This window comes from Cellulomonas sp. KH9 (genome assembly GCF_900114185.1).
Classification (GTDB): Bacteria; Actinomycetota; Actinomycetes; order Actinomycetales; family Cellulomonadaceae; genus Cellulomonas.
The window spans coordinates 332,479-390,149 of sequence record NZ_FOSE01000005.1 but is presented as its reverse complement, the minus strand read 5'-3'; the positions used below and the strand labels follow the sequence as shown (position 1 = coordinate 390,149).

The window sequence follows — 57,671 nt, the reverse complement described above, 5'->3', positions numbered from 1 at the left end:
GTGAACGCTCACATCCCGTTCGCTTCCTCAGGCGGGCATCGCTCGGGCCGGCGTGCGCGGGCCCGAGCGATGCCCAGAACACTCCCGCTCAGGTCCGGAGCACTCCCGGGTCCTCGGGTGCGAGCGATGCGAGGATGCGGTTCAGGTCCTGCACGGACGCGAACTCGACGGTCAGCTTCCCGCGAGTCTTGCCGAGGTCGACCTTGACGCGCGTCTCGAACCGGTCGGACAGACGGGTCGCGAGCTCGTCGAGGGCCTCGTTGCGGATGCCCGCACGCGGCCGCGGCTTACGCGTCGGCGCGGTCTCGTCGCCGCCGAGCGACACGATCTCCTCGACCGCGCGGACGGACAGGCCCTCCGAGACGATCCGCTGCGCCAGGCGCTCGATCGCGGCACCATCGCTCAGGCCGAGCAGCGCCCGCGCGTGACCCGCCGACAGCACGCCGGCCGCGACGCGCCGCTGCACCAGCGGGGGCAGGCGGAGCAGCCGCAGCGTGTTGGAGATCTGCGGGCGGGAACGGTGGATCCGCGTGGCGAGCTGCTCGTGGGTGCAGCCGAAGTCGTCGAGCAGCTGCTGGTACGCGGCGGCCTCCTCCAGCGGGTTCAGCTGCGAGCGGTGCAGGTTTTCCAGCAGCGCGTCGCGCAGCAGGTCGGAGTCCTCGGTGTCGCGGATGATCGCGGGGATCGTCGTGAGGCCGGCCTCCTGCGTGGCCCGCCAGCGCCGCTCCCCCATGATCAGCTCGTAGCCGTCGTCGGCGGCACGCACGACGACCGGCTGCAGGACGCCGATCTCGCGGATCGAGCCGACCAGCTCACCGAGGGCGTCCTCGTCGAACACCTGCCGCGGCTGACGCGGGTTGGGGCGGATCGAGCCCACGGGGAGCTCGGCGAACCGCGCGCCGGGGACCGGGACCAGCCCGTCGACGTCGGCGGCTGCGACCCAGTCGTCCGAGGACCCGCTCGGCGCTGCCGGGGCCACCGCAGGGCCGTCGCTCCCGCCGCCGGGCGTTGCCTCGCCCGTCTGACCTGCGACGTCGTCCGCCGCAGATCCGGCACCCGGGACGGCGACGTCGGGCGCGGTCGAGACCGCCTCGGTGCCGGCGTCCGCGGGCGCATCCAGCACTGCTGTGGCGGCGTCCGCCGGTGCGCTCGCTGCGGCTGCGGCGTCGGCCGCGGCCGCCTCCGCCTTGCGGCTGTCGGGGAAGAACACGTCCACCGGGCGGTCGCCGGTACTGCGCGGTGTGTCGAGCCCTGTCGGGATGAGGGCTCCCAGACCGCGGCCGAGACCGCGTCGCTTCTCGCTCACTGATCCTCCTGTGCGGACCCGGCCGGCACACCGGCGGGGATGTCGTTGCGAGCGGCCCCAGGCGCGGCGCGCTCAGCGAGCTCACGTGCGGCCTCGAGGTAGGCGAGCGCCCCGGAGGAGCCGCCGTCGTACGTCATGACGGTCTGCCCGTAGCTCGGCGCCTCCGAGATGCGCACGGAGCGCGGCACGGTCGTGCGCAGGGTGCGCTCCGGGAAGTGGGTGCGGACCTCCTCGGCCACCTGCTGGGCGAGGTTGGTCCGTGCGTCGTACATGGTCAGCAGGATCGTCGAGACCGAGAGATGCGGGTTGAGGTGCGCCTGGATCAGCTCGATCGTCTTCAGCAGCTGGGACAGCCCTTCGAGCGCGTAGTACTCGCACTGGATCGGGATGAGCACCTCGCGTGCCACGACGAACGCGTTGATCGTGAGCAGACCGAGGCTCGGCGGGCAGTCCACGAAGACGTAGTCGATCTGCTCGAGACCCTGCGTCGTGCGCCAGTCGAGGTAGGCGTCGAGCGCCGTGCGCAGCCGGGTCTCGCGCGCGACCATCGAGACCAGCTCGATCTCGGCGCCGGACAGGTCGATGGTCGCGGGCAGGCACCAGAGACCGGGGACGTCCGGGCTCTCCTGCACGGCCTCGTGCATGGGCGCGCCGTCCACGAGGACCTCGTAGATCGAGGGCGTGCCGGCACGGTGGTCGATGCCGAGGGCCGTGGACGCGTTGCCCTGCGGATCGTTGTCCAGGACGAGGACCTGAAGCCCGGCCTGGGCCAACGCGGCCGCGAGGTTCACCGTGGTCGTCGTCTTGCCGACGCCGCCCTTCTGGTTGGCGACGGTGATCACGCGGGTCCGCTCGGGCCGGGGGAACTTGCGGCCCTTGAGCTCGATACGCCGACGGGCGTCGAGCTGCAGCTCGGCCAGCAGCGGCGTGTCCGCCGACGGGCGCGGCAGGCTGTCGACCAGCGCCGCGCGCCGCGCCTCCTCCGGGTCGGTGCCGTCACTGCGCCCGGGGCGCTCGTCGAGGTCGGTCACGCTGCCGCGCGCCGGAAGGTCTGCCACGGTTCCTCTTTCGTCATCCTGCACCGCGGGAGCGGCATCAGTGCTGGTCAGCGTCTCGCGCGGCGGGGCTGCGGGAGTCTCGTCACCGGACGCCACAGCGCCCGGGGTGACGATCGGCGAAGCGGCCGACTGCGCGTTCCCCGGTCCATCCTCCGACTCGGACCCCTCAGCCGGGCGTGCGCCGTCGGTCGCCGCGCTCGCTCCGGGACTGGTCGCCGCGGCGGACTCCTCCGGGGTGCCCGCGTTCTCCTGCCAGGGGTAAGCAGCACCCATGTCCGCCACGGAGAGCGGCTGCGGGCGGCCCTGTCGGCGCGTCCGGATCTCGTCCCCGGGTGCGGCCGAGCCGGTGGTTCCACGTGAAACCTCGTGCGCGCCGGCGCCGTCGCTGGCGGCTGCGAGCTCCGTGCCGGCGGCGCCGTTCGCGCTGCCGAGATCGGCGGTGACCGCGCGAGGCGCCGCAGCCGCGGAGGCGGTCGACGCGCTGGTTTCACGTGGAACAGCAACGTCGGTCGCTGAGAATGCCTGATCGGCCCGCGCACTGTGGTCAGGGGCGGCGGTTTCACGTGAAACGGGATCGCCAGCGGCGGCGGGGCTGGCCGGCGCCTGGGCCGGCGCTCCCTCGGGCTTCGCCGTCGACGGCGCAACGCCCGGGAGGCCCTGACCGGCGGGAGCCGAGGGTGCCGTCGGAGACACGGCTGCGGTAGCCGCAGAGGGTGCCGTCGGAGTCACGGCTGCGGTAGCCGAGAGCACCGTCGGAGTCACGGCTGCGGTAGCCGGAGAGGGCGCGGCACTCGTGAGGTCCGCGGGCGTCCACCGGGGTGCGCCATCACGGATTGCCGCGCGCTCCCCCGGTCGCGGGTCGCCGTCGGTCGAGCCGGCGTCGGTGCCCGTGGCCGGGACGGTCGCGGCGTCGGTCGTCCCGGCGGGCTCGACCGGGCCCTGACCAGCGCCGTCACGTTCCGCCAGACCGCGGCCGGCGGCAGGCGCCGCACGCCAGGGCTCACCGGTTCCGCCGTTCCGCACTCCGTCCGGCTGGGACGGGCCTCCGGACATGTGCGCGACGTCGGGGGGTACCGCGACGCCCATCGTGCCGCGAGGGGAGGTGCCCGCGTCACGCACGGGGTCAGGGATCGCGTTCGTCGTGGCCTGCGACAGCGCGGCGGCCGCGCGCTCGGCAGCCTCCCGCTCCTCGCGGCGCTTCTTCCTACCGAACACGCGGACCCCTTCCTCGTACTGCCGTCACGATCCGCGTCGGTTCGGTGCCGGCGATCGTGCTTGCCTCGTGCACCTCGCCGTCCGTCAGGCCCAGCTTCCGCATCACCGGCGCCGCCTCGGCGAGCTCGTCCCCGGCGCGGGCACCCTTCATGGCGACGATGTGACCGCCGACCCTCACCAGGGGCACGGTCCACCGGTACAGCTTGTCGAGCGATGCGACGGCGCGTGCCGTCACTGCGTCCGCCTCGACGGCGCCGTCCAGCTCCTGCGCCCGCGCTCGTCGCACCTCGACGTTGGTGAGCCCGGTGCGCTCGACGACGTCCAGGAGCCAGGTGACCCGGCGTTCCATCGGCTCGACGAGCATCACGTGAGCCTGCGGCCGCATCGCCGCAACGACGATGCCCGGCAGGCCCGCGCCGGAGCCGATGTCGACCACGAGGCCGGACTGGGGAAGGAACGGGACGACCGCTGCGGAGTTGAGCAGGTGCCGCTCCCAGAGTCGCGGGAGCTCCCGCGGCCCGAGCAGGCCGCGCAGCTCCCCCTCCTCCGTCAGGTAGGCGTGGAACGCCTCGACCGCGGGCCAGGCGTCGCCGAAGAACTCAGGAAGTCGCCGGTCACCGTCCCACGGGTCGGCGAGCAGCTCGCTGCCTGCGTCAGCGCCCGTTTCGTCTGGCACCCGGTCGCTCCTGTTCCACGTGAAACGAACATCGTCGCGACGTGAGAGCCCCCTCGGGAACAGCCTCGTCATCGCGGGCCTACGCTACCCCGCCGGGCACCCGCACGGCCGCTGCCTCTCCGTCCGGTGCACACCGGATCGGAGTGGACGACACCTGTCCGCCCGACCGCGTCGGTCGAAGGGATCCTTGCGCTCGTCAGTGCCACCCGTCGTGCCCCTTCGCCGCGGGCTCTCCCCCGGTGCAACGCCTGCCGACGCGCTGCCCGGAGTGCCTCGCTCCGGGACGAACTCCCTGGTCAGGGCCCCGCTCCTTCGCTTCTGCCCAGACCTCCCGAGTCGCGTGCCGCGTACGGTCTGCGCTCGGTCTTCCGCGTGACCGGCGAGACCCGCCCGGGGTTAGTGGTGCATCCACGTGCCCTGCGCCAGCGCTGTGCCCTACGGGTGCCGGCCATGCCTCGCCCCGTGGCCATGACGCCGGGCCACCGCCGCAGATCCCTGCGGGTCGCAGTGCGCGGGCCCGCAGACCGCGGCGACACCCCGCCGCCCGCCATTGACATCACGGCGACGGCAACCGTGCCCGCGGTACATCGCCGGGCCGGTGTCGTGGCTCGAGTCGGCCCGCAGGCCGGGCCTCCCCGTCCGTCCGCGCCCTGGTCCGCCCGTGCCGCATCCACGCGTCCGGTCTCCGCCCCACCGTCCGGCGTGCCCGGCACCGGCGGGCCGCGTGGGCGGTCCGCCCACGCCGGCCTCGTCCCACCGGGCGACGCAGGTAGCGCTTCGCTCGACACCTACGTCGCCGCCCTTGCGCCGCTCGCGCGCCGCGCACATGCGCTGCGGCCGGCGAACCCGTGGTCGCGCCACTCGTGCAAGCCCGTCCTCCTCCTACCCGCCCGGGCTGCGTCGTCGCACAACCCGCCCGTCCGTGTCCTCCCCCTGCTCGCCCCAGTCGGTCCCGCCTTGCCCGCCCGTCCGTCTCCTCACCCTGCCCGCCCTGGGCCGGCCCCAACCGACCCGGCCCGGCCCGCGATACCCGAGCCGGCCCTCTCCCGCCTTCTCTGCCCGGTCCCCGCCCCTCCCCGGCCCGTCCGCCTCGGCAAGTTCGACGCGTCCCGGTCATCCCGCTCCGAGTCCGATACCCCGACCGACCTCGGACCTCCGCACCGGCGCCCCCGACCGACGCATGACGGGCACGTGCGGCCAGTTGCTGCCCGTCCCGTGTCATCGACGGAGCGGGCGCGGCCGGCGGCTCCGCGCACGCCGGCCGGGACCGCGCAGGCATTCAACGACGAACCGGTCGCCGCGAACGCCGGGGCTGCTCTCTGCTGTTCGGACCGCTCCCGTTTCACGTGGAACCGCCGACGCAGGCGTCCTGCGCATCCGTCCGTCCTGGACCGTGCAGGCCAGCGAGCCCCGAGCCGGTGGCTGGGCAGGACCGACGCAGCCCCCACTCCTTGGGCCTGGGTTTCACGTGGAACGTCGGCTGCGCGACAGTCGTGCGCCTGCTCTCCTCGGATCCAGCCCACGCGTCCTCAGGCCGGAAGCCCGTGGGGAGGGATATCTCCACGACACACCCCGGTGCACGGGACCCATCGTTGACCGCGAGGTACGGAGACGCCGCCCCTCGCCGCGGCATGGGCGCACCTCACGGTCCGGTCAAGGGGCACATTGGTCCCCGCAACCGAGGAGCTGCCCTGGCGCACCCGCTGGCGGATGAGGCCGTGGAGATTGGTTGCCCGCGACCGGGGAACTGCCCGCCCACGGCGGTGAGGTCCGCACGACTCATTGCAGGTCACAGCGCCGCGGCCTGCCCCAGGCACAGAGCACCCACCCTCAGAGAGCGACCACCGCCAGGAATCCGAGCGCACCGACGACACCGACGGCACACCGTCCGGCCGACCCCCGGCCCAGGCGTCAGACCCGGTCCTGTTCAGTCTCGGCTCCGCCGGCCGTCGTCCATGCCGGCGGTGGCACACACGCCGCGTTCTCGCGAGGTCCGGCCGGTCCTTCTCTGCAGTACTCAGACACGCGGCCCGGCAGGCGGCCAGCGGAGGGTCCCCGGCCTGCCGCAGTCGCGCCCCACTCCCCTGCCCGAGGCACGGCCCCGGGGAGGACGCACCGCGTCGCGCGCGACCCACCACCCGAGCAACCCCTGCGCTGGCCTCCTCTCCCGTTGGCGAGCCCGCCCCGCACTGCCCACCCGGGACAGATCAACAGACCGATCCGCCAGCGCCGAGCTGCTCGCCACGGTGAGAGAAGCTCTCGGCGGCCGGGAGCCCTTCGGCGCCCCCTGAACCGCAGCCTGTCTGTTTCACGTGGAACACCGCAGAAGACGTCCACTGCGAGCCCTGGGTCGGGGACGGGCCTACGAGCCCTGGAACGGTACCGAGCGAAGGAGCTCGTCCAGCACGGCACGTCGTACGCCCGCGCCTGTACGGCGTCGACCGTGCAAGGGCGCCTCCGGCGCCGACGGCATTGCCCGCGGCGATGTGCTCAGTGCCGCCGCACGTACCGTCGGACGCGTGGACGGTGATCGGAGCCGTCGGCGGGGTGCAGTCGTGCGGAACTGTCGGCGGTATGCGGGGCGTGAATGCCCACGCGGACCCGACCTGCCTTCCGTCGCTTCTTCGAGCTTCCGCCCTGCGGGCCGGGGAACCCGAGAACGCCCGCACAGCGGCTGCGAAGGGCGCGGCGGCCCCCCGCGGCGGACCGCCTCCGCATGGACCGTCATGGCACGTACCGCGCGCCCCCCCGGGGGGGGGAAGACCGGAACCCGAGCCATGCACCCCGCAGCACCCCTCGGTGCCACACGCGCTGACACAGGCGGCGGTCCATCGCGCGTCGAGCACTCTGTGAACGTTCCGTCACCGCCGCAGAGCCAGTCAGGTTGTCGGCATGCCAGGGTCGTGCGAGCACAACCCCCGGCCGACCACGCGCCCCGCACATCCTGGTCTCGCCGTGCGGCAACGGTCGCGGACCGCCGCGCCTACCTCGTCCGATGCACACCGAGGCCGCGCGACATCTTCGGCCCCTGTGCGCCCAAGCGACGCCCACATGAGAACGTCTCCCTCCGGAGCACTTTCGGTTCGGCCACCACAGAGTGCCCACTCAGGCCCGGTCGGACGCAACGGCGGTGAGGAGCCGGTACTCCCGGGCGGCGCAGCTCCGACCGGGGCCATCGCAGGGCAAGCACCACGTCGCCAAAGGGACTCGCCCGCCGCGTCGCCGGGTGCACCGGGCCCGGCGTCGGCTCGGCGTCCGCGCGGCAGGGTGGGTATGGAGCGCGGTATGGCCACCATCCGGGTCGCTCGATCCCCGCCGACCGACGTGCTCGGTCAGCAGGCGCCCAACGGTCGGGAGCCCACGGGCACGTCGTTGAGTCGGACAGCGCGGCCTCCTTGCCGACCGGCTGGGTCGAGCGATCAGCGCCGTTGGCGACGCGGGCCGCCCCTTCACCTCCGCGCCATCGGTCCTGTTCCACGTGAAACGGTCACGGCACCCGGCCGACGCCGCCTACCGGACCCGTCGAACGCGCCTGCGACACGTGGGCGCCCTGGGCGTAGCGTCGCGAGCCCGCTACCGGGTCGGTCGAGTCCAAGGTGAGGTCGGTGGATCCGCTGGTGCACGTGGAACCGTACGTCCTCCCGGGCAGTACCCAGGTGGAGCAGCGCGTCTACAGGACGGTTCCACGTCGAACAGCCGTCTGCTGGCCGGTTCCACGTGGAACATCTCGTCCCCAGACGGTTCCCCGTCAAACAGGCGTCTGCCAGACGGTTCCACGTGGAACAACCGCGCCGCCGCGGGCGCCCGCACCAGATCCGGCCCCGTGCCGGCGCCACGCTCGACGCCGACCCCGGAACCCCCACCGCGGCCCGAGCGCGGGCACTGCCGCTCAATCCTCGGCGGCGCACGGAGGGCTTCTGGTACTCGTTCCACGTGGAGCAACAGTCCAGACGCCGACACCCACCGGCCTGGTGCGTAGGAGTCGTTCCACGTGAAACCCCGCGCGCCGGGCCCTGACAGCGCGTCATGGCGCGGCGCGCTCCGGCCGTCTGCTGAAGGCACGGTCATCCCCGCACGCCTCCGCCAGGCGGCCGGACGCACCTCTCCACCTCGCTGCTCGCCGCTCGCCGCGACAGCCTGACGCCACACGTACAGCGCAGCAGAGCGCATCCGCGCGGTCACACTGCGTGGCCGCGGCCACCCTGGCCGGTACGCCACGGTCCGAGACGGCCACCCAGGGCTGTGCCGCGGGCGCGCCCCGGCGGACGGCCGGCGCGATCAGCACGGTCAGAGCGCATTCCAGCACGGTCAGCGCACCGTTCAGCACTCCCCCGGCACCATCAACCACGGACGACGAAGGGGCGGGAGGCCGCAGCCTCCCGCCCCTTCGTGAGCTCGACGCGTCAGGCCGGGTGGATCACCACACGCCGCTCGGGCTCGACACCCTCGGAGTCGCTCACGAGCCCGGCCTCGGCCACGGCGTCGTGCACGACCTTGCGCTCGAACGGGTTCATCGGGTCGAGGGTCACCGGGGTGCCGTCGGCCTTCACGCGCTCGATCGCCACGCGCGCGACCTCGACGAGCGCGGTCCTGCGCTCCGCCCGGTAGCCGGCGATGTCCAGCATGAGGCGGGAACGCTCGCCCGTCTTCGTCTGCACGGCGAGACGCGTCAGCTCCTGCAGCGCGTCCAGCACCTCACCGTCCTTGCCGACCAGGCGGCGCAGCGAGTCGTCCGCCACGTCCTCCGCCACGATCTCCACCGCGGCACGGCCGTGCTCGACGTCGATGTCGATGTCGCCGTCGAGGTCCGCGATGTCGAGGAACTCCTCGAGGTAGTCGGCGGCGATCTCACCCTCCTCCTCGAGACGCGTGACGAGGTCGCCGTCCTGCACCGTGCTCGTCTCCGAAGTACCCATCTCTTCTCCGTTCAGGGATGTCGCACCCACGGCGGCCCGACCGGGCCGGTGAGCGGTGGTCAGGACGCGGCGGGCCCCTCGGCCTGGCCGGAGGACGAACTCTTGCGCTTCTTCTTCTTCGCTGCCGACGTGGTGCTCGGCGCATCCTCGGCCGGAGACGGTGCGTCGGCGGCGGTCGCCTCGGACGGCGCGGTGTCCTCCGGCGTGCCGTAGGGCGTCGTCTCGTCGGACGGGCGCTCCCCGGGCTGCACGGGACGCGCCTTCGCGCGGTCCTTGCGCTTCGGCTGCGGGCGCTGACCCCGCGGCTTCTCCTCGATCACAACCGTGCTGGGGGCGTCCGGCTCGACGACCTTGCCGCGGGCGGCCGCCTTCTTGGCCTGACGCGCCTTGTACGCCTTCTCCGCCTCGGAGCCGGGTGCCGGCATGCGGCGGATCGTGTAGAACTGCTGGCCCATCGACCACAGGTTCGTGGTGGTCCAGTAGATCAGCACACCGATCGGGAAGTTGACGCCGGAGAACGCGAAGATCAGCGGCAGCATGTAGAGCAGGATCTTCTGCTGCTGCGCCATGGGGCCCTGCAGTGCCGCCGGCGGCATGTTCTTCATCGTCAGCTGACGCTGCGTGGTGAACGTCGTCACCGACATCGCGATGATGAGGACGACCGTGACCACCTGGATGTGCCAGTTGCCGTCGGCCTGCAGGAACGTGCCCGACAGAGGAGCGCCCCAGATCGTCGCCGCCTCGGCCTGCCCGGCGAGCTCCTGGGTCAGCGGCCCGATGCTGTCGGCGCGGTCATAGGTCCCGGCGGCGAGACGCGGCAGCTCGAACAGGACCCTGAAGAGCGCGAAGAAGATGGGCGACTGCAGCAGGATCGGCAGGCAGGACGCGAACGGGTTGGTCCCGTGCTTCTTGTAGAGCTCCATCATCTCGCGGCTCATGGCCTCGCGGGACGCGGGGTCGCTCTTGCCCTTGTACTTCTTCTGGAGCGCCTGCATCTCGGGCTGCACCAGCTGCATGCCGCGCGACGCCTTGATCTGCTTGAAGAACAGCGGGATCAGCAGGATCCGCATCACGACCACGAGACCGACGATGGACAGCGCCCACGCGGCGCCGCTGGCCGGGTCGAGACCCACCCAGGTCAGCAGGTCGTGGAAGCGGACCATGAGCCACGCGACCACGACCATGATGGGCCACAGCAGGCCGTCCATCCATCCCATGAAACAGTGCTCCTTGCGAGCGTCAGTGCGCGGCGCGAGCCGCGTGGTGAGTGTGGTGCGCGTCGCGCGCAGGTGGAACGTCGTCGACGCCACCAGGGTTCCAGGGATGGCAGCGCGCCACCCGCCGGACCGCGAGCCAACCGCCACGCAGGGCGCCGTGACGCCGGACGGCCAGCACCGCGTACTGCGAGCACGACGGGTAGAACCGGCAGGTCTGCGGCGTCAGGGGTGACACGACGTGCTGGTAGACCCACAGCAGGCCGAGCAGCACGGCACTCGGCAGTCGGCGGACCGTGGACCATGCGGAGGCCCAGGTCATGCCGGCGCCCGGTGCTCGTCGCGGCCGGTCAGCCGCCGCCGGGCGGTGGTGAGCGCCCGGTCGAGGTCACGGCCGAGCTCCCCCGACGACGACCGCGCAGCCGCGGGCTGGGCCCGGACGACGAGCAACGAGCCGTCGGGGACGTCGCCGAGCCGCGCCGTGACCAGGGCCCGCAGCCGTCGCTTGACCCGGTTGCGGGTCACCGCGTTGCCGACGGCTCTGGACACGACAAGACCGACCACCGGCGGGCCGGGGTCGGTCGAGGTCGTGAGGTGCACGACGAGGGTGTCGCGGCCCCCGCGCGCGCCCCGGCGCACCGTCTGCTGGAAGTCGGCAGAGCGGCGCATCCGGTGCGCTACGGGGAGCACCGGGACGAGCGTCAGGCCGAGAGCTCGGTGCGCCCCTTGCGGCGGCGCGCCGCGAGGATGGCGCGGCCGGCGCGCGTCCGCATACGCAGACGGAAGCCGTGGGTCTTGGCCCGGCGCCGGTTGTTCGGCTGGAAGGTGCGCTTGGTCACGACGTTCTCCACACGTTTGTCGTAGCGATCGCACGCAGTCGCGCGACCAGGTCCTCGTGCCGTGTTCCACCGCTCCAGGGAACGCACGCTGTGAGACGTGCGACGGCGTCAGGGCGCGCCGGACGGAGCCGTTGAAAGGCTGAACCACGCTACGCTCCCGCCCGCGGCGCGGTCAAATGCGTGCACCGCAACCCTTCACGCCCAGCAGCAGGGAGCCCCGGCTGCCGGTGCGATACCCCAGGTCACCGGCTCCACGATACCGCCGCGTGCGGCGTGTCGCGTCTCTCACCCGGTCGCGCGCTTCTGCGCCCCGCCGCGTGGCCGTAGCATCGGCACGTCGCGCCTCCACGGGTGACACCGGGCCAGACCTGACGCGCCCCCCGACGGCGCGGCTCGCCCGGCGGCGATGCCCCCGCAGGCGCGGCGACGCACCGGCGGCTGCACCTCGACCGACCCTCCGCCCGCGCGCACAGGTGTGGACAACTATGTGGACGACGGTCGCCCGTGCGAGACTCAGCCCGCCCGCAGGACCGATCACGAGGTAGGACGTTGTCACAGGACGAAGAGCCGGCCCGCCTCTGGGGGCACGTGGTCGCCAGCCTCGAGGCGAGCCCCGACATCACCCCGCGGCAGCTGGCGTTCGTCCGTCTCGCGCACCCTCTGGGGCTGCTCGACGGCACCATGCTCCTGGCCGTCGGCAACGATCTGACCAAGGAGTACCTCGAGTCCCGCGTCCGCGCCGAGGTCACCCAGGCGCTGACGGAGGCCCTCGGGCGGGAGGCCCGGTTCGCGATCACGGTCGACCCCGAGGTCGCCGACGACGTCCCCCCCGCGCTGCGGGTGGTGCCGCCCGCGCCGGCGACCACTGGGTACGAGCGCAACGGCGAGGTGCGGCCGGACCTCGCGCTGGTGGGGTCGCACGGTTACGGCCGGGACGACACGACCGAGGACGACGCTCCCGCGCGCGACGACGCCCCGGACCGCGAGCAGCACCGCGAGACCCGTCCCGCCCTGCGCGCCGTCGACGGGCCCGGCCAGGACGGCCCGTCGCCGCGCCGCGGTCTCTCGGAGCCCGCGCGGCTGAACCCGAAGTACCTGTTCGAGACCTTCGTCATCGGCTCGTCCAACCGGTTCGCGCACGCGGCCGCCGTCGCGGTCGCCGAGGCACCCGCCAAGGCGTACAACCCGCTGTTCATCTACGGCGACTCGGGGCTGGGCAAGACGCACCTGCTGCACGCGATCGGTCACTACGCGCAGAACCTGTACCCCACCGTGCGGGTGCGCTACGTGAACTCCGAGGAGTTCACGAACGACTTCATCAACTCCATCGGCGAGGGCAAGGCCGGCGCGTTCCAGCGCCGCTACCGCGAGGTCGACGTCCTGCTCATCGACGACATCCAGTTCCTGCAGGGCAAGGAACAGACGATGGAGGAGTTCTTCCACACGTTCAACACGCTCCACAACGCGAGCAAGCAGGTCGTCATCACGTCGGACGTCCCGCCCAAGCAGCTCAACGGGTTCGAGGACCGGATGCGGTCCCGGTTCGAGTGGGGCCTGATCACCGACGTGCAGCCGCCGGACCTCGAGACCCGGATCGCGATCCTGCGCAAGAAGGCCGCGAGCGAGCGGCTGCAGGCGCCGGACGACGTGCTGGAGTACATCGCGTCGCGGATCTCGACCAACATCCGTGAGCTCGAGGGCGCCCTCATCCGCGTCACCGCGTTCGCGAACCTCAACCGGCAGCTGGTCGACGTGTCGTTGGCGGAGATCGTCCTGAAGGACCTCATCACCGACGACCAGACGCAGGAGATCACCGCGACGACGGTCATCGGCCAGACGGCGGCGTACTTCGGGCTGTCGATCGAGGACCTGTGCGGCTCGAGCCGTTCGCGGGTGCTGGTGACCGCGCGGCAGATCGCCATGTACCTGTGCCGGGAGCTCACCGACCTGTCCCTGCCCAAGATCGGGCAGGCCTTCGGTGGGCGGGACCACACCACGGTCATGCACGCCAACCGCAAGATCCGCGAGCTCATGGCCGAGCGTCGCTCGATCTACAACCAGGTGACCGAGCTGACCAACCGCATCAAGCAGCAGCACCGCGGCTGACGCCCGCCACGGCAGGGGCACGGGACCGCTCGGCGGAGCCCGCACTCGTGGACGGACGGCACCTGCCAGCGCGGGTGGTCGGCGAACCGTCCCGCGAGGGTGGTCAGCGGCGCCTGGTGCGGCCCCCACAGGTGATCGGTGACCCCTCGGTGCCGTCGGCAGCGCCCACGGCGAGTGGCACCGGTGCCTCCTCTCTCGTTCGCTGACGTGTCCCTGCGTCTGCCCCCGACGGGTCCCGCGCGTCTCCCCCTCACGGGCAGCGCTCCCCGTCACGGGCCGCCCTCCCCCCTCACGGGTCGGCCACTCCCCCTGACGGGTCCCCGCGACGCTCCCGACGCCTCCCCGGGACCGCACCGCGGGGGGTGAAACCGGTCACCCCGACGACGGGCCGGCCGCGCACCCGGAGCGGGACGTCGTGGCCGGCCCCGGGCGGTCCGCCCGTCCGACGTCCCGCGGCCTGTGGGCAGGATGGTCGGACTGTCCGGTTCTCTCCACCGCGGATCCCGGTTGTCCACAGGTTTGCCCACCGCCTGGGGACACTTGTGAAGCAGTTCACCCGGACAGGCCCACGCCTGTGGACAACCGTCCTGATATCTCCCGCTTCATGGCTCTGACCTGCGAGGATGTCAGGATGCTCGCGCCGGGCCACCTCACCGACCGAGCTTCAAGGACCGCCCGGGACCCCGCCACCATGAGAGGACTCTCACCACCAAACCCGGACAAGTGTCTTGACGAGCCTGTGGACATGCGGGTGAAACACGCATGGGACGAATGTTCACACCTGTGTACACATCTGTGGACGACGGTGGACGACACCCACGAGACCTGTGGACGCGGAGGTACCCGTCGGTGGACACGGATCGACGGTCTCGGGGGCGTCCACGTCCGTCCACCGCGACAGCCCTCCGCGTCCCCACCGGCCGCACAGCACGATCCGTGGCCTGACCTGCACGAGGACACGTTGTCCACATGATCAACACCCCCGATGACGACGACGACCCATTCACCAGGAAGAGATCCACACACCGACGTGGGGTGCGGCGGTGCGGCGACCGGGCAAGGCCCGGAAGGCCGGGGACACCGAGCTCCTCGCACGGTGTACCCGGCGTCGGACGTGTCGCGTAGTCTTCGGCTCAGCCCCACCAGCGCTCGCCGTCGTGCCCGCCCGTGCCTCTCGGCACGCCGCGCACGAGCCGGACGGGCCGGACGACGAGAAGGTGATGCATGAGGTTCCGCGTCGATCGTGACGTGCTCGCCGATGCCGTCACGTGGACCGCACGCAGCCTGCCGACCCGCCCGCCGGTCCCCGTCCTGGCGGGCGTGCGCATCGAGGCGGACACCACCGGCACGATCCAGCTCTCGAGCTTCGACTACGAGGTCTCCGCCCGTGCGCAGCTCCCGGCGGACGTGAGCGAGCCCGGCACCGTGCTCGTGTCCGGGCGTCTGCTCGCCGAGATCTCCCGCGCCCTGCCGGCCAAGCCGGTCGATGTCGTCCTCGACGGCACGAAGGTGCAGGTCACGTGCGGTGCCAGCCGGTTCACGCTGCTGACGATGCCCGTCGAGGACTACCCCAACCTCCCGGTCATGCCGGAGGTCACGGGCACCGTCGACGGTGACGAGCTCACCCACGCCGTCGCGCAGGTGTCCGTCGCGGCCAGCCGCGACGACACCCTGCCGCTGCTCACCGGCGTGCGCGTGGAGATCGAGGGCGAGAAGGTCACCCTGCTGGCGACCGACCGCTACCGCCTCGCCCTGCGCGAGATGACGTGGAAGCCCACCAACCCCGGCGTCGAGGCCGTGGCCCTGGTGCGGGCGCGCACGCTGTCCGACGCCGCCAAGTCGCTCGGCGGCTCGGGCTCGGTGTCGGTGGCGCTGTCCACCGGCGGCGGCGTCGACCTCATCGGTTTCGAGGCCGGCGGTCGGCAGACCACCAGCCTGCTGGTCGACGGCGACTACCCGCCCGTGCGCCGGCTGTTCCCCGACGAGACGCCGATCCACGCCATCGTCAACACGCAGGCGCTGGCCGAGGCCGCCAAGCGTGTCGCCCTCGTGGCCGAGCGCAACACGCCCATCCGCCTGACCTTCAGCGAGGGCCAGGTCGTGCTGGACGCCGGGCAGGGTGACGACGCGCAGGCGTCCGAGGCCCTCGAGGCCGTCCTCGTCGGTGACGACATCTCGGTGGCGTTCAACCCGCAGTTCCTGGCCGACGGCCTGGGTGCCCTGGACACGACGTTCGTCCGGATGTCGTTCACGCACCCGAACAAGCCGGTCGAGTTCACCGGTCAGGAGTCGCTGGAGAGCGACGACCGCAAGGACTACCGCTACCTGCTGGTGCCGATCCGCTTCGCCAGCTGACTCGCGCGCGGCCGGGCCGCGGGTGCGGCACAGTGACCGGGTCGGGCCCGGACGGGGCCCGCGGAGAGGGGCAGGGCATGCACATCGGTCTGGTCGGGCTGGGCAAGATGGGCGCGAACATGCGCCAGCGCATCCGGGAGGCGGGGCTCGAGGTCACGGGCTTCGACCGCAACCCGGACGTGAGCGACGTGCCCACGCTGGAGGCCATGGTCGACGCGCTGCCGGCCGGTGAGCGCGTCGTGTGGGTCATGGTCCCCTCGGGTCCGGTCACCGACGCGGTGGTCCAGGACCTCGCGGGTCTGCTGACCGCCGGTGACCTGGTGATCGACGGGGGCAACTCCTACTACCAGGACGACGAGCCGCACGCGGCCCTGCTCGCCGAGCGAGGCATCGGCTTCATCGACGCGGGGGTGTCGGGCGGCATCTGGGGCCTGGAGAACGGCTACGGCCTCATGGTCGGCGGCGCGGCTCGGGACGTCGAGCGCGCCATGCCCGTGTTCGACGCGCTGCGTCCCCCGGGTGAGCGCGCCGACGGCTTCGTGCACGCGGGCCCCGTGGGCGCGGGGCACTACGCGAAGATGGTCCACAACGGCATCGAGTACGGGCTGATGCAGGCGTACGCCGAGGGCTACGAGCTCCTCGCGGCGAAGGACCTCGTCACCGACGTGCCGGCGACGATGCGTGCCTGGTCGACCGGCACGGTCGTGCGGTCCTGGCTGCTGGACCTGCTGGTGCAGGCGCTCGAGGACGACCCGAAGTTCGGGGCGATCGACGACTGGGTCGAGGACTCGGGCGAGGGCCGCTGGACCGTCGACGAGGCGATCGACCTGGCCGTCCCGGCCCCGGTCATCTCCGCTGCGCTGTTCGCGCGCTTCTCCTCGCGTCAGGGCGAGTCGCCGGCGATGAAGGCCGTCGCCGCCCTGCGTCAGCAGTTCGGCGGCCACGCTGTGCGGGCCGCCGGCGGCGAGACCGTGACCCCGTCGGCACCGCCCACGTCGGAGGCCTGAGCCGCGTGTACGTCGCGCACCTGTCCCTCACCGACTTCCGGTCGTACCCGCAGGTCGAGCTCCCGCTCGACCCGGGCATCACCGCGCTCGTCGGGCCGAACGGGCAGGGCAAGACGAACCTCGTCGAGGCGATCGGGTACGTCGCGACGCTCGGCAGCCACCGGGTGCCGTCCGACGCCGCGCTGGTCCGGGCCGGGACGAACCGGGCCGTCGTGCGCGCCAAGGTCGTCCGGGAGGAGCGCGCGACGCTCGTCGAGGTCGAGATCACGCCCGGCAAGGCGAACCGGGCGCGGATCAACGGCGGCTCCCCCGGCCGGGCGCGTGACGTGCTCGGCATCCTGCGGACCGTCCTGTTCGCCCCCGAGGACCTCGCGCTGGTCAAGGGCGACCCGGACGGGCGCCGCCGGTTCCTCGACGACCTGCTCGTGCAGCTCACGCCGCGCATCGCCGGTGTCCTGAGCGACTACGAGCGTGTCCTGCGGCAGCGGTCGGCCCTGCTGAAGTCCGCCGCGGCGGCGACGCGGGCGCGGTCCGGGGCGGACCTGCGCACGCTCGACGTCTGGGACGCGAAGCTCGCGCAGACCGGCGCCCAGGTGGTCGTCGCGCGCCAGGCGCTGGTGGCGGCCCTGCGCCCGCGCGCCGCGGAGGCGTACCACCAGGTCAGCGCGGGGCAGGGCGAGCTGGGGCTGACGTACCGCTCCTCCCTGGACGCCGCGCTGGGCCAGGCGGACGACGAGCCCGCCGTCGCACCGGGGGCCGGCGTCGAGGTGGTCGAGGCGCGGCTGCTCGAGGCGATGGGCCGGCTGCGGAGCAAGGAGATCGAGCGGGGCGTGTGCCTGGTCGGTCCGCACCGGGACGACCTGCACCTCACCCTCGGCGACCTGCCGGCGAAGGGGTACGCGAGCCACGGCGAGTCGTGGTCGGTCGCCCTCGCGCTGCGGCTCGCGTCGTACGCGCTGCTGACGCACGGTGTCGACGACGCGGGTGCGTGGGCGGCCGACTGGGGGCCCGACGGTGAGCCGGTGCTGATCCTGGACGACGTGTTCGCCGAGCTCGACACGCGTCGACGTGAGCGTCTGGCCGAGCTGGTGGCGCCCGCGCGGCAGGTGCTGGTGACGGCGGCGGTGCCGCAGGACGTGCCCGAGCCGCTGGCCGGCGCGCGGGTCGACGTCATGGCTGGTGAGGTGGCGCGTGCCCGCTGACCGCGGGCCCCGTGCCCGGCGCGCACCCGCGACCCCCGACGCACCCGGTGCGGCGGGCGGTACCCCGGACGACGACACCCTGCTGCCGGCGCCGACGGCTGTCCCGGACGGCGTCCCGGTCTCCGAGCTGGTGGACCTGACGCCCCCGGAGCAGGTGGTGCGCGCGGCGCTCGCCCGGGCGAAGCAGGCCGCGCGGGCCCGTGGCCTGCGGCCCGGGGTGGTCCGCAGCAGGCCCGTGAGCAGCGGGTCCGCGCCCGGGGCGCGTGACCCCCAGCCCCTGTCGGTCTCGGCGGGCCTGCTCGCGCGGGACCTGGGCTGGGAGCCCGGCCTGGTGGTGGGCGACCTGGTGCACCGGTGGGCGCAGATCGTCGGACCGCAGATCGCCGACCACTGCGAGTACGTGTCCTTCACGTCCGGGCTGCTGACGGTCCGCGCCTCGTCGACGGCGTGGGCGGCGAACCTGCGGCTGCTGGCCCCGGCGATGCTCGCGCGGTTCGACGAGGCCCTGGGCGAGGGTGTCGTGGTGCAGGTGGACGTGCTGGGACCGGTGGGGCACGGCTTCGGACGCGGTCCGCGCCGGGTCGCGGGCCGGGGCCCGCGGGACACGTACGGCTGACGCCGTCCCCCTGCACGGCCGCCGCGCGCCCGACCTGCCCGTGATCGGGCGTCTGCCGGGTAGACTGGACAGGTCATCCAAGGCGCCTGCGCGCCCCCGTGAGCCCAGAACTCCGCCACCGTGGAGTGATCCGGACTCCTGGACGGTTCGCAGCCGTTCACGACGCGCCTGACGCCCACCAGCTCTCGAGGAGAACCGCCGCCCGTGGCCGACCAGAGCACCCCTCGCGACCCGCAGGACACGACCGCCGAGGAGCAGGGAACGGCCGCCGCAGCACCCCGGCGCGTGGACGACGGCTCGTACGACGCCAGCGCGATCACCGTCCTCGAGGGCCTCGAGGCCGTCCGCAAGCGCCCCGGCATGTACATCGGGTCGACGGGCGCCCGCGGGCTGCACCACCTGGTCTACGAGGTCGTCGACAACTCGGTGGACGAGGCCCTGGCGGGCTACTGCGACACCATCGAGGTGACGCTGCTCGCCGACGGCGGCGTGCGCGTCACCGACAACGGGCGCGGCATCCCCGTGGCGATCCACCCCACCGAGGGCCGTCCCACCGTCGAGGTCGTCATGACGATCCTGCACGCGGGTGGCAAGTTCGGCGGTAGCGGCTACGCCGTCTCGGGTGGTCTGCACGGCGTCGGCATCTCGGTCGTCAACGCGCTGTCCTCCCGCGTCGAGACCGTGGTCAAGCGTGACGGCTTCACCTGGACCCAGAGCTTCGCGGACGGCGGCAAGCCCGTCGGCGAGCTCCGCAAGGGCGAGCCGACGGACGCCACGGGCACGTCGCAGACGTTCTGGGCCGACGGCACGATCTTCGAGACCGTCGACTACGACTTCGAGACCCTGCGCGCCCGCTTCCAGCAGTACGCGTTCCTCAACAAGGGCCTGAAGATCTCCCTGACGGACGAGCGGCCGCAGCACACCGGCACCGACGACGAGGTCACCGGCGAGTCGGGCGACGACCAGCAGCCGGAGACGACGGTCCGCACGGTCACGTACAAGTACGACGGCGGCCTGGTCGACTACGTCAAGCACCTGAACTCGGCCAAGAAGGTCGACCACGTGCACCCCGAGGTCATCGACTTCGAGGCGGAGGACACGACCCGCAAGATCTCCGTCGAGATCGCGCTGCAGTGGACCACCGCGTACTCCGAGTCGGTCCACACGTTCGCCAACACGATCTCGACCACCGAGGGCGGCACGCACGAGGAGGGGTTCCGGGCGGCGATGACGTCGCTGATGAACCGCTACGCGCGCGAGAAGGGCATCCTCAAGGACAAGGACGAGAACCTCACCGGCGACGACATCCGCGAGGGCCTGACGGCAGTCATCTCGGTCAAGCTCGGCGAGCCGCAGTTCGAGGGCCAGACCAAGACCAAGCTCGGCAACACCGACGCCAAGCGCTTCGTCCAGCAGGTCGTCAACGACCAGCTCGGGGCCTGGCTCGACGCGCACCCGTCCGAGGCCAAGGACGTCATCCGCAAGTCGATCCAGGCGGCCGCGGCGCGCATGGCGGCCCGCAAGGCGCGCGAGGCGACCCGCCGCAAGGGTCTGCTCGAGTCCAACTCGATGCCCGGCAAGCTGCGCGACTGCCAGTCCAACAACGCGGCCGAGTGCGAGGTCTTCATCGTCGAGGGTGACTCCGCCGGCGGCTCCGCCGTCCGTGGGCGCAACCCCCGCACGCAGGCGATCATGCCGATCCGCGGGAAGATCCTCAACGTCGAGCGGGCGCGTCTGGACAAGGCCCTGGGCAACCAGGAGGTGCAGGGGCTCATCACCGCCTTCGGCACCGGCATCGGCGAGGACTTCGACATCTCGAAGCTGCGCTATCACAAGATCGTGCTGATGGCCGACGCCGACGTCGACGGCCAGCACATCCGCACGCTGCTGCTGACGCTGCTCTTCCGCTACATGCCGGAGCTCATCAAGGGTGGGTTCGTCTACATGGCGCAGCCGCCGCTCTACCGCATCAAGTGGAGCAACGCGCCGCACGACTACGTCTACTCGGACCGCGAGCGTGACGCGGTGATCGCGGACGGGCGTGCGAACAACCGGCGCCTGCCCAAGGACAACGCGATCCAGCGGTACAAGGGCCTGGGCGAGATGGACTACACGGAGCTGTGGGAGACGACCATGTCGCCCGAGCACCGCACGCTGCTGCAGGTGACGATGGACGAGGCCGCGGCCGCCGACGAGATCTTCTCGGTGCTGATGGGCGAGGACGTCGAGGCCCGTCGCGCGTTCATCCAGCGCAACGCCAAGGACGTGCGCTTCCTCGACATCTGACGCGGACGCCGGCGAGCCCGGCGCACGCGACCGAGCTGGTACTGACGACTGGAGTGACCCGCACGTGACCGAGACCCCGGGCGAGATCGAGCACGGCCGCATCGACCAGGTGGACCTGCAGCTCGAGATGCAGCGTTCCTACCTGGACTACGCGATGGCCGTCATCGTCGGCCGTGCGCTGCCGGACGTCCGCGACGGCCTCAAGCCGGTGCACCGGCGCGTCATCTACGCGATGTACGACGGCGGCTACCGCCCCGACCGGCAGTTCTCCAAGTGCAGCCGCGTCGTCGGCGACGTCATGGGCAAGTACCACCCGCACGGTGACACGGCGATCTACGACGCCCTCGTCCGCCTGGTGCAGGACTGGTCGATGCGTTACCCGCTGGCGTCCGGCCAGGGCAACTTCGGCTCCCCCGGTGACGACCCGGCCGCCGCCCCGCGGTACACCGAGACCAAGATGGCGCCGCTGGCCATGGAGATGGTCCGGGACATCGACGAGGACTCCGTCGACTTCCAGGACAACTACGACGGCCACACGCAGGAGCCGGCCGTCCTGCCGGCCCGGTTCCCGAACCTGCTGGTCAACGGCTCGGCGGGCATCGCCGTCGGCATGGCGACCAACATCCCGCCGCACAACCTGCGCGAGGTCGCCGCGGGGGTGCAGTGGCACCTGGAGCACCCGGAGGCGTCGAGGGAGGAGCTCCTCGAGGCGCTCATGGCGCGCATCAAGGGTCCCGACTTCCCCACCGCGGCGACGATCCTGGGCCGGCGCGGCATCGAGGACGCCTACCGCACGGGCCGTGGCTCGATCACGATGCGTGCCGTCGTCGAGGTCGAGGAGATCCAGGGCCGGCAGTGCCTCGTGGTCAGCGAGCTGCCGTACCAGGTCAACCCGGACACCCTGGCGAAGAAGATCGCGGACCTCGTCAAGGAGGGCCGCATCCAGGGGATCGCGGACATCCGCGACGAGACGTCGGGGCGCGCCGGTCAGCGTCTCGTCGTCGTCCTCAAGCGCGACGCCGTCGCCAAGGTCGTCCTCAACAACCTGTACAAGCACACGCAGCTGCAGGACACCTTCGGCGCCAACATGCTCGCCCTCGTCGACGGCGTCCCGCGCACACTCAGCCTCGACGCGTTCGTCCGGCACTGGACGTCGCACCAGATCGACGTCATCCAGCGCCGCACGCGGTACCGCCTGCGCAAGGCGGAGGAGGACATCCACATCTTCCGCGGGTACCTCAAGGCGCTCGACGCGCTCGACGAGGTCATCGCGCTCATCCGCCGCTCCCCCGACGCCGAGCAGGCGCGCAACGGCCTGATGGAGCTGCTCGAGATCGACGAGCTGCAGGCACAGGCGATCCTGAACCTGCAGCTGCGGCGGCTGGCGGCGCTGCAGCGGCAGGAGATCCTCGACAGGCACGCCGAGCTCGAGGCCGTCATCACCGGGCTCAACGAGATCCTCGCGTCGCCCGTGCGGCAGCGCGAGATCGTCAGCGAGGAGCTCGCCACGATCGTCGAGAAGTTCGGCGACGAGCGACGCACGCACATCCTGCCGTTCGACGGGGACGTGTCGATCGAGGACCTCATCGCCGAGGAGGACGTGGTCGTCACGATCACGCGCGGCGGCTACGCCAAGCGGACCCGCGTGGACGCCTACCGCGCGCAGCGGCGCGGCGGCAAGGGCGTGCGCGGCGCACAGCTGCGCGAGGACGACATCGTCGACCACTTCTTCGTCACGACGACGCACCGCTGGCTGCTGTTCTTCACGAACCTGGGCCGGGTGTACCGCGCCAAGGCGTACGAGCTGCCCGAGGCCGGGCGCGACGCCAAGGGTCAGCACGTCGCGAACCTCCTGGCGTTCCAGCCGGGCGAGAAGATCGCGCAGGTGCTGGACCTCAAGGACTACGAGCAGGCCGAGCACCTGGTCCTGGCCACGAAGCGCGGCCTGGTGAAGAAGACGCGTCTGACGGAGTACGACTCCAACCGCAGCGGCGGCGTCATCGCGATCAACCTGCGCGAGGACGAGGAGGGCCGCCCCGACGAGCTCGTGGCCGCCCGTCTGGTCGACTCCGACCAGGACGTCATCCTCGTCTCGCGGCTCGGGCAGTCGGTGCGCTTCACCGCGTCCGACGAGGCCCTGCGTCCCATGGGCCGCGCCACCAGCGGTGTCACGGGCATGAAGTTCCGCGGCGACGACGACCTGCTCGCGATGGACGTCGTGCGCGAGGATGCCTACCTGTTCACGGTCACCGAGGGCGGGATCGCGAAGCGCACGGCCCTCACGGTCGAGAACTACCGCCAGCAGGGCCGCGGCGGCCTGGGCATCAAGGTGGCCAACCTGCCCGAGGCCAACGGCGAGCTCGTCGGCGCTCTCGTGACGGACGAGGACGACGAGGTGCTGGTCATCATGGAGCGCGGCAAGATCGTGCGGTCCTCCACCTCGGAGGTCAACGCGACCGGTCGCACGACCCAGGGCGTCATCTTCGCCAAGCCGGACGCGAACGACCGGATCATCGCCGTCGCCCGGAACAGTGAACGACACCTCGACGACGATGGCGGTACCGTGGACGAGAACGTGCTCAACCACGACGCACCCGACGTACCGGACCCGGACGGATCGGTGCCTGACAGCGGCGACCGACCCGCGGAGGACGCATGAGCGACACGCCCCCCTCGATTCCCCCGCGCAAGCGCCCGACCCCTCCGGTGACCGGCGCGAGCAGCGCGTCCGGTGAGGGCGGGACCGTGCAGTCGGCCGAGCACGAGGCCGGCGGCAGCTCGTGGGCGTCGTTCGGTGGCCCGACCGGTTCCGCTCCCCCGACCTACACCGTCGACGTGCGGGCAGGCTCGTCGTCGGGGCGGACGACGCCCCCCGCGGGCCCGCGCACGGCCGAGGCGCCGGCCGAGCGGCCGTCGGTCGAGCGGGCGGCGGCCGACCGCTCGGAGCCGCGCCCGGCGCCGGCGACCACGGTGCCCGCGGACGGGAGCGATCCGGACGACGCCGCGTCGCCGTTGGTGACGGCGGTCGACGCGACGACCGTGTGGTTGAAGAAGGCTGCAGGAGCCACTGGTTCGGGCCTCTCGAGGGCGTACTCTCAGCTGACCCGCCCCCGCACCGAGGACGACCACATGACCACGACGCCGACGACCACCGGTGCCGCCACCGCCGAGCGCCCCGCGCCGCGGTCGACGGCTCCCGTCACGGGGGCGACCGCCCGCCCGGCCACCGGCCGGATCCCGAGCGTGGGCGGCGGCCCGCGCCGCGTCCGCCTCGCGGTGTCCCGTGTGGACCCCTGGTCGGTCATGAAGCTGTCGTTCCTGCTGTCCGTGGCGATCGGCATCATGATCGTCGTCGCGGCCGTCGTCGTGTGGTTCACGCTCGACGGGCTCCAGGTCTTCGCACGCGTGGACGACCTCGTCCGGCAGGTCGTCGGTCAGGACAGTCCGCTGGACGTGATGGCGTACGTGTCGTTCGAGAAGACCGTCTCCGCGGCCACGCTGGTCGCCGTGATCGACGTCTTCCTGCTGACGGCACTGGCGACCATCGGCGCGTTCCTCTACAACATCGTGGCGGCGCTGGTCGGTGGCGTGCACGTGACGATGACCGACGAGTGACCCGGTCGGGACGCCCCGGCAGCACGACGCAGCCCGCCGGTTTGGGCGCGGCGGCTCGCCTGGGGTAGTCTCGACCGTCGCGCCCACCGGTGCGGATCCCTCCCGGGATCGACCGGCGGTCGTGTCTCACGGGCCTATAGCTCAGACGGTTAGAGCGCTTCCCTGATAAGGAAGAGGTCACAGGTTCAAGTCCTGTTAGGCCCACGCTGCAGGTTCGGTCGTCGTCCCACGGACTACCGGCACCCACCCGAGACGGGGGAACCGATGAAGAAGCTCCTGCTCCTGGCCGCTGTCGCGGCCGTCGGCTACGTCGTGTGGCAGAAGTACGCGCAGGACCGCGACGAGCGCGACCTGTGGGCCGAGGTCACCGACACCTTCGAGTGAGCGGCTGCCCGCACCCGGGGCCATGGCGCAATTGGTAGCGCACCTGCTTTGCAAGCAGGGGGTTAGGGGTTCGAGTCCCCTTGGCTCCACGCCCACGAACGGCGCAGGACCTCGTGTCCTGCGCCGTTCGACGTTCCCGGGTCCAGCCGTGGAGCACGGCGCCGTCCGCGACGGCGCCTCGGCGACCGGGACCGTCAGACGACGGGGAAGGTCGCCCAGATGTTCTTGGTCGTGTCGGTGGCGTACCACCCGACGTCGAGCGAGAGCTGGCGTGCCAGGTGCAGGCCCAGTCCCCCGGCGCCGGTGATGCGCGCGCCGGCGTAGACCGGCTCGGACTCCGGGTCGTGGTCGGCCACGTCGAGCATCCACTGGTCGTCGGCGCGGGACAGGGACACCAGCGTGGGCGGCAGGCCGTGCGTCAGCGCGTTGGCGGCGAGCTCGGTGGCGATGAGCACGAGCTTGTCGGGCGTCGCCTCCAGGTCCTGCCGGGCCGTGCCGGTGCCGGCACCGATCTCGTCCGCCAGCTGGTGCCGCAGGGTGCGCAGCTGCGCGGTGGACGCGAGCTCCCAGTGCCGGACGGGTCCGAACCCCTCGGGCGGACGGCTCACGGGCAGGCCCGCGTCCACGTCGATGAGCTCGAGCCGTTCCTGGGTCCCGGTCATGCTGCCTCCCCCGCCGTCGTCAGGCGATGAGCCTCACAGGCCACGGGCGATCGCGCACGTCGAGACGCCGTGCGGTGACGGGCGCCCCACCCGGCGGACGCCGGACGACGCCCCGGAAGGGGGATGTCAGGGCCGGCACCTTCCCGGTCACGCTGCGCGGCACCGCCGCGCCCACCCGCATGTGGGCGCACGAGCACGACGTGGAACCGGCAGCGCTGCAGCAGCTGCGCACGATCGCCGCACTCCCCTGGGTGCACGGGGTGCGCGTCATGCCCGACTCATCCCCGGCTCCATGGGCACCGGGTCGTCCATCGTGCGCGGACTGGGCAACGCCGCGTCGTACTGGTCGGCGTCGCACGGCGCCGGCCGGCGGATGTCACGTGCCGCCGCCCGGCGGACGTTCACCGTCGAGGACCTCGCGGCGCAGACCGCCGGCGTCGAGTGTCGCAAGGACGCCGGGGTCGTCGACGAGATCCCCGGCGCCTACAAGGACCTGGACGAGGTGATCGCGGCGCAGACCGACCTCGTGGAGGTGGTCGCACGACTGCGCACGATCGTGTGCGTGAAGGGCTGACCTGCGACGATGCCGCCCCGGCGGACCCTGGGCGCCCAGGGTCCGCCGGAGCGGTGCTGGACAAGCCCGCGATCTCGTGTAGAGTCATCGACGCGTCATGCCGCGCGAACACGTCCGCGGCGCACTTCGGTACCTCAGCATCGAAGCGAGGACCGTACGCATCCGGTAGCAGAGGCTGCCGCCGAGGATCTCCGCCCACCGGGCGCGGAGCGGAAGCAGAGAACATCACACACACCACCTTCGAGCACCGACAGACCGCTGCTGCGGTCGTCGAGCGCTCAGGAGCGGACGCCGTCTGGCGCTCCGTCGACGACGACCTGTGGGTCGGGACCGTCGACGGTGAGTACGCCGGGCTGATCGTCCGTGACCCCGACGGGTTCCACACCCACGACCGCTGGACGCGGCCCGTGGGTGTCGCCCCGACGTTCGACCGTGCGATGTGCCTCCTGGCACCGGCCCGCACGAGCTCGCCCCGAGCGCGTCGCACGTCGACCCTTCACCGTCTGCGCCCCTCGGGGCGCGGCAACCGGCGCCGCACCAGCGCGCCGGCAGACCGAACGAGAGAAGACATCATGGCCACCGGCACCGTCAAGTGGTTCAACGCGGAGAAGGGCTTCGGCTTCATCGCTCCGTCCGACGGCTCCGCCGACGTTTTCGCGCACTTCAGCGCGATCGTCTCGACGGGCGGCTTCCGCACGCTCGAGGAGAACCAGCAGGTTGAGTTCGAGGTCACCCAGGGCCCCAAGGGCCTGCAGGCGTCGGACATCCGTCCGCTCTGACCCGAGCTCCCCACGAAGGCCGCGCAGCGACTCGCTGTGCGGCCTTCGTCGTCCCCGGCACCGGGCTCGCGCTCCCCTGCGGCTCGCCCGTCGTGCTCGGGTGCCGCACGGGCGTCAGCGGCCACCCGGCGCCCGTGGGTGCCTGGGACCGCCCGTCAGAGACCGGCGCGCCGGGCGCGCGCCACGACGTCCGTCAGCACCTCGGGGCTGTAGACCGGGACGGGACCGTCGGTCACCGGGCCCTCCTCCAGCGTCGACCACTGCCAGTGCGGGACGACGTGCGTCGTGGCGTCGTCGGCGTCGTCGAGGCGCAGGTCCAGCAGCACGGCGTAGCGGTACCCGAACCGCTGCTGCACGGACCGGGCGGCCCGCAGGTCCGCCGACCCCGGGGCGGCGGCCGCGGCGTCGGCCGTCAGCTCGACGAGCAGCAGGTTGTGCTCCGGCCCCAGCCGGCCACGCCGGTGGACGATGAGGTGCGGCGGGCGGTGGGTGACACCGTCGAACCGCACCGAGTCCTCCAGCACCATGCCGGACCGGTCGTAGTCGGCATCGAGGTCCCACGTGCCCTCGACGGTGCCGCGCAGGGCCCACCCGAGGTGGAACGAGATGGTCCGCTCGGAGGGCCGGCTCGTGCCGGCCGAGGGCGCCAGGAGCGTCCACTCGTCCACCAGCGTGGTCGTGAGTGCGATGCGCACGCGGGACTGCAGGTCGGCGAGGAACATGGCCGGACGCTACTCCCGCCCATGCGCCGGCGACAGGGACCTGTGTCACAGCAACGTAAACACATCGTCTGCTCCGGGTCTGTGCCGTGCTGGCTCCCGGTCAACACGGCCCGCCTCCGGCCGGATCAGCCGGAGAGCCCGAGCTGCGCCCGCACCGGTCCCAGACCCTCGATGCCGATCTCGGGCCGCAGGTGGTCCGGGCGGGCGTCCCAGTCCGCGCGGTCGAGCACGAACAGCTGGCTGTCGACCGGGCCGCCCTCACGGGCCTGGTGCAGGACACCGTTGGGCCGGTACCCGATCTTGCGGCTGACCCCCGAGGACCCCGGGTTGTCGACGAACGCGGAGCTCGTCGCGTAGCGCGCGTCCAGGCCCTCGAACAGCAGGTGCAGCACCATCAGGCGCATGCGGGTGCCCACCCCGCCGTGCTGGTGCCGCAGACCGAGCCACGACCCCGTCTCGGCGCTGCGGGCCACCAGGTAGTCCTTCGCGTACAGGCCCTGGGTGCCCAGCGGCTCGCCGTCACGGACGACCGCCAGCTCGATCGCCCAGTCGCCGGGCGTGGTGCGCTGACGCAGCCCCCACTGGTACGTCATGACGCTGCGGGCGACCTGCACCGGCGTGCCCCGCGTCCACGGGACGAGGAACGGCATGTAGTCCGGCTGGTGCACGCCCTGGGCGGCGAGCCGGGCCAGGTCGAGCAGCATGCGGTCGTCCGGCGCCCGCAGCTCCAGGTCACCGCAGACCACCCGCAGGCCGGTCAGGGGCCAGATGTCGACGTCGGACAGGACGGGTGCGTCCGTGCTCGCGGGGGGCGGCGTCTGCGGCGGTGCGGGCGGGGCCGTGTCGGTCACCCCCGCAGGGTCCCGGTCCCTGCGTCCGCGGTCAACTCCCCGCGTCCGTCCTCCGGGGCACCGCCCGGGGCGGTCACGACCGGTGACCGCCCCGGGACGGGCGACGAGGGCGTCGCGCACGCGCGACGCCCTCGTGCGGCGTCCGGCTGCCCCCGCGGCGGACGCCCGGCCCGGACGGGCGGATACGGGCCGCCCGCCCGGGGTTTGGATCGGTCCCGGTCCGGCGACGTCGGGGGTCGAGCCGGACCGGGACCCGTCTGTCACCCGGCCGCGCAGGTGGCGCCGTTCACCGTGAACGACGTGGGGGCCGGGTTCTGGCCGGTGTGCGAGCCGTTGAAGCCGAGGTCCACCGACGCACCCGGGGCGAGCGTGGCGTTCCACGCCGCACCCGTCGCGGTCACGGTGGAGCCCGTCTGCGACCACGTCGCGCTCCAGCCCTGCTGCACCTGCTGCCCGGCGGGCAGCGTGAAGGACAGCGACCAGGTCAGCGGTGCCGAGCCCGTGTTCTTCAGCCGCACGGACGCGGTGAAGCCCGTGCTCCACGTGTTGGCGCTGTAGGTCACGGCGCACGTGGCGGGGCCCGAGGTGGGCGTCGGGGTGACGCCCGGGGTGGGCGTCACCGAGGGCGTGACCGTCGGCGTCGGGGTGACCGTGGGGGTCGGGGTCACCGTCGGCGTCGGGGTGACGGTGGGCGTCGGGGTGACCGTCGGGGTCGGGCCCGTCCCGTCCGGCACCGTGCCCCACAGGAGCGTGCCGCCCTCGTGCAGCGTGATCCCCGTGGTGCGCACCGGGTCACCCGTGGCGGGCAGTCCGGCGAACGACGGGTCGTTGGTCGCGTCCCACCCGCTCGCGCCCGCGACGCGGAACTGGATCTCGCGGCGGTGCTGCGACTGCCCGCCGGGGTGGATGTTCTGACCCGCGCAGCTGAGCTCGGCGTAGTACAGGCTGCCACCGGCTGCGACGACCTTCGACGGTGTCGTGCCGCACTCGCTGTAGTTGGTGGAGACGGTCACGGCCGAGGCCGGTACGCCCGCGTCGAGCGTGAACCAGTACCGGATCGACGCGTTGGTCAGCGACCGCGCCGGGAACGCCGACCGGTTGCGGATGACGGCCTTGACCTCGGTGAACGTCCCGCCCGCGGGCTGGTTCAGCTTGGCCTCGACGAAGAACTCGGCCTGGTCCGGCTTCTCCGGCTGCGGGAACGACGCCAGTGGCGTGCCGCCGTACTCGGCCGTGAGGTACGCCAGCGCGCTGGTGAAGCCGGCGTTGTAGTCGGTCGCGACCTCGTTGGCGACGTAGTCGCCGCGGTCGTCGGTGTACGCGTCGTTGGCCGAGCCGGGGCCGCCCACCAGGGCGCCGTACAGCACGTGCCGCGTCTCGACCGGGTCCTTCAGGGAGTCCAGCCACGACCCGTGCGCGGTGCGGTGGTGCGGGTTCTTCGGCGGGTTGGCGCCGAAGCCCACGACGTACGACGACTTGCGGGGGTTGTCGCCGAGCGCGTAGTTGATCTGCCGCACGCCGAAGTCGTGGTACCGCGCCTTGCGGGTGGTGTCGGTGAGCCAGTCGCTGTAGACCAGCGCGACGAACGACGTGTTCGCGGCGTACCGCAGGGCGCCCCACGAGTCGAGCACGGCCATGCCGCCGGGGGAGTAGGTGACCTTCGCGCCGTTGACGCCGACGGTCCAGTAGTCGAGCCACCGGTTCGCGTCGTCGACGTACTTCTGCTTGCCGGTCTCCATGGCCAGCAGCGCGTACGCGGCGTACGACTTGTCGTCCCACGCGACGGTCCACTTGTACGACTTGGTGGTCGTCTGGTTCTCGTTGCTCAGCTTGTCGTACTCGGACTCGGCCTTCGCCAGGTACGTCGCGTCCCCGGTGGCCTTGTAGAGCCAGTACGCGCCCCACACGAGCTCGTCCTGGTAGCCGGACCACGACTTGTAGAACGACTGGGCGTCGGTGACGCAGTCGGAGTACTTGCCCCGGTAGGTGTCCGCGAACGAGTAGAGCTGCTCGGCGTGGCGCAGCAGGGTCGCGGAGTACGCGGCGTCCGAGCCCTTGAACACCAGCGAGGCCGACGCCATGGCGGCGGCGGTCTCGGCGGCCGCGTCGGAGCCCGGGCAGGACGCGCTGATCTTGTACGCCGGGCGGGCCATGGTCATGACCTCGGCAGGGCCCCACCACTTGTGGTCGTCGTCGCCCTTGCCGACCTGCACGTAGAGCTCGTCGGGCGCCGTGTGCGCCTTGATGAAGTAGTCGTTGACGGCGCGCAGGTTGTCGCGCAGCTCGTCCATCTGGCCGGCCTGGGTGTACCCCTGCGGGCTCTCGACCGCGCCCCACGCGAGCATCGTCGCGGTGAACGCCATCGGCAGCCCGAACTTCACGTGGTCCCCGGCGTCGTACCAGCCGCCGGTCAGGTCCTTGCCGACGTCCTTGCCGTCGTCGAGCGCCGAGTCGCCGCGCCACGACACCGGGTAGTCGGCCGGGAGGTCGCCGGAGCGCTGGGCCTGGTAGAAGAACATCGACTTCTGCAGCGCCTCGGCGTAGTTGTACGCGGGCGCGGCCTGCGCGGCCTGGACCGGCAGGGTGACGGCTCCGGCGGCCACCGCGACGGCGGCGGCACCGGCCCACAGCGCGCGGCGGCGCGAGCGGCGGGTGGGGGTGCGGGGCATGGCGCTTCCCTTCGGACGGGACCGGGGCGCCGGTGGAGCGCTCCCACGACCGCCGTGCGTGGCACGACGACGACGTCGCACAGGCCGGGGGTCTGGGGCGATCGTCCTGAGGCGAGCGCGGCGGGGTCAACGCCCGAAGCGTTTAGGGCCCCGGACGCACGCAGGCCCCGGACCGTCGGGGACGGGCCGGGGCCGGGCGGGCGTGTCCGGTCAGGACGCGGGCTTGTCGCCCTCGGCGGGCTTGTCGCCCTCGGCGGGCGTGCCGGCGTCCGGCGTCTTCGGGGTGGAGCGGCGCGTGGCCTTGCGGGCCGTCTCCTGCGCCGCGTCGCGGGCCTCCTTGGCCTTGTCGCCCAGCTCCTCGGTCGCGTGGCCCACGGCCTCGGCGGCCTTGCCGACCGCGTCGCGGCCCTTCGCCACGGCCGTGCCGGCGGCCTCGCCCACCGCGTCCGCGGCGTCGCCCACCCGGTCCGTCAGGTCGCCGGCCGCCGTCTGCGCGCGGGCGCGCAGCGACTCGCCGGAGTCGGCGGGCTCCCACGGCTCGGCCCACGGGTCGGTCGTCGAGCGCGACCGGAGCCACGCGAACAGTGCGGCACCCGCACCGGCCAGACCCGCCACGACCCAGAACACCTTGGCGCCCGAGCGCTTGTGCTCGGCCTTGGCGGCCTTCTCGGCCGCCTTCCGTGCGGCCTTGGCGACCTTCTTCGACTGCTTGCCCGCGGACGTGGCGGCGATGTCCGCTGCCTGCCCCACCTGCGCGCCCGCCTTCACCGCGGCCTCGTTCATCGCCGCGACGAGCTTCGGGATCAGCTCGTCGACCAGCTTGTCGTGGGCGGTGTCGATCGCGGGGGTCGCCTTCTGGGCCACCTTCTCCACCTGCGGGGCGGCCGTCTTCACGCTCTCGCGGTACAGGTGCTCCACCTGGGGCACGAGCCACGCGACGAAGGCCTCGACCCGGGGGGTCGTCCAGTCCTTGGCGTGGCCTGCCGCGTCGCTCGCCCGGGCGGCGCCGTGCTTGGCGCCGTCGGCGAGGGTCGCGCCGAGGCCCGCTGCCTGGCCCTTGAGGCGTTCGGTGTCGACGTCGATCTTCGGACGGTGGGTCATGTGCCACTCCCGCGCTGTCTCGGCTGGTCTCGGCTGGTGTCGGCTAGGTGGTGCGGACGTCTTCTCGAGCGGTCGCTCGACGCTGTGACCTCACACTCTGCCACCGCTCGGGCGCTCGCGCCCGGCGCACAGGGGTGGTTCGCCCGTTGCGGCCGACCCGACCGTGCGCGGCGCGCCGTGGGTGACGGGTGCCAGACTGGACCCATGTTCGCCACCATCCACACGTCCGCCGGTGACATCCGGGTCGAGCTGTTCGAGAACCACGCGCCGCGCACCGTCGAGAACTTCGTCGGGCTCGCGAAGGGCACCATCGAGTGGACCGACCCCAGCACCGGCGCACCCCGCACGGACCCGCTGTACTCCGGCGTCGTCTTCCACCGCGTCATCCCGGACTTCATGATCCAGGGCGGCGACCCGCTCGGGAACGGCCGCGGCGGCCCGGGCTACCAGTTCGACGACGAGATCCACCCCGAGCTCACCTTCTCGGAGCCCTACCTGCTCGCCATGGCCAACGCCGGCAAGCGCCTCGACCCGGTCACGGGCAAGGTCGGCGGCACCAACGGGTCGCAGTTCTTCATCTCCGTGGCGCCCACCACGTGGCTCAACGGCAAGCACACGATCTTCGGCAAGGTCGTGGACGACGAGAGCCGCAAGGTGGTCGACGCGATCGCCGCGACGCCGACGCGTCCCGGTGACCGCCCCGTCCAGGACGTGACCATCACGTCCATCACGGTGGAGGACTGACCATCAGCGGTTCCGACGTGCCGGGCGGCCCCCCCGTGGGGCCGCCCGGCGTGCCCGGCGACGCGACCGAGCAGGTGCCCGTCTGCCCGCGGCACCCCGACCGCGTCTCGTACGTGCGGTGCCAGCGCTGCGGCCGGCCCGCGTGCCCGGAGTGCCAGCGGCCGGCCCCGGTCGGTGTCCACTGCGTCGACTGCGTCGCCGAGGCGGCACGGACGTCCCGCGAGGGTCGCACCGTGTTCGGCGGCCGGGTGCGCGCCGGGCGACCCGTCGTCACCCTGACGCTCATCGGTCTGTGCGCGGTGTCCTACCTGCTCCAGCTCGCCGTGCCCGGGTGGACCTCGCAGTGGGCGTTCAGCCCGCTGGCCGGCGCCTTCGAGCCGTGGCGGTTCCTCACCGCGGCCTTCCTGCACTCGCCGGGGCAGGTCTTCCACATCCTGTTCAACATGCTCGCCCTGTGGATGATCGGGCCGTACCTGGAGGGCACGCTCGGGCGCGCGCGGTTCGCCGTGCTGTACCTGATGAGCGCGCTCGGTGGGTCCGTCGCCTCCGTCCTGCTGGCGACCGCCACCGACAGCTGGACCACGGCGGTGGTCGGCGCCTCGGGTGCCGTCTTCGGCCTGTTCGGCGCCGTGCTCGTGGTGCTGCGGCGCCTGGGCCGCGACGCCGGGCCCATCATCGGGATCCTCGTCCTCAACGGCGTCCTCGGCTTCGTGCTGCCCAACATCGCCTGGCAGGCGCACCTGGGCGGGCTCGTCGTCGGGGCCGTGCTGGGTGCGGCCTTCGCCTACGCCCCGCGAGAGCGGCGTGCCCTGGTCGGGTGGGCCGCACCCGTCGCCGTCCTCGTCCTGCTGGTCGGGGCGACGTGGGCGACGTACGCGTCCGTCGGTCTCGTGTGACCGGGCGGAGCACCCTCCCCAGCGTTACTCACAGCTGTGGAACTACACCGGTGTAGTTCTCCACAGGTATGTGCACCGCCTGTGGATGACGAACGGGGCCGGTTGTGGACAGGGCTGTGGGCGCGTGACGCGCGCGCAGCCCTGTCCCCGCGTCGAGCAGGTCCGGCTCAGCGCCAGCGCGTCAGCATGCCGAAGCCCGCGATGATGATCGCGAAGCCGACGGCGAGGTTCCACTGACCGATGGGCAGCGGGTACGCGGCACCGGGGGAGAGGTACGTGACGACCAGCCAGAGCAGGCCGAAGATCATCAGGCCCAGCGACAGCGGCAGGAACCAGCGGGGCAGCGGCTTCGGCGCGGTGGCCTTGGCCGGCGGCGGGGTGTACGTCGCCTTCTTGCGCGACTTCGACTCGGGCACGGGCGGGCTCCTGTCTGCGACGGTGCGATGAGCAGGCGGGAACCGACGCCACCGGGCGGGTCGGGACGGTGGGCCGTCCGGGTGCCCGATGTCGTCGACCTGCGGACCGGTGTCGGCGTGCCGCCGAACGTGACCTAGCGTAGTGCCGTCGTCCCGCCACACGTGCGGGGACCGTGCGGAGGGAGCCGGAGTGACCGAGACCGCCGGTGCCCGGGCGCGCGCCCGACGGCCCGGCCTGGGCCGCGGCGCCGTCGCCGTGGGCCTGGTGCTCGGGCTGTCCGGCCTGATGTTCACGGTCAACGCCCGCAGCGCCGGCACGGACGAGTCGCGCCACCCGCAGGACCTGCGCGAGCTGACGCAGAAGCAGGCCGCCACGGTCCAGCGGCTGTCCGGCGAGGTCGACACCCTGCGTGCCGAGGTCGAGGCGCTCACCGCCGAGCAGAACACGCTCGCGGGCCGCCCCGCCCTCACCCCCGCACCCGGCGACCTCGTGGCCGGGGGCTCCGTTCCCGTCAACGGTCCGGGCCTGGTCATCTCCCTGGACGACGCCCCGGTGGACTCCCGGCGCGACGACGTCCGACCGGACCTGCTGGTGGTGCACCAGCAGGACATCCAGGCCGTCATGAACGCCCTGTGGGCGGGCGGCGCCGAGGCCATGGGCCTGATGGACCAGCGGGTGGTGTCCACGACCGGCGTGCAGTGCCAGGGCAACGTGCTGCGCCTGCACGGCCGCATGTACTCGCCGCCGTTCGTCATCACGGCCGTCGGCGACCCCGAGCAGCTGCGCGCCGCGCTCGACGCGGACGAGGAGGTCCGCACCTACGTGCGGCAGGCCGGCGAGCTCAACCTGGGCTGGGAGCTCGAGGAGCGGACCGAGGTCGAGCTGCCCGCCTACTCCGGCGCCACCGAGCTGGGATGGGCGCGCGTGCCGGACGACGTCGAGGTGCTGCCCGGCATCCCCGCGGCCGCGCCGGCGCTCCGCGACGAGGACGCCCCTGCAGCGGCCGGCCGGACGACCACCGAGGAGGGGCACCTGTGACCCGGTCCGCCACGACGGAGCGGACGCCCGCCCACGCCCGCCCGGCACGCCCGCGCACCGCTGCCCGGTTCTTCTACGGCGTCGTGGGCGTGCTCGGCGAGCTGCTCATCACCCTGGGTGTGCTGCTGCTGGGGTTCCTGGTGTGGCAGCTGTGGTGGACGGACGTCGAGGGCGACGCCGTGCAGGCGGAGATCGTGCGGGACCTCGACTTCGCCCCGCCCGCCGCGGCGGTCGACGACGACAGCGGGATCGCCGAGCCGCGGCGCGACGAGCCGCCGGTCATCGAGGAGCCCGCGCACGCGACGTCGTTCGCCACCCTCCAGGTGCCCCGCTGGGCGGGGGAGCCCGAGCGTCCGATCTCGCAGGGCACCGACCGGCCGACGGTGCTGGACGTGCTGGGCATCGGGCACTACCCCGGCACCGCGATGCCGGGGGGAGTGGGCAACTTCGCGCTCGCCGGGCACCGGGTGACGTACGGCAAGCCGTTCAACCGCATCGAGGAGCTGCAGCTCGGCGACCCGCTCGTCGTCCGCACGGCCGACACCTGGTACGTGTACCGCGTCACGGGCACCGAGGTCGTCCTGCCGCCCGACGTGCGGGTCATCGCGCCCGTGCCCAACCAGCCGGGCGTCGAGCCGACGGAGCGGTACATCACGCTCACCACGTGCCACCCCATGTTCTCGGCGCGCGAGCGGTTCGTCGTGCACGGCGTGCTCGACTACTGGGCCCCCGTGTCGTCCGGCACCCCTGCCGAGCTGCTGGGGACGCCGTGACCGGCAGGCGGGACCGGGCTGGGCGCACGACGACGGGAGGCTCATGATGTACGGATGGTTGTGGCGGCACCTGCCGGGCCCGGTGCCCGTGCGCGTGGTCCTCGCGGCCGTGCTCGCCGCGGCGGTGCTCGCGGCGTGCTTCCTGTGGCTGTACCCCGCGGTCGCGCCGTACATGCCCTTCAACGAGACCACGGTGGGTGAGGGATGACGCGGATCCTCGTCGTCGACAACTACGACTCGTTCGTCTACACGATCGTCGGGTACCTCGACCAGCTCGGGGCGAAGCCCGAGGTCGTGCGCAACGACGCCGTGCCGCCCGCCGCGGAGCGCGCGGCGTACGACGGCGTGCTGGTGTCGCCCGGTCCCGGCGCACCCGCCGACGCCGGTGCGAGCGCCCAGGTCATCCGGGACTGCGCCGCGTCGGGCACGCCCATGCTCGGTGTGTGCCTGGGCCACCAGGCGCTCGGCGAGGTCTTCGGCGGTACCGTCACGCACGCCCCGGAGCTCATGCACGGCAAGACGAGCCAGGTCGAGCACGACGGCCAGGGGGTGCTCGCCGGGCTGCCCGTCCCGTTCACCGCGACGCGCTACCACTCGCTCGCGGTCGTGGACGGCACGTTCTCCGACGAGCTCGTCGTCACCGCCCGCGCCAACGGCATCATCATGGGCCTGCAGCACCGCGAGCTGCCCCTGCACGGCGTGCAGTTCCACCCCGAGTCCGTGCTCACCGAGGGTGGGCACCGCCTGCTGGCCAACTGGCTGGAGGTCTGCGGGGCGCGCGACGCGGTCGAGCGGTCGCACGGGCTGCACCCGCTGGTCCGCCTCTGAGCCACCGGGTCACCCGCGGCCCGCGGATCCCGGCGCAGGGACGCGCCCGGACGCGACCCCGGACGCCCTCAGACGCACGGACGCCCCCCGACCCTGAGGTCGGGGGGCGTCCGCGTCGGTGTCAGTCGTCCGCCGGCCGCGTGGGCGAGGGCGACGGTGCCGGGTTGTTGCCGGCGCTCGGGCCGCGCGACACGCGCAGCGTCACGCGCTGCTCCTTGGCGATCTCGGTGCCGCCGCTCGGGTCGGACGACACCACCGTGTTCGCCGCCTCGTCGGAGGCGACGTCCTCACGGGCGATGTTCGTCAGGCCGACGGCCTGCAGCGCCTGGACCGCCTGGTCGTAGGTCAGGCCCCGCAGGTTGGTGGGGACGGCGGCCGTGTTCGGCGGCTCGGCGATCCCGAGGTTGACGACCGAACCCTGCGGCACGACCGCTCCCTCGGCACGGTCCTGCGACACCACGTTGCCCTCGGGCTCGGTCGACGCCACGTTGCTGGTGTTGACCCGCAGGCCCAGTGCCGTCAGCTCCTCGGTCGCGACCTCGACGTTCTTGCCGGTCACGTTCGGCACGACGACGTTGCCGGAGGACACGTACAGCGTCACGGTGGCGCCCGCCTTGGCAGGGCTGTCCGCCGGGGGGTCGGTCTTGGTGACGCGGCCCTTGGGCACCGAGGGATTGTCCTCCGGCTGCCGCGTGGGCGACACCGTCAGGCCCGCCGCCTCCAGCGCGGCGACCGCCTCGGCCTCGGTCTGCCCGGCCACGTCGGGCACGGTGACCTCGGAGGGGCCGGTCGAGATGTAGACCTTGACCGACGTCTCCTTCTCGACCGTCTCGCCGGCCGCGGGGTCGGTGCGGGTCGCGGAGCCGGCGGGCACGTCGTCGCTGGGCTCCTGCGCGGGCTCCGGGATGAGGTCCGCGTCACGGATCGTCTGGACGGCCTCCTCCTGGGACATCCCGGCGACGGTCGGGACCGCGACCGTGGTGTCGACGGGCGCGTCCTGGCCCCGCATGAGCGCCCAGACGATGCCGCCCACCGCGAGCAGCGCGACCGCCGCGAGCACCCAGATGAGCCACGGACGCTTCTTCTCGTCCTCGTCCGGGAGCGGCTCGTCGGTCGCCAGGGTGCTGAGGCCGGTGGCCCCCCACGGCGCCGTCGCCGGCGGCATGGCCTGCGTCGTCTGCGTCGGCGGTGCCATCACCTGCGTGGCGTCCGCGGCCGGGACCCCGGCCAGCGCGGCACCCACGGCGGGCGCGTTGACGTGGCCGCCGCGCAGCACGGCCTCCAGGTCGGCGCGGAACTCCGCCGCCGACGAGTACCGGGCGTCGCGCTCCTTGGCCAGCGCCTTCAGCGTGATGCGGTCCAGCGCCTCGGGGACGTCGGACGCGATGGAGCTGGGCACCGGCGGGATCTCCCGCACGTGCTGGTAGGCCACGGCGACGGGGGAGTCCCCGACGAACGGGGGCCGGCCCGTGAGCAGCTCGAACAGCAGGCAGCCGGTCGAGTACAGGTCGGACCGGGCGTCCACCTGCTCGCCGCGCGCCTGCTCGGGGGAGAGGTACTGCGCGGTGCCGATGACCGCCTGCGTCTGCGTCATCGTCGCGGCCGAGTCGGCCACCGCGCGCGCGATGCCGAAGTCCATCACCTTGACCGCGCCGGTGGGCGTGATCATGACGTTGGCCGGCTTGATGTCGCGGTGCACGATCCCCGCGTGGTGCGAGTACTCGAGCGCCGAGAGGACACCCGCGGTGATCTCCACGGCCTCGTCGATCGGCACGGCCTGCCCGTCGCGCAGGATGTCCCGCACGGTGTGGCCCTCGATGTACTCCATGACGATGAACGGCACGTGCGCGACCGTGCCGGTCGGCTCGGTGAACACGTCCTCGCCGGTGTCGTACACCGCGACGATCGCCGGGTGGTTGAGCGCCGCCGCCGACTGCGCCTCGCGGCGGAACCGGTTCTGGAAGGACGGGTCACGGGCCAGGTCGGACCGCAGGATCTTGATGGCCACGGTGCGTCCCAGGCGCGTGTCGTGCCCGATGTGCACCTCGGCCATGCCGCCGCGCCCGATGAGCTCGCCGACCTCGTACCTGCCGGCGAGGATGCGCGATCCTTCGTCCACCACTAGGAGTCCTTCACTTCCGTCGGTCGGGGCGCACCTGTGCGTGCCAGGGCCCCGTCTGCCGTGGCGGGGAGGCCGCCACGGCTCGGTTCTGTGGCGATCATCCCACCCGGTGGGCCGCCACGAGGGTACTCGGCGGCGACCGCACGCCCCGCCGGATCCTGCGGGGCCGCCCCGAGCAGCCGGTCCGCCAGGGCCGCCCCGAGCAGCGCGACCAGCACGAGCACGAGGGCGACCAGCGGCAGCCGCGCGCGCCGGACCCAGCTGGAGGCGTTCGCGAGGACGCCGTCGAGCGGACGGTCGGGCCCCGGGTCGCGCCGGGCGCGGCGGCTGCCCTCACCGGGAGGTGCGGCACGCCCGGCACGCTCGCGCCGGGACGGCGGGTACGACGGCGGCGCGGCCTCGGGACGCCCGGTACCGCTGCCCGCGCCCGGCCGGGTGCCGCCGACGGGCGCAGGCCGGGAGGCCGCGTGCGGTGACGTGCGGGGGCCGGTCGCGCCACGGCGCTCCTCGCGGGCCCGGTCGGGCTTGCTGACCAGCACCGCCACACCCGACGGCGGCGTCTGCGGGAGCAGACGGTCGAGCAGCCCCGCGAGCTCCTCGCCCGACGCGGGCCGCTCGGACGGCTCCTTGGACAGCAGCCGCAGCACGAGGGCCGCGAGCTTGCGGTCGACCGACGCCGGCAGCGGCGGCACGGGGTCGTTGACGTGGGCGACCGCGATGTCGACGGCCGTCGGACCGGTGAACGGCCGACGGCCGGCCAGCGCCTCGTACGCCACCACGCCCAGGGAGTACAGGTCGGACAGCGGCGTCGCGGGACGCCCCACGGCCTGCTCGGGGGAGAGGTACTGGGCGGTGCCCATCACCATGCCGGTGGCCGTCATGGTCTTCTGGTCGGCGGCGAGCGACACCCCGAAGTCGGTGATCTTCACCCGACCGGACCTCGCGAGCAGCACGTTGCCCGGCTTGACGTCGCGGTGGACCACGCCGGCCTGGTGCGCCGCGTGCAGCCCGCGGGCGGTCTGCGCGAGGATCGGCAGCAGCCGCCGGGGCGGGAGGACCGGCTCACGCTCCAGCAGGTCGGACAGGGGCTCGCCCACGACGAGCTCCATGACGAGGTACGCGGACCCCTCCTGCTCGCCGTAGTCGAACAGCGCGGCGATGTGCGGGTGGTGCAGGGCGGCGGAGTTGCGCGCCTCGGTGCGGAACCGCTCCAGGAACCCGGCGTCCCCGGCGAACTCGTTGCGCAGCACCTTGACGGCGACCGCACGCGCCAGGGCGTCGTCGTTGGCCTCCCACACCTCACCCATGCCGCCCACGGCGATGCGGCGCAGCAGCCGGTAGCGGCCACCGCCCAGCGCGACACCCGGAGCCGTCCTCATGAGGCCAGCACCGCCTGGATGACGGCACGGGCGATCGGTGCGGCGACCGCCCCGCCCGTCGCCTCGTTGCCCAGGCTGCCGCCGTTCTCCACGATCACCGCGACCGCGACACGGGGGGCGTCGGCGGGCGCGAAGGCGGTGAACCACGCGTGCGGCGGCTGCCCCTCGACGGTCTGGGCCGTGCCCGTCTTGCCCGCGACCTGCACACCGTCGATGCGGGCGGAGCGTCCGGTACCGGACTCGACCACACCCACCATCATCTGGGTCAGGGCGCTCGCGGACGACGCCGACACGGCGTCGGAGAGCACCTCCGGCTTGGTCTGCGACACCACGGTGAGGTCGGCGGCGCGGACGGTGTCGACCAGGTAGGGCGTCATGACGCGCCCGCCGTTGGCGATCCCGGCCGAGACCATCGCCATCTGCAGCGGTGTGGCCTGCACGTCCCGCTGCCCGATCGCGGACTGGGCCAGCATCGCCGGGTCCAGGTCGCTGGGGAACACGGACTCCACCACCGGCATCGGCATGGTCAGGGAGTCGTCGAGGAAGCCGAAGCGCTCGGACTGCTCGCGCAGCGCGTCCTCCCCGAGCGTCAGGCCGAGGTTCGCGAACGCCGTGTTGCAGGAGATGCGCAGCGCCTCCGCGAGGCTCACCTGGTCGCCGCCGCAGCTGCTGCCGCCGAAGTTGCTGATCGTCGCCGACGTCTGGGGGAGCGCGAGCTCGGTGGGCGAGGGGACCAGGGTGTCCGCGGTGTACTGCCCGGACTCCAGGGCGGCCGCGGCCGTGACCAGCTTGAACGTGGACCCGGGCGCGAAGCGCTCCTGGGTGACCTTGGAGCGCAACGGGTTGCCCGGGGCCTGCTCGAGCGCGCGGTACTGCGCGGCGGCCTCCGTGGTGGAGTGCACCGCCAGGGCGTTGGGGTCGAACCCGGGGGTGGACACCAGCGCGAGGATCCGGCCGGTGCTCGGCTCGAGGGCCACGACCGCGCCCTCCTGGTCGCCCAGGCCGTCCCACGCCGCCTGCTGGGCCGCGGGCACGATGGTCGTCTCGACCGCGGCGCCCTCGGGCCGCCGGCCCGTGAGCAGGTCACGGATGCGCGTGAAGAACAGCTGGTCGGACCGGCCCGTGAGCTGGTCGTTCTCCGCCTTCTCCAGCTGCGTGCGGTCGTTGGCGATCGAGTAGAACCCGGTGACGGACGAGTACATCGCGCCCTTCGGGTACTCCCGCTGGTAGCCGAAGGGGTCGTCGACCGGCACCGACACGGCGATGGCCTCACCGCCGGCGACGATGGGGCCGCGCGCGTTGCCGTGCTCCCGGTACAGGGTCCGCACGTTGCGGCCGTCGGTGTTGAGGGACTCCGCCTGGAAGAACTGCACCCACGAGGCCGCGCCCATGAGGGCCACGAACATCACGAGCGTCAGGGTCGCGAGACGACGCAGCGGGGTGTTCACCGGTCCTCACCTCCCAGCAGCTCGGTCGGGTTGTCGTCGGGCGCGGGCCCGTCCGGTCCGTCGTCCCGCATGGGCGTCGACGTGCGCGGCGGCGCACCGCCGGCGTCGGCGGCCGCGGTGCCGGGGCGGCCCGTGGAGCGTCCGTTGCCGGCGGGGCGCGAGCGTCCGGGCCCGGCGACCGGGATGCCGATGTCCGGCGTGGCGATCGCGCGGACGGCGGGCACGGGGCGGCGGGCCTCGTCCGAGATGCGCAGCAGCAGCGCGGCGATCATCCAGTTGGCGACCAGCGACGACCCGCCGTACGCGAGGAAGGGCGTCGTCAGGCCGGTCAGCGGGATGAGCCGGGTCACGCCGCCGACGACGACGAAGAGCTGGAACGCGATGACGAAGGACAGGCCGCCGGCGAGCAGCTTGCCGAAGCCGTCGCGCACGCCGATCGCCGTGCGCAGGCCGCGCTCCACCAGGATCGTGTACAGCAGCAGGATCGCGATGAGGCCGGTCAGCCCCAGCTCCTCGCCGAGCGATGCGACGATGAAGTCGGAGTACGCGAAGGGGACCAGGTCGGGACGGCCCTGCCCCAGGCCGGTGCCGAACAGGCCGCCGCTGGCCATGCCGAACAGCCCGGCCACGAGCTGGCCCGAGCCGCCGGGCGACCGGTTGTAGATCTCGGGGTCCAGGGCGTGCAGCCACACGTCGAACCGCGCGCCCACGTGGCCGAACGCGGTCGCCGCGACCGCGGCGCCGCCGACGAACAGCAGCAGGCCGATGACGATCCACGACGTGCGCTCCGTGGCCAGGTACAGCACGGCCACGAACAGCCCGAAGAACAGCAGCGACGTGCCGAGGTCACGCTGCAGCACGAGGACGGCGAGCGACGCGGCCCAGACCACCAGGATCGGGCCCAGGTCGCGGGCGCGCGGCAGCTGCAGGCCCACGACGCGCTTGCCGGCCAGGGCGAGCGTGTCGCGGTGCGTCACCAGGTACCCGGCGAAGAACACCGCCAGCGCGATCTTGGCGAACTCCGCCGGCTGCATGCCGACCGGTCCCACGCGCACCCAGATGCGGGCGCCGTTGATGGTCTGGCCCAGCCCGGGCACCAGGGGCAGCACGATGAGCACCAGACCGACGACCATGGCGGTGTACGTGTACCGGCGCAGCGTGCGGTGGTCGCGCAGCACCAGCAGCACGACGATCGCCAGCGCGACCGAGATGGCGGTCCACGCGAGCTGGCGGTCGGCGATGTCGGCGTCGGCGCGGCCCCTCTCGGCGTACGCGATGGAGATCCGGTAGATCATGGCCAGGCCGATGCCGTTGAGCGCCACGACGACCGGCAGGATCACCGGGTCGGCGTACGGCGCGCGCAGGCGCAGCACCACGTGCACCGCGAACGCGAGCACGGTGGTGCCCGCGGCGTAGGCGATGACGTGCGGCGGCACGGAACCCGTGGCGCCCAGGCCGGTCAGCACGTACCCGGCGATGCCGATGCCGAGCGCCGGGACGAGCAGCAGCAGCTCGGTGCCGCGCCCGGGGCGCACCCGGTGGGGCTGGACGCTGGCCATCACAGCGCGGGCGCGCCCGTTGCAGGGCCGCCGGACGGTGCGCCCGCCTCGGGTGCGGGCTCGTCGGGGGGCGGGATCACGGGCTCGGTCGCCGGGGCGGGCAGCGTCTGCGCGGGGGCGGGCGTCAGGGCGGGGTCCACGGGCGTCGGCGTGGGCGTCGGCAGGACGACGTCCTCGGTGAGCATCTCCACCAGGCGTCGTGCCTGGTCCAGCGAGGGCGCCGAGATCGTCTGCTCGACGCGCTCGCGCAGGTACGCGGGCAGGTCGTCGACCTGGACGTCGGAGGTCTCCACGACGGACGCCAGGTCGAGCGGGCCGAGCGACTGCGGGATGCCGCGGAACACGGTGACCCGGCCGTCGGACGTGCCGACGAAGTACTGGGTCTGCGTCCAGGCGTACCCGCCCACCAGCGCGGCGACCACGGCGACCCCGACGGCGACCCACGTGAGCACCAGGCCCCGTCGGCGCGGTGCGGGTGCCAGCGGCTCGTCGTCGTCGTCCGGGGCGGACGCGGTGGCGACCTGCCCGTCCTCGGCGTCGTCCTCGGCACCCTCCTGCGGGTCGGACGCCCCGGTGCGGGCACGTCGGGACAGCGACGCCGCGCGCGCGGCCGGGCCGTCCGCCGCGGCCGACGGCCGCTTGCGGCTCAGGGCCGCGGCACCGACGACGACGCTGGACGTCGAGGGCATCGCACCGTCGGGCAGGTCGTCGAGCTCGACGACGTCGGCCAGCACCACGGTGACGTTGTCGGGGCCGCCGGCACGCAGCGCGAGCTGCACCAGGCGGTCGGCGCACGCGTCGACGTCCTCGATGTCCGCGAGGGTCTGCGCGATCGTCTCCGCCGAGACGTACCCGGACAGCCCGTCGGAGCACAGCAGCCAGCGGTCTCCGGGCCGCGCCTCGCGCACCGACAGGTCCGCCGTGAGGTCGGTGTCGAAGTCGCCCAGCACCCGCATGACGACCGAGCGCTGCGGGTGGTGCTCCGCCTCCTCGGGCGTGATGCGCCCCGTGTCGACGAGGTGCTGCACGAACGTGTGGTCGGTGGTGACCTGCGTGAGCGTGCCGTCGCGGAACAGGTACCCGCGCGAGTCGCCCAGGTGCACCATCGCGAGCTTGTTGCCTGCGCGCAGGATCGCCGTGACCGTGGTGCCCATGCCGGCCAGGTCCGGCTCGGCGTCGCTGCGGGAGATGATCTCGGAGCGCGCGTCGTCCAGGGCCGTCTCGAGCTCGTCGAGGGCGTCGTCGGGACCGTGCGACTCACCGTCGAGCGGGGCCATGGCCGCGACCGCGACGGACGAGGCGACGTCGCCCCCGGCGTGACCGCCCATGCCGTCGGCCACGACGAGCAGGTGCGGGCCCGCGTAGGCGGAGTCCTGGTTGTCGGAGCGCACGAGCCCGACGTCGGAGCGCGCGGCGTAGCGCAGGGCGACCGTCACGCCGTCACCTCTGCAGCTCGAGCAGGCTCTGCCCGACGCGGATCGGTGTGCCGGTGGGCACGGGCGTGGGCTGCTCGACCCGCGACTCGCCGACGAACGTGCCGTTCGTGGACCCGAGGTCCTCGACGAACCAGCGGTCCCCCTGCGGGAAGATCCGCGCGTGCCGCGACGAGGAGTAGTCGTCGTCGAGGACCAGCGTGCAGCTGGGGGCCCGGCCGACCAGCACCGCGGAGGAGCCGAGGGGGAGCGTGGTGCCGCGCAGCGGGCCCTCGGTCACCACGAGCCGCGTGGGGCCGCCGCTGCTGCGGGGGCGTCGCGGCGCGCGCGGCGCCTCACCGGCGGGCACGGGGGCCTCCGCGGGCGTGGCCTTGCCGGGGGCGCGGCGCCGGTCGATGATCCGCGTGCCGTACAGGTCCCGGCGCAGCACGGTGATGGCCGACAGGACCAGGAACCACAGCAGCGCGAGGTAGCCCAGACGCAGCAGGGTGATCGTGAGCTCACTCATGCCGCGGCATCACTCGTCCACGTCCGCGTCGCCCCCGGTCCAGAAGAGGATCCGGGTCCGGCCGATGGTCAGCGTGTTGCCGTCCAGCAGCGTCGCCGCAGGCACCTGGTGCCCCTCGACGAACAGTCCGTTGGTGGAGCCCATGTCGCTGGCGACGACCCCGTCCGGGGTGACCCGGATCTCGAGGTGCCGGCGGGACACACCCGGGTCGTCGACGATGATGTCGGCCTCCGAGCCGCGGCCGATGACCGTGACCGGGCCCGTGAGGATGTAGCGCTGACCGTCGATGTCGATCAGCGGGTGCCGCGGGCTGGGTGCCGCGTTGGTCGCCGGTGCCACCGGGCCGCGCACGGTGGCGCTGTGGACAGCGAACCGGCCGGCGTCCTGCTCCGTGTTCTCGCTGAAGGACACGGTGACCGGGCCGACGAACGCGTAGTGCTGGCTCGCGGCGTGCTCCGTGACGTTGGCGGCCAGCTCCTCCGCGAGGGCCTCCGCGCCCCACGCCTCGACCTGGTCGTAGTCCGCGGTCGAGAGCTCGATGGTGAACTCGTTGGGCACCACGGTGCGGTCACGGCCGACGACGGCAGCGCGGTCGTCCAGCTCGCGGCGCAGCGCGTCCGCCAGCTCGATGGGCTTGACCTCGCTGCGGAAGGCCCGGGCGAACGCGTTGTTCACCACGCGCTCCACGCCGTTCTCGAACTTGTCGAGGAACCCCACGTCCACCTCCCTCCCACCTCGGGCGGGCCGGTCGCCCGTCCCACCTGCCCTCGGTCCGTCCGCGCGGTGCGACGACGATCCGCGTCGATGGTATCCGTGCGGCGGCCTGGACGGGTGCCTGGGAGGGTGAACGGTGCACGCGGCGCGGTGTGGGCGGGTCGCCAGGAGGCGGGCCCGCCCCTGGTCCGAGGGCTGGACGGCGGGCCGGTGCCCCTCTGGCGCCCCACCGGTCTCTCCGGCCTCCCTTCGGTCCTCCCTCTGGTGACCACTGGTCATCTGGGAGTACCTGACTGCCTCCGACATGCCCCCAACTGACCAGTGGTCGCTGCGGGGTGGGCTGGAGGCTGGGTCGGAAGGTGGGCAGAGGGGGAGGTGCTGGGGAGGGCAGGATGGGAAGAGGGCGGCGTGCTCTCACGGGGTCAGCAGCCGTGGGTACAAGGCTGCCGCCGCGGGCCCGGGGGCCGTGTTTCTGGCGAGGCCCTCGACGTGCTAACTTTGGCGGCGCGCGCGAGTGGCGGAACGGCAGACGCGCTGGCTTCAGGTGCCAGTGTCCGAAAGGGCGTGCGGGTTCAAATCCCGCCTCGCGCACAGTGGGGTGGTTCCGGAAGGAACTGCTCGAGCAGTACCGAAGCTCCCGGTCAGGGTTCTCTGACCGGGAGCTTCGTGGTTCCGGGGTGCATGGGGCTGCTCCGGGGTGCTCGCGGACGCGGCCCGGCGGTGGCCGGGCGAACAGGTGTGGACTCTCAGGCGGTCGCCCGCGGCAGGCGGCGCCGGCCTCTGGTCGAGGTATGCCGGTCGAGCGGTTCGGGCGACGGTTCTTCTCCGAGCTCGACCTGCCAGGGGTCGGGCTGGAGGTGGTCGTCCGGGCTCACAGGGCCGGAGCAGGCGTGCCCAGGAGCTCCAGCAGGCCCAGGGCTGCGTCACGCATGCGGTCGTCGACGTCGTGGGTCGGGTCCCACGAGGCGACGGTCGCCGACGCGAGCGGCAGTCGCGTGACGGCGTCGAGCACCGTGGCGCGCACATCGCCGGGCGTGAGGCCACCCGGCGCGGCGTAGGAGTTCGCCGGTGGGAGGGACGTGTCGTGCACGTCGAGGTCGACGTGCACGTGCACCGCGTCCGCGTGCGCGAGCACCCGGTCGAGCACGCTCCCCGCCCGCCCCGCCCGGACGTCGGCCACGGTCAACCACGTCGGTCCGGGGCCGTCAAGGAGCCGGCGCTCGGCCTCGTCGAGCTGGTGGCCGCCGACGAGCACCGTGCGGTCGTCGGGCGACGGCGCGTACCCGGGCACGCTCGCGGCGAGTCCTTGCCAGCACCGGCCCGTGGTCATTGCCAGGCTCATGCCGGGGCCGGTCACTCGCGTGCCGCCGGCTCCGCGGCGCGGGCCTGGACCATGAACGGGTTGGTGTCGCGCTCGGCTCCCACGGTCGTGTCCGCGAAGTGCCCGGTCAGCAGGACCAGTTCGTCGGGCTCCGCCAGGAGGAGCCGCAGCGAGTGGAGCGTCTGCGCCCTGTCGCCGCCGGGCATGTCGGTCCGTCCGATGGTCCCCGCGTAGAGGACGTCGCCTACGAGCCGATAGCTCACGCCCTCGCCGGTGAAGCCGTACATGACCGAGCCGGGCGTGTGTCCCGGCGTGTGGTGAACCGAGAACCGCAGACCCGCGAGCGCGAGCTTGTCGCCCTCGGCGACCTCCACGACGTTCGTCGGGGGGTGCCACTGCCAGTCCTCAGGCAGGACGGATTCGAACTGCGGGCCGAACTCGGAACCGAGCCACGGCATGGGGTCGTCGAGCATCGGCCGGTCCGCTCGGTGCACGTAGCACGGCACGTCGTACGCGTTGCAGATGTCGGTCACCGCGTAGGTGTGGTCGAGGTGACCGTGCGTCAGGAGCACCCCTGCAACCGCTCTGCGGTGCGCGTCCAGGATCCCCGGCAGACGCTCCGCGATCCCCATGCCCGGGTCGACGACGACGCAGGAGGCCGAACGGTCGGACCCGACCAGGCGGCAGGTGGTCTCGAACGCGTCGGCGACCACCGACCGGATCAGCACGGGACCGTCTCAAGGACACGGTCGGAGTGAGCCGGTTCGGCGATGATGTGGACCGCTCGCCGGACGACGGACTCCAGCTCGTCGAGCTCCGCCGGGGTGTCCGCATCGAGGAAGAACGTCACGACCCGGTCGTCCGACGACCGCAGCTTGCGCAGCTCGGTCCCTCGCTCGGCGAGGACGAGAACGCCGCGCAGCGTGGCGGGGTCTCCGGGTGCGCCCGGCGGGAGGGTGGGCCACATCTGCGTCGGTCCGACCCAGGTGGGCTGGACACCGGGCCAGTCGACGACGACGTCACGCAGGACGCCGGGTGCGTGGTCGAGGTAGACCTGGCGGGCATACCGACGGGGCGCGGCGAGCTCTGCGCGCTCACCGAGCGCGATCCGGATCACCTGCGGCTCGAGCGGTTCGCCGCACGCGAGGGCGTAGAGCAGCGTGATGCCGTCGCCGGGTGTCCGGGAGGCGATCTCCATGAGGTACACCTCGCCGTCCTCGGTGACCCGCCACTCGGAGTGGGTGATGCCGTCCTGGTAGTCGAGCGCCTCGAGCACGTCGCGGTTCGCGTCGAGCACGGCCTCGACGACCCCCGTGCCGCCGACCCGCACGTCACCCGCCGGCACGGTGTGGCAGAGCTCGACGAACGAGCGGCTGCCGCCCTCGGTGGTCCGCTTCTCGGTCACCGAGGCGAACACGATCCTCCCGTCCTGCACCAACGACTCCACGGAGAACTCGGGACCGTCGATCTGGTGCTCGAGCAGCAGCGTCTCGTGAGCGGGGTAGTCCGACAGTGACCGCGCGACCTCGTCGGCGGTCGCGCAGGCGATGACGCCGGAGCTGGCGTGCCGGGCTGCCGGCTTGAGCACGGCGGGGTAGTGGACGGCGTCGAGCTCGACGGCTCCACGGGTGCCCGGGGCGATGGTGAGCGAGCGGGGTCGGTACCCGTGGATGTAGGAGCGCTGCAGGTACTTGCTGCGGCACACCCGGCTCGCACGCAGCCCGGGTGACGGGAGTCCCAGGACATCGCACACGAGGCCGGCCGGCTCGACGAGCATCTCCTCCATCGCGAAGACGCCCACGATCCGGTACTCATCCCGCCAGCGCTCGAGTGCGGCGAAGGCGCCGGGGGTGAACGACGACTCGGTGTCCATCTCGCCCGAGACGTAGGCGACCTCGCCGACGAGCCCGGCGAGCTCACCGGACTCGGCGAGCACGGCCTCGGCCTGGGCACGGGAGCTCTCCGGGGTCAGGACCAGCGCCGTGAGGCCACGGTCCGCGACCGCGCGGAGGTATCCGTGGTTGCGGCACAGCACGCGGAACGCGGCCGCCGTAGAGCTTGAATGCGTCGTCGGCACGTCCAAGCACCCGGAACGGGTCACCGTCACCGCACGGGCACGTCGCGCTCGCGATGCGGTCGCCGAGGCGGAAGCGCCACGCGGCTACCGGCCACCCGTCGCCCGCCCGGGTCAGGAGCGCACCAGCGTCGTCGAGCTCGATCTGCTGCCCGGCGAGGAGGTGCTGCACGCCGGGCCCGCAGCCCGGCCGGCTCACCCCGATGACGAAGGTCTCGATGGACCCGTAGTTGCCCCACAACCCGGCGCCGGGGAATGTTGCAGCAAGGGTGGCGGCGTGTCCCGCGGTGAGCGGCTCGGCCGACCACAGGACCGACCTCACGGGCAGTCGGATCCCCGTGCGGTCCACCGCCTCGGCGAACCGGGCGAGGACGTTGGGTGCCCCGGCGAGCGCGGTCACGCCGAGCTCGGTGATGACGTCGGCCCACGCCGTGAGCTCCTGCGCCGCCAGTGCGCCCATAGGGACCGTGGCGGCACGGGAGTGCAGCGCCACGGCGTTGTAGAAGTAGTGGGCCCCCCACATGCGCCCGGGCGGGAACAGGTTGAGCAGGACGTCGCCCTGGCCGAGCGGCTGCCAGGCGGCAGTCACGAGGGGCACGCCGAGGTGCGGCGCGAGCGCGACGATCTTCGCGGCGCCGGTAGTGCCGCCGCTCGCGACAACGAGGCTGCCATCGACCTCGGCTCGCTCCCAGGCTGCCGCGCTGAGCTCGGCGTAGGTCCAGGGACCGGGCTGTGCGCCGTCAGGACCGGCCGGCAGGGATCGGGCAGCAGCGGAGCGCAGTTGGTCGTCGGTCAGGGTGCCGATCGTGGTCGTCATGGGCGCACCCCTCCCACCGGGGTGGCCGTCAGGGTCCGTTCACGGGTGTGCCGCTCGAGGCGAGCTGCGTAGGCGCGGAACCGTCCACCGACCACCCGGTCCATCGCCTCGGGGTCGTCGAACAGCGCAGAGACCGCGCCGTCCAGCTCCAGCTCTGAGAGGTGGAGCTCACCCCTCGCGTTCACCAGAACGTCGACGCATACATACGGCAGGTCGAACCGCTCGTGGACCAGGGTGACGAGCTCGTGCAGCGCCTGCTCCACGTACGCCCGGGGTCGCACGCTCGCCCCGCGGCTGACGTTCGCCACATGGGACGAACTGGTGGGGATCCGGTCGTACGCCGCGACGACATGGCCCTCGACCGCCACCACGCGGGTGTCGGCGACGACCTCTCCGACGGACGGCTGGACGAGCATGCACGCGCCGCTGCCCGAGGCGAGCCCCAGCACAGCGTCGAGCGTCGCCCGATCGGGGCAGAGCACGCAGCCGAGCCCACGGCCCCATGACGCAGGCTTGGTAAAGACCGGGAACCAGTCGTCCGGGACGAACTCCTGGTAGGGGAGCCGGTCGGTGTCCCTTCCCGTCGTCACCCGGACGGATGGGATCACCAGGACGGGGGAGTCCGCGAGCTCGACCGTGGTCGCGTGCTTGTCGTTGAAGAGGATCGCATCGTCCAGCCCGATCGCCGTCCAGAAACCGAGCGCCTCAAGCGATCTGACGAGCGTGATGCTGGTCCACAGGTCGACATCGTGAACTGGTCCGCTGCGAATGTCGTGGACAATGATGTCCCGGGCGGGGTCGAGTGGCGCGCCATTCCAGTACGCCAGTCCCGCGGAAAGCACGACGTGCTCGGGGACTGCGACGTCGAAATCCAGGCCGCTCCGCAGCGCGACATCTCGATAAGCTGGCCAGAACGAGCGTTCCTCCCAGAGCCGGGACGCCGAGCTGGCTCTGTCCGGGAACAGGTACAGAATGCGGGGGGGGTCTTGTCGCGGTCGCGATCTGGTCCATCCGGGTCACCGACCCAGGAGTGCGCCGCCATTGACGCTCAGCACCTGCCCGGTCACCCACGACGCGTCGTCCGACGCGAGGAAGGCCACCGCCCCGGCGATGTCGTCCGGGGTCCCGGCGCGTCCGACGAGGGTCTGTGCCACCAGGTTGTCGTGACGCGCCGAGCGTCCGGACTCGTCGAAGAACTCGGTGTCCTGGACGTAGCCGGGGGCCACGGCGTTGACGGTGATCCCGTGCGGCCCGCCGCGCGCCGCGAGCTCGAGGCTCCACGCCACGAGTCCGGCCTTCGCGGCACCGTAGGCGCCGCCGCCGCCTCGCTGACCTGCAATCGAACTGATGTTGACGATGCGTCCACCCGGCCGCGACAGGGAGGGCCACAGCGCTTCGGTCAACATCATCGCGGACAGGAGGTTCTGTTCGAGCAGGCCGCGAAACCTGTCGAAGGTGGCTTCGAGTCCTCCGCCGGCCGGCCCGCCGACACCTCCGGCGTTATTGACGAGCACGTCGATCTCACGCCCAGCGAGGGTCTCGACCACGCCCAGGACCCCCGCAGAATCGGTGAGGTCGACCGGGATCGCGTGCATCGACCCGGAGGCGCTCTCCTCGACGGCGCGCGCCAAGACGTCCGGGCGGCGACCAAGGATGTAGGTCTCTGCCCCCTCTGTGAGAAATCGCCGCGCAATGGCTCGGCCCATGCCCGTGCCCCCTCCCGTAACGAGCACGGTGCGAGGTTCTTTCGGTCCGAACTGCGCTGGCACTAGGTCGTTCCTCTCGTCGTCACGGTGTGGACGCGGAGCAGACCCGTGCTGTGATCGCCTGCCCCGGTGGTCGAACGTAGAGGGCTGGTTGCAGGGTTCGCAACCCTGTTGCAGTGATCATCACAGTGCGATAACGGATACATCTCTTCCCGACTTGCAAGCAACCACGGCGTGCGGTAGGCGGCCCGATCCAGAGCCACCTGCAGGCGCGTCGAACCGTGTTGTGGCGCGACGCAGATAATGTGCGCTGACTAGGTGTTTCGCCTCGATGACTCCAGTCCCGGAAGCAAGGCTTCCGGAGCCCCATCGGCCGACTTCGCTGTGTGATCGGGCCCATCGACCAGGGGGTACCCGGCTGTGGCAACGAGCTGGCGAGGGCACTCTCCAGGCGCGATGGGCTCGTCGACAGCCCGCAGGTCAAGACGGCCACCGGGCCGACATCGCCCGTCCGGGTGAACCCGCGTGGCGGTCGAGTGAGGACTGGATTCGGGCAGCGAGGGGGGCAGCGAGGGGTCAGCTATACCTAAACGCCGAGATGCGGGCTGCAAGCTCGTGGGGTGCGCTGGAGTTCCGCGGGCTCGGTGTCGCAGATTCGGGGATGGTCCGGGTGGACGCCCTGGGAGCGCAGGGGCCCGGGCCCCACGGCATATGGCGCGATCGCTAGGGCGGGGCGACCCGGCGCGGGCGCCCGTCGCGCGCCGCGACGTTCATGGACGTCGTCGACTGGATGCGGGGCGAGCAGTGAGCCCCGGCCCGGCCGACGGCCACCGATCGGCAGCCGAGGTTGAGCGCGGGTGATCGCACGCTGCGGGCTCACCTGTCGTCGTCCGCCCCCGGAAGCAGAAGCTGCCGGCTCGATCTCGTCCTGCCGGGGTGCGCGGGCTCATCGCGGTGCTGAACGCGACCGCGGCATGTACCTCCCGGGCCTCCCGGAGGGCCGCCCGACGTGCGACGTCGTGATCGAGGGGCCCCGGTGGTGAAGCGGGTCCACCGCTCCACCACCGGAGGCGCCTCAGGCTGCCCCGCCCGTCGGGCTCGTGAGGCCTGCCCCGCTCGTCAGGCCCGTGTCACCAGGTGCCGGGTGTAGGCGGGGATGGTGAGGAAGGTCGGGAAGTCGTCCGCCAGGGCGACCTCGCCGAACAGCGCGGCGGCGTCGTCGAAGCGGTCGCCCTCGCGGCGCTCGACGTCCGTGAGGACGCCCGCGAGCACCTCACGGACGGTCGCCGCGTCGATCACCGTGCCCTCGGCGGTCGTCGTGCCCTGGTGCACCCACTGCCACACCTGCGAGCGGGAGATCTCCGCCGTCGCGGCGTCCTCCATGAGGTCGTCGATGGCGACGGCGCCGAGCCCGCGCAGCCACGCCTCGAGGTACCGCACGGCGACCGACACGTTCTGCCGCAGGCCCGCGTCGGTCACCGCGCCCGGCTGCGAGCCGCCCGCCGACGGGATGTCGAGCAGGTTCGCCGCGGTGACCTGCACGTCCTCGCGCAGGCGGTGGCGCTGGTCGGTGCGGTCGCCCAGGGCGGCGTCGAAGACCTCGCGCGCCACGGGCACCAGGTCGGGGTGGGCGACCCACGTGCCGTCGTAGCCCTGGCCGGCCTCGCGCTCCTTGTCGGCGCGCACCTGCTCGAGGGCGCGGGCCGTCACGTCGGGCTCGCGGCGGTTCGGGATGAACGCGCTCATGCCGCCGATGGCCTGCGCACCGCGGCGGTGGCACGTCGCGACGAGCAGCTCGGTGTACGCGGTCATGAACGGGACCGTCATCGTCACGCGCCCGCGGTCCGGCAGGACGAACCGCGGTCCGCGGGCACGGAAGCTCTTGATGATGCTGAAGATGTAGTCCCAGCGTCCGGCGTTCAGGCCCGCGCAGTGGTCGCGCAGCTCGTAGAGGATCTCCTCCATCTCGAACGCGGCCGTGATCGTCTCGATGAGCACGGTCGCGCGGATCGTGCCGTGCCGCAGGCCCAGGTACGTCTCGGTGAAGCGGAAGACGTCGTCCCACAGGCGCGCCTCGAGGTGGCCCTCGATCTTCGGCAGGTACAGGTACGGCCCGCGGCCCGCGTCGATCAGCGTCTGCGCGTTGTGGAACAGGTAGAGCCCGGCGTCGAACAGCGACGCGGACGCCGCGCACGACTGGCCGGCACGGTCGGTGAGCTGCACGTGCTTCTCGGTGAGGTGCCAGCCGCGCGGCCGGAAGACGATGGTCGGCGTCGTCGCCCCGACCGTGTACTCCTTGCCCTCGGGGCTCGTGAAGTCGACCCGCCCGCGGATCGCGTCGTACAGGTTCACCTGGCCGCTGATCGCGTTCGCCCACGTGGGGCTCATGGCGTCCTCGTGGTCCGCGAGCCACACCTTCGCGCCCGAGTTCAGCGCGTTGACCGTCATCTTGCGGTCGGTCGGGCCGGTGATCTCGACGCGGCGGTCCTCCAGGCCCGGCCCCGGGCCGGCGACGCGCCACGTCCGGTCGGCGCGGATGTGCGCCGTCAGCGGCAGGAAGCCGGGGTCCGCGCCGTTGGCGAACCGCTCCCGCCGCCGCTGCCGGGCGAGCAGCAGCTCCTGGCGTCCCCCTGAGAAGCGCTCGTGGAGGGCGGTGAGGAAGTCCAGCGCCTCGGGCGACAGCACCAGGTCGGTGCCCTCGACGGAGGGCCCGGTCACGGTCAGCCGGGGGTGCGCGAACGGCGAGCTCGGGCCCGCCGCACGGGGCGACGTGTCGGTGAGGGTCATGACGTTCTCCTGGTTCGTGATCAGCGACGAGGTGGTCCCGCGGGAGGAGAGGGCCCGAACGACCTCTCGCGAGAGGTCGGTCCGGCCCGACGGTCAGTGGTGGAACTGGGCCGTCTCGGTGGAGCCGGCCAGCGCGAGGGTGGCGCTGTCGGGGCTGATCGCGGTGGCGACCTGGTCGAAGTAGCCCGTGCCGACCTCCCGCTGGTGGCGGGTCGCGGTGTAGCCGTCGGCCTCGGCGGCGAGCTCGGCGGTCTGCAGGTCGACGTAGGCGCTCATGCCGCGCTCGGCGTAGCCCCGGGCGAGCGTGAACATCGACTCGTTGAGGGCGTGGAAGCCGGCGAGGGTGATGAACTGGAACGCGTACCCGTGGCCCGCCAGCTCGCGCTGGAAGCGTGCGATCTGCGCGTCGTCGAGGTGCGCGCGCCAGTTGAACGACGGCGAGCAGTTGTAGGCGAGGAGCTTGCCGGGGAACGTCTCGTGGATCCGCTCGGCGAACTCGACGGCCAGCGGGACGTCCGGCGTCGACGTCTCGACCCAGATGAGGTCGGCGTGCGGCGCGTACGCCTGGGCCCGCGCGACGACGGCGTCGAGGCCCGGGCGGACCCGGAAGTAGCCCTCGGCGGTGCGCTCGCCGGTGAGGAACTCCTGGTCGCGCTCGTCGACGTCGGACGTCAGCAGGTCCGCACCGAGCGAGTCGGTGCGCGCCACGATCACGGTCGGCGCCCCGGCCACGTCGGCCGCGAGCCGTGCTGCGGACAGCGTGCGCACGTGCTGCGACGTCGGGACCAGGACCTTGCCGCCCAGGTGGCCGCACTTCTTCTCCGCGGCGAGCTGGTCCTCCCAGTGCACGCCGGCGGCGCCGGCGGCGATCATCGCGTGCATGAGCTCGTAGGCGTTGAGCGGGCCGCCGAACCCGGCCTCGGCGTCGGCGACGATCGGCGCGAGCCAGTCGCGCGTCGGGGCGCCGTTCTCGGCGACGTCGATCTGGTCCGCCCGCAGCAGCGCGTTGTTGATGCGCCGCACGACGGCCGGCACGGAGTTGGCCGGGTAGAGCGACTGGTCGGGGTACGTCTGGCCCGACAGGTTCGCGTCGGCGGCGACCTGCCAGCCGGACAGGTAGATCGCCTCGAGCCCCGCGCGGACCTGCTGGACCGCCTGGTTGCCCGTCAGCGCGCCGAGCGCCGGCACGTGCGTGCGGGTGTGCAGCAGCTCCCACAGCCGCTCGGCGCCGCGCCGCGCCAGGGTGGGATCCTCCCGGACCGAGCCGCGCAGCCGCACGACGTCGGCGCCGGTGTGCCGCCGCTCGATGCCGGCCCAGCGCGGGTCGGTGCGCCACTCGTGCTCGAGGTCCTCGGCGGTGCGGGTCTGCGCGCCGGGACGGACGTCGACCGCACCCGCGACGGCGGCGGTGGGGGCCTGCAGGTCGTCCAGCGGGGTGGTGGGAGCGGTCATCGTCGTGCCTCTCGCGTCGGTACGTCGCCCCGGAGGGCGTTCGGTGGGGGAGCCGGTCGGCGTCCCACGACCAACGTGCCTGCTCGACGAGGGCGGCGGGGTGGTCGCGGCAGCGGAAGATCGGGGACTCTTCCGCGGGGCGCAACAGGCGCCGATCGTGGCGTGGATCAAACCGTCCGCCGTGAAGGACGACGGTTCTTCCCGACGCATCGCCCGGTCTGCCGCGGAAGATCGGGACATCCGCCCACGTCAGGCGATCGTGCGGGGAAGGATCCGGCTCCTTCTCCTGGACGGGACCGTTCCCGCGGTGTGACGCTGGTCACGTGACGACGACGACACCCCGGACCCCGGACCCCCGACGTGCCACCGACCCCGCCGGCCGCGTCGCGCCGGGCGCGGCGTCGAGGGCTGGATCGACCTCTCGCGGGCGGGGGGTCGAGGCTGGGGCTGCGGGCGGTGCTGGATCGGCGTCTCGCGGGCGCGGGGTCGGGTCCGGGGGCGCGGGCGGGGCTGGATCGACCTCTCGCGGGAGGGGGGCCGACGCCGGGGGAGGGTCGTACTCCCGCGGGCCCGCAGGCGGCGACGCGGTCGGTGGTGCCGCGGTCGACACGCTCGTGCTCGGCCGGCTCGTGCGCCACCTGCGCACCGCGCGGGGCATGACGCTCGACGACCTCGGGCGCGCGATCGGGCGGGCGCCGTCGCAGGTGTCGATGCTGGAGAACGGGCACCGCGAACCCAAGCTGTCGCTGCTGGCGCAGGTGGCCGACGCGCTGGGCGTCCCGCTGCGCGACCTGCTCAGCCCCGAGCCCCCGACGCGCCGCGCCGCCCTGGAGGTGGAGCTGGAGCGGGCGCAGCGCGGCCCGCTGTTCGCCAGCCTCGGCATGCCGACGGTGAAGGTGGGTCGCTCGCTGCCGTCCGACGCGCTCGAGGCGCTCGTCGCGCTGCAGGGCCAGGTGCAGCGGCTGCTGACGGAGAACGCGGCGACCCCCGAGGAGGCGCGGCGCGCGAACGCCGAGCTGCGGTCCCGGATGCGCGCGCAGGACAACTACTTCCCCGAGCTCGAGGAGCACGCGCGGACCCTGCTCGACGCCGTCGGGCACCACGGTGGCCCGCTGTCGCAGCGCGCGACCGCGGAGATCGCGGCGCACCTGGGCTTCACGCTGCACTACGTCGCGGACCTGCCGCACTCGACCCGCACGGTCACGGACCACGCGCACGGGCGCATCTACCTGCCGCAGACCGGTGCCGCGCACAACGACTCGCGCTCGCCGCTGCTGCAGGCGGTCGCGTCCCACGTGCTGGGGCACTCCGAGCCCGTCGACTACGCGGACTTCCTGCGCCAGCGGGTGGAGGCGAACTACCTGGCCGCGGCGCTGATGATCCCCGAGGCGTCGGCCGTGGCGTTCCTCGGCGACGCCAAGGCCGAGCGGCGGCTGTCCGTCGAGGACCTGCGCGACACCTACGCCGTGCCGTACGAGACGGCCGCGCACCGGTTCACCAAC

The 57,671-nt window shown here is 72.8% G+C and carries 48 protein-coding genes and 3 tRNA genes (1 of these 51 running past the window's edge); 21 read left to right on the top strand and 30 right to left on the bottom strand.

Annotation, left to right across the window (positions count from 1 at the left end; translation table 11 throughout):
• Window positions 1-88: 88 nt before the first annotated feature.
• From BMZ16_RS17545 to rpmH, 8 genes are all read right to left on the bottom strand, one after another.
• Complete coding sequence (locus BMZ16_RS17545; protein ID WP_089802839.1) at window positions 89-1,306, bottom strand: ParB/RepB/Spo0J family partition protein; 1,218 nt, start codon at window positions 1,304-1,306, stop codon at window positions 89-91.
• Window positions 1,303-2,364 (bottom strand): ParA family protein, encoded by a 1,062-nt coding sequence (locus BMZ16_RS17540; RefSeq protein ID WP_089802837.1) that lies wholly within the window; start codon window positions 2,362-2,364, stop codon window positions 1,303-1,305. Before BMZ16_RS17540 ends, BMZ16_RS17545 begins: the two co-directional genes overlap by 4 nt.
• Before the next feature lie 1,204 nt (window positions 2,365-3,568).
• Window positions 3,569-4,255: a 16S rRNA (guanine(527)-N(7))-methyltransferase RsmG gene (gene rsmG, locus BMZ16_RS17535; protein ID WP_255366775.1), complete on the bottom strand. Its 687-nt coding sequence runs from the start codon at window positions 4,253-4,255 to the stop codon at window positions 3,569-3,571.
• A gap of 4,403 nt (window positions 4,256-8,658) precedes the next feature.
• The gene (locus BMZ16_RS17530; protein WP_089802833.1) at window positions 8,659-9,171 is read right to left on the bottom strand and encodes a Jag family protein; all 513 of its coding nucleotides are present in this window, start codon (window positions 9,169-9,171) and stop codon (window positions 8,659-8,661) included.
• 59 nt (window positions 9,172-9,230) lie between these two features.
• A complete protein-coding gene (gene yidC, locus BMZ16_RS17525) occupies window positions 9,231-10,388 on the bottom strand; it encodes a membrane protein insertase YidC (protein ID WP_089802831.1) in 1,158 nt (385 codons plus the stop codon).
• Window positions 10,389-10,410: 22 nt separating this feature from the next.
• Window positions 10,411-10,707, bottom strand: coding sequence for a membrane protein insertion efficiency factor YidD (yidD, locus tag BMZ16_RS17520; RefSeq protein ID WP_089802829.1), 297 nt, complete (start codon window positions 10,705-10,707; stop codon window positions 10,411-10,413).
• The gene (rnpA, locus tag BMZ16_RS17515) at window positions 10,704-11,075 is read right to left on the bottom strand and encodes a ribonuclease P protein component (protein ID WP_089802827.1); all 372 of its coding nucleotides are present in this window, start codon (window positions 11,073-11,075) and stop codon (window positions 10,704-10,706) included. Before rnpA ends, yidD begins: the two co-directional genes overlap by 4 nt.
• An 11-nt stretch (window positions 11,076-11,086) precedes the next feature.
• Window positions 11,087-11,224, bottom strand: coding sequence for a 50S ribosomal protein L34 (gene rpmH / locus BMZ16_RS17510; protein WP_191783193.1), 138 nt, complete (start codon window positions 11,222-11,224; stop codon window positions 11,087-11,089).
• A 549-nt stretch (window positions 11,225-11,773) separates the two neighbouring features.
• On the opposite strand from rpmH, the gene dnaA reads away from it, so the two are divergent.
• From dnaA to gyrA, 7 genes are all read left to right on the top strand, one after another.
• Window positions 11,774-13,330 (top strand): chromosomal replication initiator protein DnaA, encoded by a 1,557-nt coding sequence (dnaA, locus tag BMZ16_RS17505; RefSeq protein ID WP_089802823.1) that lies wholly within the window; start codon window positions 11,774-11,776, stop codon window positions 13,328-13,330.
• Between the two features lie 1,224 nt (window positions 13,331-14,554).
• Window positions 14,555-15,685, top strand: a complete 1,131-nt coding sequence (dnaN, locus tag BMZ16_RS17500; protein WP_089802821.1) for a DNA polymerase III subunit beta — start codon at window positions 14,555-14,557, stop codon at window positions 15,683-15,685.
• A 77-nt stretch (window positions 15,686-15,762) separates the two neighbouring features.
• A complete protein-coding gene (gnd, locus tag BMZ16_RS17495; protein ID WP_089802819.1) occupies window positions 15,763-16,692 on the top strand; it encodes a phosphogluconate dehydrogenase (NAD(+)-dependent, decarboxylating) in 930 nt (309 codons plus the stop codon).
• A 5-nt stretch (window positions 16,693-16,697) separates the two neighbouring features.
• Window positions 16,698-17,894 (top strand): DNA replication/repair protein RecF, encoded by a 1,197-nt coding sequence (recF, locus tag BMZ16_RS17490; protein WP_089802817.1) that lies wholly within the window; start codon window positions 16,698-16,700, stop codon window positions 17,892-17,894.
• Window positions 17,884-18,510 carry a DciA family protein gene (locus BMZ16_RS17485; RefSeq protein ID WP_255366774.1) on the top strand — a complete coding sequence of 209 codons (627 nt, stop codon included), beginning with the start codon at window positions 17,884-17,886 and terminating at the stop codon, window positions 18,508-18,510. Before recF ends, BMZ16_RS17485 begins: the two co-directional genes overlap by 11 nt.
• Before the next feature lie 204 nt (window positions 18,511-18,714).
• A complete protein-coding gene (gyrB, locus tag BMZ16_RS17480) occupies window positions 18,715-20,796 on the top strand; it encodes a DNA topoisomerase (ATP-hydrolyzing) subunit B (RefSeq protein WP_369822662.1) in 2,082 nt (693 codons plus the stop codon).
• Window positions 20,797-20,860: 64 nt separating this feature from the next.
• The gene (gene gyrA, locus BMZ16_RS17475) at window positions 20,861-23,455 is read left to right on the top strand and encodes a DNA gyrase subunit A (RefSeq protein ID WP_089802815.1); all 2,595 of its coding nucleotides are present in this window, start codon (window positions 20,861-20,863) and stop codon (window positions 23,453-23,455) included.
• A 163-nt stretch (window positions 23,456-23,618) separates the two neighbouring features.
• Here the strand turns inward: gyrA and BMZ16_RS19920 are convergent, their stop codons facing one another.
• Window positions 23,619-23,864, bottom strand: a complete 246-nt coding sequence (locus tag BMZ16_RS19920; RefSeq protein WP_255366773.1) for a hypothetical protein — start codon at window positions 23,862-23,864, stop codon at window positions 23,619-23,621.
• 61 nt (window positions 23,865-23,925) lie between these two features.
• On the opposite strand from BMZ16_RS19920, the gene BMZ16_RS19915 reads away from it, so the two are divergent.
• The 4 genes from BMZ16_RS19915 (at window position 23,926) to BMZ16_RS17460 (ending at window position 24,884) form a co-directional block, all read left to right on the top strand.
• Complete coding sequence (locus tag BMZ16_RS19915; protein ID WP_255366772.1) at window positions 23,926-24,411, top strand: DUF3566 domain-containing protein; 486 nt, start codon at window positions 23,926-23,928, stop codon at window positions 24,409-24,411.
• A 130-nt stretch (window positions 24,412-24,541) separates the two neighbouring features.
• Window positions 24,542-24,615, top strand: a tRNA-Ile gene (locus tag BMZ16_RS17465).
• Between the two features lie 60 nt (window positions 24,616-24,675).
• On the top strand, window positions 24,676-24,795 hold the full coding sequence (locus tag BMZ16_RS19585) for a DLW-39 family protein (RefSeq protein WP_218143389.1): 120 nt from the start codon (window positions 24,676-24,678) through the stop codon (window positions 24,793-24,795).
• A 16-nt stretch (window positions 24,796-24,811) separates the two neighbouring features.
• Window positions 24,812-24,884 (top strand) — tRNA-Ala (locus tag BMZ16_RS17460).
• 105 nt (window positions 24,885-24,989) lie between these two features.
• On the opposite strand, the gene BMZ16_RS17455 is transcribed toward BMZ16_RS17460, so the two are convergent.
• Window positions 24,990-25,457, bottom strand: a complete 468-nt coding sequence (locus BMZ16_RS17455; RefSeq protein ID WP_218143388.1) for an ATP-binding protein — start codon at window positions 25,455-25,457, stop codon at window positions 24,990-24,992.
• On the opposite strand from BMZ16_RS17455, the gene BMZ16_RS20095 reads away from it, so the two are divergent.
• The gene (locus BMZ16_RS20095) at window positions 25,426-26,031 is read left to right on the top strand and encodes an RtcB family protein (RefSeq protein ID WP_369822660.1); all 606 of its coding nucleotides are present in this window, start codon (window positions 25,426-25,428) and stop codon (window positions 26,029-26,031) included. The two genes, BMZ16_RS17455 and BMZ16_RS20095, sit on opposite strands and share 32 nt — an antisense overlap.
• Window positions 26,032-26,603: 572 nt before the next feature.
• Window positions 26,604-26,810, top strand: coding sequence for a cold-shock protein (locus BMZ16_RS17445; RefSeq protein WP_089802810.1), 207 nt, complete (start codon window positions 26,604-26,606; stop codon window positions 26,808-26,810).
• A 155-nt stretch (window positions 26,811-26,965) separates the two neighbouring features.
• Here BMZ16_RS17445 and BMZ16_RS17440 read toward each other — a convergent pair whose 3' ends face one another.
• The 4 genes from BMZ16_RS17440 to BMZ16_RS17425 form a co-directional block, all read right to left on the bottom strand.
• Complete coding sequence (locus BMZ16_RS17440) at window positions 26,966-27,532, bottom strand: hypothetical protein (RefSeq protein WP_089802809.1); 567 nt, start codon at window positions 27,530-27,532, stop codon at window positions 26,966-26,968.
• 125 nt (window positions 27,533-27,657) lie between these two features.
• Entirely contained in the window at window positions 27,658-28,383 is a 726-nt protein-coding gene (locus BMZ16_RS17435; protein WP_369822659.1) for a GNAT family N-acetyltransferase, read from the bottom strand.
• A gap of 260 nt (window positions 28,384-28,643) precedes the next feature.
• Window positions 28,644-31,052 (bottom strand): glycoside hydrolase family 9 protein, encoded by a 2,409-nt coding sequence (locus BMZ16_RS17430; protein WP_089802807.1) that lies wholly within the window; start codon window positions 31,050-31,052, stop codon window positions 28,644-28,646.
• Window positions 31,053-31,262: 210 nt separating this feature from the next.
• Window positions 31,263-32,153, bottom strand: a complete 891-nt coding sequence (locus BMZ16_RS17425) for a hypothetical protein (RefSeq protein WP_089802805.1) — start codon at window positions 32,151-32,153, stop codon at window positions 31,263-31,265.
• A gap of 204 nt (window positions 32,154-32,357) precedes the next feature.
• Between BMZ16_RS17425 and BMZ16_RS17420 the strand changes: the two genes are divergently transcribed.
• Both BMZ16_RS17420 and BMZ16_RS17415 read left to right on the top strand, forming a co-directional pair.
• Entirely contained in the window at window positions 32,358-32,897 is a 540-nt protein-coding gene (locus tag BMZ16_RS17420) for a peptidylprolyl isomerase (RefSeq protein WP_089802803.1), read from the top strand.
• Window positions 32,898-33,130: 233 nt separating this feature from the next.
• A complete protein-coding gene (locus tag BMZ16_RS17415; protein ID WP_369822657.1) occupies window positions 33,131-33,793 on the top strand; it encodes a rhomboid family intramembrane serine protease in 663 nt (220 codons plus the stop codon).
• A 167-nt stretch (window positions 33,794-33,960) separates the two neighbouring features.
• Here BMZ16_RS17415 and BMZ16_RS17410 read toward each other — a convergent pair whose 3' ends face one another.
• Window positions 33,961-34,209 carry a cell division protein CrgA gene (locus BMZ16_RS17410; RefSeq protein WP_089802801.1) on the bottom strand — a complete coding sequence of 83 codons (249 nt, stop codon included), beginning with the start codon at window positions 34,207-34,209 and terminating at the stop codon, window positions 33,961-33,963.
• A gap of 190 nt (window positions 34,210-34,399) precedes the next feature.
• Between BMZ16_RS17410 and BMZ16_RS17405 the strand changes: the two genes are divergently transcribed.
• The 4 genes from BMZ16_RS17405 to BMZ16_RS17395 are packed head-to-tail and all read left to right on the top strand — an operon-like array spanning window position 34,400 to window position 36,849.
• Entirely contained in the window at window positions 34,400-35,248 is an 849-nt protein-coding gene (locus BMZ16_RS17405) for a DUF881 domain-containing protein (protein ID WP_089802799.1), read from the top strand.
• Window positions 35,245-36,021, top strand: coding sequence for a class E sortase (locus tag BMZ16_RS17400; protein WP_177199741.1), 777 nt, complete (start codon window positions 35,245-35,247; stop codon window positions 36,019-36,021). Before BMZ16_RS17405 ends, BMZ16_RS17400 begins: the two co-directional genes overlap by 4 nt.
• Before the next feature lie 46 nt (window positions 36,022-36,067).
• Window positions 36,068-36,229, top strand: coding sequence for a hypothetical protein (locus tag BMZ16_RS19450; RefSeq protein WP_177199764.1), 162 nt, complete (start codon window positions 36,068-36,070; stop codon window positions 36,227-36,229).
• Window positions 36,226-36,849, top strand: coding sequence for an aminodeoxychorismate/anthranilate synthase component II (locus BMZ16_RS17395; RefSeq protein ID WP_089802796.1), 624 nt, complete (start codon window positions 36,226-36,228; stop codon window positions 36,847-36,849). Before BMZ16_RS19450 ends, BMZ16_RS17395 begins: the two co-directional genes overlap by 4 nt.
• Before the next feature lie 121 nt (window positions 36,850-36,970).
• On the opposite strand, the gene pknB is transcribed toward BMZ16_RS17395, so the two are convergent.
• From pknB to BMZ16_RS17360, 7 genes are read right to left on the bottom strand one after another with little or no spacing between them, the layout of a single operon-like run.
• Window positions 36,971-38,971, bottom strand: coding sequence for a Stk1 family PASTA domain-containing Ser/Thr kinase (gene pknB / locus BMZ16_RS17390; protein ID WP_089802794.1), 2,001 nt, complete (start codon window positions 38,969-38,971; stop codon window positions 36,971-36,973).
• The gene (locus BMZ16_RS19995) at window positions 38,971-40,350 is read right to left on the bottom strand and encodes a serine/threonine-protein kinase (RefSeq protein ID WP_089802793.1); all 1,380 of its coding nucleotides are present in this window, start codon (window positions 40,348-40,350) and stop codon (window positions 38,971-38,973) included. The genes pknB and BMZ16_RS19995 overlap by 1 nt, the downstream gene beginning before the upstream one ends.
• Complete coding sequence (locus BMZ16_RS17380) at window positions 40,347-41,798, bottom strand: peptidoglycan D,D-transpeptidase FtsI family protein (protein WP_089802792.1); 1,452 nt, start codon at window positions 41,796-41,798, stop codon at window positions 40,347-40,349. The genes BMZ16_RS19995 and BMZ16_RS17380 overlap by 4 nt, the downstream gene beginning before the upstream one ends.
• Window positions 41,795-43,357, bottom strand: a complete 1,563-nt coding sequence (locus BMZ16_RS17375; RefSeq protein ID WP_089802791.1) for an FtsW/RodA/SpoVE family cell cycle protein — start codon at window positions 43,355-43,357, stop codon at window positions 41,795-41,797. Before BMZ16_RS17375 ends, BMZ16_RS17380 begins: the two co-directional genes overlap by 4 nt.
• Window positions 43,357-44,793, bottom strand: coding sequence for a Stp1/IreP family PP2C-type Ser/Thr phosphatase (locus BMZ16_RS17370; protein WP_089802790.1), 1,437 nt, complete (start codon window positions 44,791-44,793; stop codon window positions 43,357-43,359). The genes BMZ16_RS17375 and BMZ16_RS17370 overlap by 1 nt, the downstream gene beginning before the upstream one ends.
• Before the next feature lie 4 nt (window positions 44,794-44,797).
• The gene (locus tag BMZ16_RS17365) at window positions 44,798-45,298 is read right to left on the bottom strand and encodes an FHA domain-containing protein FhaB/FipA (RefSeq protein ID WP_089802789.1); all 501 of its coding nucleotides are present in this window, start codon (window positions 45,296-45,298) and stop codon (window positions 44,798-44,800) included.
• Between the two features lie 9 nt (window positions 45,299-45,307).
• Window positions 45,308-46,015, bottom strand: coding sequence for an FhaA domain-containing protein (locus tag BMZ16_RS17360; RefSeq protein WP_089802983.1), 708 nt, complete (start codon window positions 46,013-46,015; stop codon window positions 45,308-45,310).
• 505 nt (window positions 46,016-46,520) lie between these two features.
• On the opposite strand from BMZ16_RS17360, the gene BMZ16_RS17355 reads away from it, so the two are divergent.
• Window positions 46,521-46,603: transfer RNA gene (locus tag BMZ16_RS17355), tRNA-Leu, on the top strand.
• Between the two features lie 280 nt (window positions 46,604-46,883).
• Here BMZ16_RS17355 and BMZ16_RS17350 read toward each other — a convergent pair.
• The 8 genes from BMZ16_RS17350 to aceA form a co-directional block, all read right to left on the bottom strand.
• Window positions 46,884-47,354 carry an arginase family protein gene (locus BMZ16_RS17350; protein ID WP_143082884.1) on the bottom strand — a complete coding sequence of 157 codons (471 nt, stop codon included), beginning with the start codon at window positions 47,352-47,354 and terminating at the stop codon, window positions 46,884-46,886.
• An 11-nt stretch (window positions 47,355-47,365) separates the two neighbouring features.
• Complete coding sequence (locus BMZ16_RS17345; RefSeq protein WP_089802787.1) at window positions 47,366-48,061, bottom strand: MBL fold metallo-hydrolase; 696 nt, start codon at window positions 48,059-48,061, stop codon at window positions 47,366-47,368.
• Complete coding sequence (locus BMZ16_RS17340) at window positions 48,055-49,269, bottom strand: ATP-grasp domain-containing protein (protein WP_218143387.1); 1,215 nt, start codon at window positions 49,267-49,269, stop codon at window positions 48,055-48,057. Before BMZ16_RS17340 ends, BMZ16_RS17345 begins: the two co-directional genes overlap by 7 nt.
• Entirely contained in the window at window positions 49,250-50,224 is a 975-nt protein-coding gene (locus BMZ16_RS19580; protein WP_143082883.1) for an AMP-binding protein, read from the bottom strand. Before BMZ16_RS19580 ends, BMZ16_RS17340 begins: the two co-directional genes overlap by 20 nt.
• Window positions 50,221-51,066, bottom strand: a complete 846-nt coding sequence (locus BMZ16_RS17335; RefSeq protein ID WP_177199762.1) for an ATP-grasp domain-containing protein — start codon at window positions 51,064-51,066, stop codon at window positions 50,221-50,223. Before BMZ16_RS17335 ends, BMZ16_RS19580 begins: the two co-directional genes overlap by 4 nt.
• Window positions 51,067-51,240: 174 nt before the next feature.
• Window positions 51,241-51,957: an SDR family NAD(P)-dependent oxidoreductase gene (locus BMZ16_RS17330; protein WP_255366771.1), complete on the bottom strand. Its 717-nt coding sequence runs from the start codon at window positions 51,955-51,957 to the stop codon at window positions 51,241-51,243.
• 1,092 nt (window positions 51,958-53,049) lie between these two features.
• The gene (gene aceB, locus BMZ16_RS17325; protein ID WP_089802780.1) at window positions 53,050-54,717 is read right to left on the bottom strand and encodes a malate synthase A; all 1,668 of its coding nucleotides are present in this window, start codon (window positions 54,715-54,717) and stop codon (window positions 53,050-53,052) included.
• 93 nt (window positions 54,718-54,810) lie between these two features.
• Entirely contained in the window at window positions 54,811-56,169 is a 1,359-nt protein-coding gene (aceA, locus tag BMZ16_RS17320; protein WP_255366770.1) for an isocitrate lyase, read from the bottom strand.
• Window positions 56,170-56,783: 614 nt separating this feature from the next.
• Here aceA and BMZ16_RS17310 point away from each other — a divergent pair.
• A protein-coding gene (locus tag BMZ16_RS17310; protein ID WP_089802776.1) for an XRE family transcriptional regulator crosses the window boundary here: on the top strand, window positions 56,784-57,671 show its 5' portion. It continues 531 nt past the right edge of the window; 888 of the gene's 1,419 nt are visible here — the first part of the coding sequence; it begins with the start codon at window positions 56,784-56,786; its stop codon lies off the right edge, out of view.

Bases quoted from the DNA above. Each gene is read 5' to 3' on its own strand.
- BMZ16_RS17530 (WP_089802833.1), bottom strand. From the start codon at position 9,171: ATGGGTACTTCGGAGACGAGCACGGTGCAGGACGGCGACCTCGTCACG.
- yidC (WP_089802831.1), bottom strand. From the start codon at position 10,388: ATGGGATGGATGGACGGCCTGCTGTGGCCCATCATGGTCGTGGTCGCG.
- yidD (WP_089802829.1), bottom strand. From the start codon at position 10,707: ATGACCTGGGCCTCCGCATGGTCCACGGTCCGCCGACTGCCGAGTGCC.
- dnaN (WP_089802821.1), top strand. From the start codon at position 14,555: ATGAGGTTCCGCGTCGATCGTGACGTGCTCGCCGATGCCGTCACGTGG.
- gnd (WP_089802819.1), top strand. From the start codon at position 15,763: ATGCACATCGGTCTGGTCGGGCTGGGCAAGATGGGCGCGAACATGCGC.
- BMZ16_RS19915 (WP_255366772.1), top strand. From the start codon at position 23,926: ATGACCACGACGCCGACGACCACCGGTGCCGCCACCGCCGAGCGCCCC.
- BMZ16_RS19585 (WP_218143389.1), top strand. From the start codon at position 24,676: ATGAAGAAGCTCCTGCTCCTGGCCGCTGTCGCGGCCGTCGGCTACGTC.
- BMZ16_RS20095 (WP_369822660.1), top strand. From the start codon at position 25,426: ATGAGCTCGAGCCGTTCCTGGGTCCCGGTCATGCTGCCTCCCCCGCCG.
- BMZ16_RS17455 (WP_218143388.1), bottom strand. From the start codon at position 25,457: ATGACCGGGACCCAGGAACGGCTCGAGCTCATCGACGTGGACGCGGGC.
- BMZ16_RS17445 (WP_089802810.1), top strand. From the start codon at position 26,604: ATGGCCACCGGCACCGTCAAGTGGTTCAACGCGGAGAAGGGCTTCGGC.
- BMZ16_RS17440 (WP_089802809.1), bottom strand. From the start codon at position 27,532: ATGTTCCTCGCCGACCTGCAGTCCCGCGTGCGCATCGCACTCACGACC.
- BMZ16_RS17430 (WP_089802807.1), bottom strand. From the start codon at position 31,052: ATGCCCCGCACCCCCACCCGCCGCTCGCGCCGCCGCGCGCTGTGGGCC.
- BMZ16_RS17425 (WP_089802805.1), bottom strand. From the start codon at position 32,153: ATGACCCACCGTCCGAAGATCGACGTCGACACCGAACGCCTCAAGGGC.
- BMZ16_RS17420 (WP_089802803.1), top strand. From the start codon at position 32,358: ATGTTCGCCACCATCCACACGTCCGCCGGTGACATCCGGGTCGAGCTG.
- BMZ16_RS19450 (WP_177199764.1), top strand. From the start codon at position 36,068: ATGTACGGATGGTTGTGGCGGCACCTGCCGGGCCCGGTGCCCGTGCGC.
- BMZ16_RS17395 (WP_089802796.1), top strand. From the start codon at position 36,226: ATGACGCGGATCCTCGTCGTCGACAACTACGACTCGTTCGTCTACACG.
- BMZ16_RS19995 (WP_089802793.1), bottom strand. From the start codon at position 40,350: ATGAGGACGGCTCCGGGTGTCGCGCTGGGCGGTGGCCGCTACCGGCTG.
- BMZ16_RS17375 (WP_089802791.1), bottom strand. From the start codon at position 43,357: ATGGCCAGCGTCCAGCCCCACCGGGTGCGCCCCGGGCGCGGCACCGAG.
- BMZ16_RS17365 (WP_089802789.1), bottom strand. From the start codon at position 45,298: ATGAGTGAGCTCACGATCACCCTGCTGCGTCTGGGCTACCTCGCGCTG.
- BMZ16_RS17350 (WP_143082884.1), bottom strand. From the start codon at position 47,354: ATGAGCCTGGCAATGACCACGGGCCGGTGCTGGCAAGGACTCGCCGCG.
- BMZ16_RS19580 (WP_143082883.1), bottom strand. From the start codon at position 50,224: ATGACGACCACGATCGGCACCCTGACCGACGACCAACTGCGCTCCGCT.
- aceB (WP_089802780.1), bottom strand. From the start codon at position 54,717: ATGACCCTCACCGACACGTCGCCCCGTGCGGCGGGCCCGAGCTCGCCG.
- aceA (WP_255366770.1), bottom strand. From the start codon at position 56,169: ATGACCGCTCCCACCACCCCGCTGGACGACCTGCAGGCCCCCACCGCC.